The sequence below is a fragment of the Pseudomonas sp. N-137 genome (assembly GCF_034555295.1).
Classification (GTDB): Bacteria; Pseudomonadota; Gammaproteobacteria; order Pseudomonadales; family Pseudomonadaceae; genus Aquipseudomonas; species Aquipseudomonas rhizophila.
The window spans coordinates 228,799-286,469 of record NZ_JAXUDQ010000018.1; the positions used below are offsets into that span (position 1 = coordinate 228,799).

General features: G+C 60.2%; 46 protein-coding genes (1 of these 46 running past the window's edge). 18 read left to right on the top strand and 28 right to left on the bottom strand.

Going from position 1 to position 57,671, the window contains the following annotated elements:
* The 5 genes from T3A99_RS15955 to T3A99_RS15975 all read right to left on the bottom strand — a co-directional run.
* Positions 1-790, bottom strand: the 5' portion of a protein-coding gene (locus T3A99_RS15955) for a metal ABC transporter substrate-binding protein (protein ID WP_047226682.1). 86 nt of this gene lie to the left of the window's left edge; 790 of the gene's 876 nt are visible here — the first part of the coding sequence; its start codon is at positions 788-790; its stop codon lies off the left edge, out of view.
* A gap of 11 nt (positions 791-801) precedes the next feature.
* Complete coding sequence (locus T3A99_RS15960; protein ID WP_047226683.1) at positions 802-1,668, bottom strand: metal ABC transporter permease; 867 nt, start codon at positions 1,666-1,668, stop codon at positions 802-804.
* Positions 1,668-2,336 carry a metal ABC transporter ATP-binding protein gene (locus T3A99_RS15965; protein ID WP_047226684.1) on the bottom strand — a complete coding sequence of 223 codons (669 nt, stop codon included), beginning with the start codon at positions 2,334-2,336 and terminating at the stop codon, positions 1,668-1,670. The genes T3A99_RS15960 and T3A99_RS15965 overlap by 1 nt, the downstream gene beginning before the upstream one ends.
* Positions 2,333-3,229 (bottom strand): GTP cyclohydrolase FolE2, encoded by an 897-nt coding sequence (gene folE2 / locus T3A99_RS15970; RefSeq protein ID WP_047226685.1) that lies wholly within the window; start codon positions 3,227-3,229, stop codon positions 2,333-2,335. The genes T3A99_RS15965 and folE2 overlap by 4 nt, the downstream gene beginning before the upstream one ends.
* Positions 3,230-3,356: 127 nt before the next feature.
* Positions 3,357-3,749 (bottom strand): glutamine synthetase, encoded by a 393-nt coding sequence (locus T3A99_RS15975; RefSeq protein WP_080962874.1) that lies wholly within the window; start codon positions 3,747-3,749, stop codon positions 3,357-3,359.
* Between the two features lie 163 nt (positions 3,750-3,912).
* Between T3A99_RS15975 and zigA the strand changes: the two genes are divergently transcribed.
* Together zigA and T3A99_RS15985 are read left to right on the top strand one after the other, a co-directional pair.
* The gene (gene zigA / locus T3A99_RS15980; protein ID WP_322834554.1) at positions 3,913-5,121 is read left to right on the top strand and encodes a zinc metallochaperone GTPase ZigA; all 1,209 of its coding nucleotides are present in this window, start codon (positions 3,913-3,915) and stop codon (positions 5,119-5,121) included.
* Entirely contained in the window at positions 5,121-5,771 is a 651-nt protein-coding gene (locus T3A99_RS15985; RefSeq protein WP_322834555.1) for a DUF1826 domain-containing protein, read from the top strand. Before zigA ends, T3A99_RS15985 begins: the two co-directional genes overlap by 1 nt.
* On the opposite strand, the gene T3A99_RS15990 is transcribed toward T3A99_RS15985, so the two are convergent.
* Positions 5,768-6,121: a hypothetical protein gene (locus tag T3A99_RS15990; protein ID WP_047226688.1), complete on the bottom strand. Its 354-nt coding sequence runs from the start codon at positions 6,119-6,121 to the stop codon at positions 5,768-5,770. The two genes, T3A99_RS15985 and T3A99_RS15990, sit on opposite strands and share 4 nt — an antisense overlap.
* A 27-nt stretch (positions 6,122-6,148) precedes the next feature.
* Here T3A99_RS15990 and T3A99_RS15995 point away from each other — a divergent pair, with 27 nt between their 5' ends.
* Complete coding sequence (locus tag T3A99_RS15995; protein ID WP_322834556.1) at positions 6,149-7,114, top strand: CobW-like GTP-binding protein; 966 nt, start codon at positions 6,149-6,151, stop codon at positions 7,112-7,114.
* A 12-nt stretch (positions 7,115-7,126) separates the two neighbouring features.
* On the opposite strand, the gene T3A99_RS16000 is transcribed toward T3A99_RS15995, so the two are convergent.
* Complete coding sequence (locus T3A99_RS16000; RefSeq protein WP_047226690.1) at positions 7,127-7,549, bottom strand: DUF3301 domain-containing protein; 423 nt, start codon at positions 7,547-7,549, stop codon at positions 7,127-7,129.
* Positions 7,550-7,668: 119 nt separating this feature from the next.
* Here T3A99_RS16000 and pdxY point away from each other — a divergent pair, with 119 nt between their 5' ends.
* On the top strand, positions 7,669-8,541 hold the full coding sequence (gene pdxY / locus T3A99_RS16005) for a pyridoxal kinase PdxY (protein ID WP_322834557.1): 873 nt from the start codon (positions 7,669-7,671) through the stop codon (positions 8,539-8,541).
* Between the two features lie 39 nt (positions 8,542-8,580).
* Here pdxY and T3A99_RS16010 read toward each other — a convergent pair whose 3' ends face one another.
* A complete protein-coding gene (locus tag T3A99_RS16010) occupies positions 8,581-9,066 on the bottom strand; it encodes an acyl-CoA thioesterase (RefSeq protein WP_047226692.1) in 486 nt (161 codons plus the stop codon).
* Between the two features lie 255 nt (positions 9,067-9,321).
* Here T3A99_RS16010 and T3A99_RS16015 point away from each other — a divergent pair, with 255 nt between their 5' ends.
* Entirely contained in the window at positions 9,322-11,085 is a 1,764-nt protein-coding gene (locus tag T3A99_RS16015) for a cation:proton antiporter (protein ID WP_173406382.1), read from the top strand.
* A 22-nt stretch (positions 11,086-11,107) separates the two neighbouring features.
* Here T3A99_RS16015 and T3A99_RS16020 read toward each other — a convergent pair whose 3' ends face one another.
* From T3A99_RS16020 to uvrD, 3 genes are all read right to left on the bottom strand, one after another.
* The gene (locus tag T3A99_RS16020) at positions 11,108-11,515 is read right to left on the bottom strand and encodes an SMI1/KNR4 family protein (protein WP_003187120.1); all 408 of its coding nucleotides are present in this window, start codon (positions 11,513-11,515) and stop codon (positions 11,108-11,110) included.
* Positions 11,516-11,653: 138 nt separating this feature from the next.
* Positions 11,654-12,529, bottom strand: coding sequence for a Tim44 domain-containing protein (locus T3A99_RS16025; protein ID WP_047226694.1), 876 nt, complete (start codon positions 12,527-12,529; stop codon positions 11,654-11,656).
* Positions 12,530-12,837: 308 nt separating this feature from the next.
* Positions 12,838-15,021, bottom strand: a complete 2,184-nt coding sequence (uvrD, locus tag T3A99_RS16030; protein WP_047226695.1) for a DNA helicase II — start codon at positions 15,019-15,021, stop codon at positions 12,838-12,840.
* Positions 15,022-15,281: 260 nt separating this feature from the next.
* Between uvrD and T3A99_RS16035 the strand changes: the two genes are divergently transcribed.
* The 3 genes from T3A99_RS16035 to T3A99_RS16045 all read left to right on the top strand — a co-directional run bounded on the left by T3A99_RS16035 (position 15,282) and on the right by T3A99_RS16045 (position 19,504).
* Positions 15,282-18,155 carry a putative bifunctional diguanylate cyclase/phosphodiesterase gene (locus T3A99_RS16035; RefSeq protein ID WP_047226696.1) on the top strand — a complete coding sequence of 958 codons (2,874 nt, stop codon included), beginning with the start codon at positions 15,282-15,284 and terminating at the stop codon, positions 18,153-18,155.
* Positions 18,156-18,295: 140 nt separating this feature from the next.
* Entirely contained in the window at positions 18,296-19,162 is an 867-nt protein-coding gene (hexR, locus tag T3A99_RS16040; protein ID WP_003187110.1) for a transcriptional regulator HexR, read from the top strand.
* Between the two features lie 132 nt (positions 19,163-19,294).
* On the top strand, positions 19,295-19,504 hold the full coding sequence (locus T3A99_RS16045) for a PA3496 family putative envelope integrity protein (protein ID WP_047226697.1): 210 nt from the start codon (positions 19,295-19,297) through the stop codon (positions 19,502-19,504).
* Here T3A99_RS16045 and T3A99_RS16050 read toward each other — a convergent pair.
* Positions 19,446-20,408, bottom strand: coding sequence for a LysR family transcriptional regulator (locus T3A99_RS16050; RefSeq protein ID WP_047226698.1), 963 nt, complete (start codon positions 20,406-20,408; stop codon positions 19,446-19,448). The genes T3A99_RS16045 and T3A99_RS16050 overlap by 59 nt on opposite strands.
* Positions 20,409-20,596: 188 nt before the next feature.
* Here T3A99_RS16050 and T3A99_RS16055 point away from each other — a divergent pair, with 188 nt between their 5' ends.
* Entirely contained in the window at positions 20,597-22,012 is a 1,416-nt protein-coding gene (locus T3A99_RS16055) for an acetyl-CoA carboxylase biotin carboxylase subunit (RefSeq protein ID WP_047226699.1), read from the top strand.
* 11 nt (positions 22,013-22,023) lie between these two features.
* Positions 22,024-23,832, top strand: coding sequence for a sodium-extruding oxaloacetate decarboxylase subunit alpha (gene oadA / locus T3A99_RS16060; RefSeq protein ID WP_107323149.1), 1,809 nt, complete (start codon positions 22,024-22,026; stop codon positions 23,830-23,832).
* Positions 23,833-23,895: 63 nt separating this feature from the next.
* Here the strand turns inward: oadA and T3A99_RS16065 are convergent, their stop codons facing one another.
* The 3 genes from T3A99_RS16065 to T3A99_RS16075 all read right to left on the bottom strand — a co-directional run bounded on the left by T3A99_RS16065 (position 23,896) and on the right by T3A99_RS16075 (position 27,920).
* A complete protein-coding gene (locus tag T3A99_RS16065) occupies positions 23,896-25,995 on the bottom strand; it encodes an autotransporter outer membrane beta-barrel domain-containing protein (protein ID WP_322834558.1) in 2,100 nt (699 codons plus the stop codon).
* A gap of 270 nt (positions 25,996-26,265) precedes the next feature.
* On the bottom strand, positions 26,266-27,102 hold the full coding sequence (locus T3A99_RS16070) for an amino acid ABC transporter permease (protein ID WP_322834559.1): 837 nt from the start codon (positions 27,100-27,102) through the stop codon (positions 26,266-26,268).
* Positions 27,099-27,920, bottom strand: a complete 822-nt coding sequence (locus T3A99_RS16075) for an ABC transporter substrate-binding protein (protein ID WP_322834560.1) — start codon at positions 27,918-27,920, stop codon at positions 27,099-27,101. The genes T3A99_RS16070 and T3A99_RS16075 overlap by 4 nt, the downstream gene beginning before the upstream one ends.
* A 113-nt stretch (positions 27,921-28,033) precedes the next feature.
* Here T3A99_RS16075 and T3A99_RS16080 point away from each other — a divergent pair, with 113 nt between their 5' ends.
* Together T3A99_RS16080 and T3A99_RS16085 are read left to right on the top strand one after the other, a co-directional pair.
* Positions 28,034-28,933, top strand: a complete 900-nt coding sequence (locus tag T3A99_RS16080) for a homocysteine S-methyltransferase family protein (protein WP_047226704.1) — start codon at positions 28,034-28,036, stop codon at positions 28,931-28,933.
* Between the two features lie 235 nt (positions 28,934-29,168).
* On the top strand, positions 29,169-34,514 hold the full coding sequence (locus T3A99_RS16085) for a dermonecrotic toxin domain-containing protein (RefSeq protein ID WP_322834561.1): 5,346 nt from the start codon (positions 29,169-29,171) through the stop codon (positions 34,512-34,514).
* Between the two features lie 159 nt (positions 34,515-34,673).
* On the opposite strand, the gene T3A99_RS16090 is transcribed toward T3A99_RS16085, so the two are convergent.
* The 3 genes from T3A99_RS16090 to T3A99_RS16100 are packed head-to-tail and all read right to left on the bottom strand — an operon-like array spanning position 34,674 to position 36,446.
* Positions 34,674-35,345 carry a GNAT family protein gene (locus T3A99_RS16090; RefSeq protein WP_322834562.1) on the bottom strand — a complete coding sequence of 224 codons (672 nt, stop codon included), beginning with the start codon at positions 35,343-35,345 and terminating at the stop codon, positions 34,674-34,676.
* Between the two features lie 10 nt (positions 35,346-35,355).
* Complete coding sequence (locus T3A99_RS16095) at positions 35,356-35,802, bottom strand: GNAT family N-acetyltransferase (protein WP_160891406.1); 447 nt, start codon at positions 35,800-35,802, stop codon at positions 35,356-35,358.
* 2 nt (positions 35,803-35,804) lie between these two features.
* The gene (locus tag T3A99_RS16100) at positions 35,805-36,446 is read right to left on the bottom strand and encodes an FMN-binding negative transcriptional regulator (RefSeq protein ID WP_322834563.1); all 642 of its coding nucleotides are present in this window, start codon (positions 36,444-36,446) and stop codon (positions 35,805-35,807) included.
* 100 nt (positions 36,447-36,546) lie between these two features.
* Here T3A99_RS16100 and T3A99_RS16105 point away from each other — a divergent pair, with 100 nt between their 5' ends.
* A complete protein-coding gene (locus tag T3A99_RS16105) occupies positions 36,547-38,097 on the top strand; it encodes a PLP-dependent aminotransferase family protein (RefSeq protein WP_322834564.1) in 1,551 nt (516 codons plus the stop codon).
* Positions 38,098-38,221: 124 nt separating this feature from the next.
* Here the strand turns inward: T3A99_RS16105 and T3A99_RS16110 are convergent, their stop codons facing one another.
* From T3A99_RS16110 to aspA, 8 genes are all read right to left on the bottom strand, one after another.
* Positions 38,222-42,145 (bottom strand): dermonecrotic toxin domain-containing protein, encoded by a 3,924-nt coding sequence (locus tag T3A99_RS16110; protein WP_322834570.1) that lies wholly within the window; start codon positions 42,143-42,145, stop codon positions 38,222-38,224.
* Positions 42,146-42,974: 829 nt separating this feature from the next.
* Positions 42,975-44,075 carry a polyamine ABC transporter substrate-binding protein gene (locus tag T3A99_RS16115; RefSeq protein ID WP_274090655.1) on the bottom strand — a complete coding sequence of 367 codons (1,101 nt, stop codon included), beginning with the start codon at positions 44,073-44,075 and terminating at the stop codon, positions 42,975-42,977.
* 11 nt (positions 44,076-44,086) lie between these two features.
* Complete coding sequence (locus tag T3A99_RS16120; RefSeq protein WP_322834565.1) at positions 44,087-45,118, bottom strand: histone deacetylase family protein; 1,032 nt, start codon at positions 45,116-45,118, stop codon at positions 44,087-44,089.
* A 378-nt stretch (positions 45,119-45,496) separates the two neighbouring features.
* A complete protein-coding gene (locus tag T3A99_RS16125) occupies positions 45,497-45,856 on the bottom strand; it encodes a DUF6124 family protein (protein ID WP_274090657.1) in 360 nt (119 codons plus the stop codon).
* A 545-nt stretch (positions 45,857-46,401) separates the two neighbouring features.
* Positions 46,402-47,394 carry an AraC family transcriptional regulator gene (locus T3A99_RS16130; RefSeq protein ID WP_274090658.1) on the bottom strand — a complete coding sequence of 331 codons (993 nt, stop codon included), beginning with the start codon at positions 47,392-47,394 and terminating at the stop codon, positions 46,402-46,404.
* A 182-nt stretch (positions 47,395-47,576) separates the two neighbouring features.
* Positions 47,577-48,581, bottom strand: coding sequence for an asparaginase (locus T3A99_RS16135; protein WP_322834566.1), 1,005 nt, complete (start codon positions 48,579-48,581; stop codon positions 47,577-47,579).
* A gap of 131 nt (positions 48,582-48,712) precedes the next feature.
* Entirely contained in the window at positions 48,713-50,164 is a 1,452-nt protein-coding gene (locus T3A99_RS16140) for an alanine/glycine:cation symporter family protein (RefSeq protein WP_047226715.1), read from the bottom strand.
* 492 nt (positions 50,165-50,656) lie between these two features.
* Complete coding sequence (gene aspA / locus T3A99_RS16145) at positions 50,657-52,081, bottom strand: aspartate ammonia-lyase (RefSeq protein ID WP_025216214.1); 1,425 nt, start codon at positions 52,079-52,081, stop codon at positions 50,657-50,659.
* Between the two features lie 181 nt (positions 52,082-52,262).
* Between aspA and T3A99_RS16150 the strand changes: the two genes are divergently transcribed.
* The 5 genes from T3A99_RS16150 to T3A99_RS16170 all read left to right on the top strand — a co-directional run bounded on the left by T3A99_RS16150 (position 52,263) and on the right by T3A99_RS16170 (position 56,078).
* Positions 52,263-53,180, top strand: coding sequence for a LysR substrate-binding domain-containing protein (locus T3A99_RS16150; RefSeq protein ID WP_322834567.1), 918 nt, complete (start codon positions 52,263-52,265; stop codon positions 53,178-53,180).
* A gap of 335 nt (positions 53,181-53,515) precedes the next feature.
* On the top strand, positions 53,516-54,007 hold the full coding sequence (purE, locus tag T3A99_RS16155) for a 5-(carboxyamino)imidazole ribonucleotide mutase (RefSeq protein WP_003196369.1): 492 nt from the start codon (positions 53,516-53,518) through the stop codon (positions 54,005-54,007).
* Between the two features lie 12 nt (positions 54,008-54,019).
* The gene (locus T3A99_RS16160) at positions 54,020-55,105 is read left to right on the top strand and encodes a 5-(carboxyamino)imidazole ribonucleotide synthase (protein WP_274090660.1); all 1,086 of its coding nucleotides are present in this window, start codon (positions 54,020-54,022) and stop codon (positions 55,103-55,105) included.
* Between the two features lie 103 nt (positions 55,106-55,208).
* Positions 55,209-55,454: a GlsB/YeaQ/YmgE family stress response membrane protein gene (locus T3A99_RS16165; RefSeq protein WP_039593587.1), complete on the top strand. Its 246-nt coding sequence runs from the start codon at positions 55,209-55,211 to the stop codon at positions 55,452-55,454.
* A gap of 87 nt (positions 55,455-55,541) precedes the next feature.
* Entirely contained in the window at positions 55,542-56,078 is a 537-nt protein-coding gene (locus T3A99_RS16170; protein ID WP_076383207.1) for a DUF3299 domain-containing protein, read from the top strand.
* A gap of 135 nt (positions 56,079-56,213) precedes the next feature.
* Here the strand turns inward: T3A99_RS16170 and T3A99_RS16175 are convergent, their stop codons facing one another.
* Positions 56,214-57,113: a D-hexose-6-phosphate mutarotase gene (locus tag T3A99_RS16175; protein ID WP_076383208.1), complete on the bottom strand. Its 900-nt coding sequence runs from the start codon at positions 57,111-57,113 to the stop codon at positions 56,214-56,216.
* A gap of 57 nt (positions 57,114-57,170) precedes the next feature.
* Complete coding sequence (locus T3A99_RS16180) at positions 57,171-57,575, bottom strand: acyl-CoA thioesterase (protein ID WP_003177184.1); 405 nt, start codon at positions 57,573-57,575, stop codon at positions 57,171-57,173.
* Positions 57,576-57,671: the final 96 nt, after the last annotated feature.

Here is a 57,671-nt window from a genome sequence, read left to right on the forward strand (position 1 = left end):
GCGCATCGGAGTACAGCGTGCCGCCGATGTGCGCACCGCTTTCAGCCGCTATCTGCTTGAGCAGGCGCGCGTCCTTGATGTTCTCCATGAACACGGCTTTTACTTTTGCTTGGCGTATCTGGGTAATCAGCGCCGCGACATCGGCGGCCGAGGGCTCCCGTTCAGTGGACAGCCCCTGGGGCGCGATAAACTCAATGCCATAGGCCTGTCCCAGGTAGCCGAAGGCATCGTGGGACGTCACGATCCTGCGATTGCCCGGTGGCAAGGCACCAAGCTTGGCCTTGGCATCGGCGAGCAGCGCATAGATCTTTTTCAGATACGCCTGGCTGTTACGTTCGTAGTCGGCCTGGTGGGCCGGGTCGGCGGCTTCCAGCGCCTTGGTGATGTTCCTGACGTACAGCTCGGCGTTTGCCAGGTTATGCCAGGCATGCGGGTCGGGGACGGTCTCGCCCTCTTCATCCAGCGAACGAGGAATAACGCCGCGACTGGCGCTGATCACCGGTGCGCTGGTTTCGGTGCTGGTGACCAGGCGATCCAGCCACGGTTCAAAACCCAGACCATTCTTGATGATCAGTTTGGCGCTGAGCAACGCCTTGGCGTCGTCTGGCGTGGGTTCGTAAGTGTGAGCATCCGCGTCCGGCCCCACCAGGTTGGTGATCTGGATATGCTCGCCGCCGACCTCTTGGGTCATGTCGGCAAGGATGCTGAAGCTGGTCACCACTTGGAGCTTTTCGGCTGCAGACGTGGATAAGGACAGCATCAGACTGAACAGCACGAGCAGAACGCGCATCGGGAAACACCTCATTGGGATGTGAGTAAAGGCGGGCGACGCAGCAAACCGTGCACCGGACCGAACACTACGGACAGCAGATACAACGCGCCCGCCACCAGTACGATGGCCGGCCCGCTGGGTAGCGAGAAGTGGAATGACAACAGCAGTCCGAGCCACACCGACACACATCCAAGCAGCGCCGCGACTCCCATCAGAACCGGCAAACGGCGGCTCCAGAATCGTGAAGCGGCAGCCGGCAACATCATCAAACCGACCACCATCAGTGCACCGATGGCCTGGAAGCCGATGACCAGATTCAGCACGACCAAGGTCAGAAATACGCCATGGGCCAGTGGGCCCAGCCGACTGACGGTTTGCAGGAAAAGAGGGTCCAGGGTGTCGAGCAACAGCGGTCGGTAAATCAGCGCCATCGCGAGCAGGCTGACCCCCGAAACCCAGAGCATGCCGGTAAGTGTCGGGCCATCTACCGCCAGCGCGGAGCCGAACAACAGGTGCAGCAAGTCCAGGCGTTTGCCGGCCATACCAAGAATCAACACACCGGCGGCCAGGGAAATGGGATAGATCGCCGCAAGGCTGGCGTCTTCCCGCAGACCGGTGCGACGGGTAATCCAGGCTGCCACCCCGGCCATGCTCAAGCCTGCACCGAGTCCGCCCAGCGTCAGGGCTGGCAGGCTCAGCCCGGCAAACCAGAAACCCAGTGCGGCTCCGGGCAAGATGCCATGAGCGACGGCGTCGCCTATCAGGCTCATGCGTCGCAGAATCAAAAACACCCCAAGCGGTGCCGTGCTGCACGCCAATACCAGGCCGCCCAGCAGCGCCCGGCGCATGAAGACAAATTCCTGAAAGGGTTGCCAGAGATGGGTGGCCGCGAGCATCAGGCCACCTGCGTGAGGGGTTGTTGGGTAATCAAATCGACACTGCGGCCCAGCGTGCAACCGGCCTGGCTGACCAATAGTGTATGAGGAATATGTTGGCGCACCGCAGCGAGATCATGACAAACCACCACCAGGGTGCGGCCTTCGGCATGCCAGCCGTGAAGGTGTTTCCACAGTAGCGCCTGGCCTTGTTCGTCGAGGGCGGCGTGGGGTTCGTCGAGCAACAGCAGGGGCGCTTCAGCCAAACTCAAACGGGCGAGAAGGGCGCGTTGCAACTCGCCTCCCGACAACGCCATTAAGGAGCGATGCTCCAGGCCATCCAACGCCCAGTCTTGCAGTACGGCTTTCAAGCGATGGCGGCGCATCGCTGGCGTGTGCCTGCTCCCCCAGGATCCCGCCGCCACCAGCTCTTGCAAGCTGATCGGAAATTGCCGATCCAGATGTTGCTGTTGCGCCAGAAACGAGACGCTGCCGCGACGTGGAACATCCAGCACGACTTTGCCGGATAGGGGTTTTTGCAGGCCCGCCAGCACTTTCAGCAGGCTGCTTTTGCCCGCACCGTTGGCTCCGACGATGGCCGTCAGGCTTCCCGCCGGCCGCTCTATGTTCAACGGGGGTGTGAGGGGGTGGCCCGGGGCGCCCCAGCGCAATGACTGGCAACGAATCACAGTGCCTCCCTGACCCAACGGCTTTGTGCCACAGCGTCATGGGCATGCAAACTTTCGGCGTGCACCACTCGCACATCGAGGCTGGCGATATCGGGGGATCGCCTCAAAGCCATGCTCAGCCGCCGCGCGGCGTCTTCACAGAACATTAGGTTTTGACCATTGGCGAGGGCGAAGGCTTGTTCGTCTGCCCGTTTCACGGCGGTTTGTACGGCCGTGCCCAGGGCTGCTTCGGCTTCGTTGATGAGCGACAGCAGCGGCAATTCGTCGACGTCGCTGTTCAGTCTCAGCTTCACCGTGGCCGTGCTGCGTTGACTGTGAGGCGTGGCGAGGATGCCTTTTGATGAGCCTAGCCAAGCCAGGACTCCGGCGTGCTCGAGCGCTTTATTGGCAAAGTCGTCTACAAATTGCTGCTGGATTAACTGACGAGCGAGCGCGGCCGAGCAAGGGCAGGTGGACGAGTAGGCAATCTGAATGGTCAGTTCCACGTGGAACACATCATTTTTCAGGTGGGCCTCGATGCTGACCGGATAGCGCTTCCAGCCAGCCAGTGGGCTGACTAGCGCAGGGCGCTTGAACAGTAGATCGGTACAAATGCTCAGCGAGGCGGCGTCGGACAGACCGGCGTGACTGTCGAGGAATTGCTGGAGGATTCGGCGTAACAGCATGGGAGACAGCGCTGCGCTTTCGAGCAGCTCCAGCGCCAGATACAAGCGTGACATATGGATGCCTCGGGCTTCACCGTCGTCAAGGCTGACACCGGCATCAGCGATCGCGTTAAGACGCTGACCGTCGATCAATACGGGTACCGCGATGCCGCACATGCCTACCCAGTCAAGGGGCAAGGCCTGGCGCGAAGCCTGCGCGGCAACGTCCGGCAGAGTGAACGCATTCATATTCAAGGTCCGTCATAGGTACACCACAAACGTTATACTATAACAGTGTGTTCGACGAGCACTAGTTCATGAACGCAGTTTCATTTTGCTGGGTGTGAGGGCTTTTCGTACCGTTCCACGTGAAACATCAGCGTGGTGCGTCCTGGCAACCGCTTATGCGTCCGCATAAAAATTTCCCAGTGCTTCCACCCGAGCTCGAGAAACGGTTGAGTGTCGTCCAACCTACGCGCCGGCTGTATCCCACCCAGGTCTCTCCGTCAGAAGCTATTCCGGTAAAGAACGTCAGCTGGCCATAGCGGCTAGTGGTTTGTGCCCAATAGCGGCGGCCATTTACTTCAAATCCACGGAGATGCAGGGTGTTTCCGGCCGTCATGACGCTGTAGGCATTACCTTGCCCATCGACACAGGCCAGTAAATTCGCGCTGCGAGTGCAGTTTGCCAACATAGGGCTCTGGGCTGAAGCATCTAGCGCCAATAGCAGCATCGGGCTTGCGAATACGAATTTCAGAAAACTGCGCATGTTTTTTACTTCAGACCGGTTGAGCCGAGAGGCTGGTTAAATGTTGTTGTTATACTATAACATTAAAAAGGCTTAGACCTTGAACCGAACCCAAGCCTGAAGAAAAGAGCCGCGACATGCATTCAACCGCATCAGCGCGGCCCGCCCGATGAGGATATACCTGGTGCCCAATCGTCTCCCTGTAACCGTGCTGTCCGGATTTCTCGGCGCCGGTAAAAGCACACTGCTCAATTACGTCCTGCGCAATCGCGACAACCTGCGCGTCGCGGTGATCGTCAACGATATGAGCGAGATCAACATCGATGGCAGCGAAGTCCAGCGAGATGTCACCCTAAGCCGGTCTGAAGAGAAACTAGTGGAGATGAGTAACGGCTGCATTTGCTGCACGTTGCGTGAAGACCTGCTGGAAGAAGTCGGCCAGCTCGCCAGGGAAGGCCGTTTCGACTATCTGCTGATCGAGTCCACGGGGATTTCCGAACCCTTGCCGGTGGCGGAAACCTTTACTTTTCGTGATGAACAAGGCCGCAGCCTGGCCGATGTGGCACGGCTGGACACGATGGTGACAGTGGTCGATGGGGTCAATTTCCTGCTGGATTTCCAGGCGGCCGAAAGCCTCGCTTCACGCGGCGAAACCCTGGGGGAGGAGGATGAGCGTTCCATTACTGATCTGTTGATTGAGCAGATCGAGTTCGCCGATGTGATTCTGATCAGCAAAATCGACCTGATTGGCCGTCACGAACGGGAGGAGTTGATCGCGATTCTGGAACGGCTCAACGCCCAGGCGCAGATCATTCCCATGGTCATGGGCCAAGTACCGCTGGAAAAGATCCTCGACACAGGCCTCTTCGACTTCGAGCGCGCGGCTCAAGCACCGGGCTGGCTGCAGGAACTGCGCGGTGAGCACGTGCCCGAAACCGAAGAATACGGCATCGCTTCGACAGCTTACCGGGCGCGCCGGCCGTTTCATCCCCAGCGTTTTTTCAGTTTTATCGACCGTCCGTGGACCAATGGCAAGCTCCTGCGCTCCAAGGGCTTCTTCTGGCTGGCCAGCAAACATGAGGAAGCGGGCAGTTGGTCCCAGGCCGGCGGCTTGATGCGACATGGATTCGCCGGGCGCTGGTGGCGGTTCGTGCCGAAAAGCCAATGGCCGCAAGATGAGGAAAGCAGCGCAGCCATCCTGAAAAACTGGCTTCCCACCACCGGTGATTGCCGGCAGGAGCTGGTATTCATCGGCCAGAATATCGACTTCACGCAACTGACCGCCGAGCTGGATGCTTGTCTGCTCAGTGACGCGGAAATGGCCCTGGGTGTCGACAGTTGGCGTTTGCTGCCGGATCCGTTCGGCCCTTGGCATGACGAGGCGGCAGCGTGATGCTGGCGCCCAATCCGAAGCGGGAAGTGCCGGTACGCCAGGTTCAGGGCGATACCCCGCGGATCCTGACGCACATTCTGGACGACGATACCAACCTGGCTGTCTGGCAACGTCAACTGCCGGCGCACATCAGCGATTTTGCGGCAATGGTGCTTTCCATGGATCAGCCTCTGGCCGAATCGCGGGTGCTCGACCTGCCGCACGAGGACGCGCAACCGGCACTGGACGGTCTCGCCGCAGGCTTTGGCGATCTGCATGGCTATGAAGGCTTCATCACCGATGTCTCCTGGCTGGTCAGTGCGTTTGCCTGCCTGCTGGGCGCCAAACGTGTCGGTCTGCGCCTGCGAACGCTGGACAAGGCCATGTGCCCGCGTTTTCACGTCGACCATGTGCCGGTACGGCTGATCACCACGTACGCTGGCGCGGGCAGCCAGTGGCTAAAGGAAGGTGTGATGGATCGTCGATGTCTGGGGCAACCTGACGCTGAACCGGGTGACCCGCATGCGGTTCAGCAGTTTGCCTGTGGCGATGTGGCGCTGCTCAAAGGCGAGAAGTGGCATGGTAATGAGGGCATGGGCATGATCCATCGCTCGCCGCAGCTGGCGCCGGGGGAGCGGCGATTGATCCTGACTCTGGACTGGCTCGCTTAAGGTTTGAGCCAGTTGCCCTGACTTTGTCCTTCACAGAACGGCTGCAAATAGGCCGCATCGCTGGCTACGCCGTAATAGTGAATATCCTGGCGGTAGGGCATATTGGCGACCTGGGCATTGCTGCAGATGCCAAACGCGCCGCCAGGGCATTGATCGACGTACTGTACCTCGACTTTTTGTCCGGCAAGGTTTGGCTGGCAGAAGCCGTCGGCGAACAGTTTCTGCGGAATATTGCGGTTCTGCTGGCAGACTTTTACATCGAGCCGTTCTGCCTGGCTATGCACGACACAAGCCTGGGCCAGCGCCTGGTTCGACGTCAGCGCCAATAAAAAACAGCCAATCAACCGCATGTTCACCTCCCTCGAAAGCCGCCGATTATGTTGCAGAACATTCCCACCCACGTCATCGCAGGCCCTTTGGGGGCTGGCAAGACCAGCCTGATCAAGCAATTGCTGGCGCAGCGCCCGGCGAATGAGCGCTGGGCGGTGCTGATCAACGAGTTTGGTCAAATCGGCCTGGACGCGGCGTTGCTGACCCAGACTGCCGATGGTATCGCACTGGGCGAAGTGGCCGGGGGCTGTTTGTGTTGCGTCAACGGCGCGCCATTTCAGATCGGCCTCGCTCGTTTACTGCGCAAGGCGCGCCCGGATCGACTGTTTATCGAGCCCTCCGGCCTGGGCCATCCGGCGCAGTTGATGCGGCAACTGAACGAAACGCCATGGCTCGGCGTGCTGGCGGTTCAGCCTTGCGTGTTGGTGCTCGATGCCCGAGCGATGGCGGATGGCACGCCGTTGCCCGACGCGCAACGGCAAACTCTGGCCGATGCAGGGTTGGTGGTGCTGAACAAATCCGAGCACTTGAGCGAAACCGAACGCCTGGGCATCACCGCGCAACTGCCGGAGATTGCCCTGTACTGGACCCGACAGGCAGCCTTGCCGATCGATCGGCTGCCAGGTCTTGCGGCTCGCGGAAGCGGGATTGTGGCTAACGTGAGTCTGCCCAGGGAGGTGGGACAGATGCCGGCCGTCTGGACCGACCCGACATCGCCCATCTGCCTGTATCAGCAACAGGAAGGCGGCTGGAGTATTGGCTGGCGCTGGCATCCGAGTCAGCGACTGGACACGGCGACGTTGACGCGCTGCCTGCAAGGCTGGGGCTGGAAGCGGGCGAAGATGGTTATCCACAGCGCCGATGGCTGGGTTTCAGCCAATGCGCTGGAGGGCGCGACGCTGCGGTGGCAGGCCAGCGAGTGGCGCCAGGACTCACGAATCGAATTGATTTTTGATGAGCCTCAAGACGTGGCAGCGCTGCAAGCCGGCCTGGCTAACTGTCGGTGCCCGTGAGTCAGCCTTGCTTCAAGGCTTCCATTTGTTGTGTTCCTGGCGCCACTGACTCAACTCGATGACTTCGGCCCTGGGCCTGGTCTGGACCGGTTCGATCGGTGTCGGCGCTGACTCTTCGAACGGCATTGGGTAAGGCGCCAGCTCGATTTGCGCGCTGTGGGCCCCGAACTGGGTAATGGTGCCCGAATGGCGCGATTCACCCGTGACGGTGAATTCGAAGTTATAGATACGGGCCAGGCGCCGGCGTCCGCTGGCGTCTTTGACGAACCCAATCTTTTTCAGCGCCACGTTGCCGTCCAGCAGCTCGATCTTGAGGTTGGCGCAATGTTGCATGACCCTCGCCAACGCTCGTTCGCGCAAACCATGGTTGTGCCACAGCCAGGCGCCGGCGGTAGCCAACAGCATCAGCACGAAAATATTTCCAAGGGTCAGCATGAACGAAGTGCTCCTACAAGTTGCTGTCAGCTTAACTGTGTCCCCGGTCTGTCGTACAGGTTGCGTTTAGTCGCATACTGCGCGGCTTGAATTTCATTCGTTTTACGGAAACATCCCGCATGAAACGTACCCCTCATCTGCTTGCCATCCAGTCCCACGTGGTCTTCGGTCACGCCGGTAACAGCGCTTCAGTCTTTCCGATGCAACGGGTGGGGGTGAACGTGTGGCCGCTCAACACCGTACAATTTTCCAATCACACTCAGTACGGACAGTGGACCGGCGACGTGCTTGCCTCTGAGCAGATACCGGCATTGGTAGAGGGGATCGCCGCAATCGGCGAGCTGGGCAATTGTGACGCGGTGTTGTCCGGTTACCTGGGCAGCGCCGCCCAAGGGCAGGCGATTCTGGCGGGCGTGGCGCGAATCAAGGCGTGCAATCCCAAGGCAATTTATTTGTGTGATCCGGTCATGGGGCATCCGGAGAAGGGTTGCATCGTGGCGCCCGAGGTGAGCGATTTTCTCCTGGAGGAAGCGGCTGGTGTGGCGGACATCATGTGCCCGAACCAGCTGGAGCTGGACAGTTTTTCGGGACGCAAGGCGCAGTCGCTGCTGGACTGCCTGGCCATGGCTCGCGCGCTCCTGACCCGCGGACCCAAAGCGATACTCGTCAAACACCTGGCCTATCCGGGCAAGCCCGAGGACAGCTTCGAAATGTTGTTGGTAACCGCCGACGGTAGCTGGCACCTGCGTCGTCCATTACTCGCATTCCCTCGTCAGCCGGTGGGGGTGGGAGACTTGACCTCGGGGCTGTTCCTGGCGCGAGTGGTGCTGGGAGACAGCCTGGTGGCGGCGCTCGAATTCACTGCCGCAGCCGTACATGAAGTACTGCTGGAAACCCAGGCGTGTGCCAGTTACGAGCTGGAACTGGTACGCGCCCAGGACCGGATCACCCATCCGAGGGTAGGGTTCGAAGCTGTACCGATCAGCCTCTGATCAACGCGAATCCCTGTGGGTGCGAGCCGGGCGGATCTGTTAAGGGCCGTCGGCTTTGATTTCCTGATAGCGCCTCTCCAGCTCCTGGCGAATTTGCCGACGCTGCTGGGCTTGTTCGTAACGGCGTTTTTCTTCGCTGTTCTGCGGTTGCAATGGCGGGACGGCGGCGGGTTTGCGCTGATCGTCCACCGCAACCATGGTGAAGAAGCAGCTGTTGGTGTGGCGCACCGAGCGTTCACGAATGTTTTCGGTCACGACTTTGATGCCCACTTCCATTGACGTGTTACCGGTGTAGTTCACCGACGCCAGAAACGTCACCAGCTCGCCGACATGAATCGGCTCGCGGAAAATCACCTGGTCAACCGACAGCGTCACTACATAGCGCCCGGCGTAGCGGCTGGCGCAGGCGTAGGCGACTTCGTCGAGGTACTTGAGCAGGGTGCCGCCATGCACATTGCCAGAGAAGTTGGCCATATCGGGGGTCATCAGCACCGTCATCGACAGCTGGGCGTTTCCGGGTTCCATAACGTACTCACGGTTCAAGGCAGCAATTTCGGGAGTGCACCTCTGCGGGTGCTGGAAGGTTTTCAAACTACCAGTATCGGGACGCTGCGCCTGTGGCTGCCGTCACGCCCCGGTGGATCTGTTTCCATATATTGCACTGTCTTTTTGTCGGAAGTCGCGGTGGTACCCTTCAAAAGCCCCTTGCGAGGGTATTTCCTACAAAGGAAACGGACTCGTCCAGCTCTGTGATGAGTCATATGAACAGGGAGCCCCACCATGCATGCCATCAGTTTTATTCAAGACCTGGCGATCATCATGATGGCAGCGGGGCTGGTCACGGTACTCTTTCATCGTTTCAAACAACCCGTGGTGCTGGGTTACATCGTTGCAGGCTTCATCATCGGCCCGCATACGCCGCCTTTCGGTTTTATCCACGACGAAGAGACGATCAGGACCCTGGCCGAGTTGGGGGTCATCTTCCTCATGTTTTATCTGGGCCTGGAGTTCAGCCTGCGCAAGTTGTTCAAGGTGGGCGCCACGGCGTTCATCGCGGCGTTTCTCGAAATTGTGTTGATGATCTGGATCGGCTACGAAATCGGGCGCTGGTTCGACTGGAACACCATGGACTCGTTGTTCCTCGGGGCGATCCTGGCTATCTCCTCGACCACCATCATCGTCAAGGCTCTCAATGACCTGAAGATGAAGAACGAGCGCTTTGCGCAACTGATCTTCGGGGTCCTGATCGTCGAAGACATCCTGGGCATCGGCATTATCGCCTTGCTGTCGAGCATCGCTGTCAGCGGGACGGTCAGCTCCGGCGAAGTGTTCTCCACGGTCGGCAAATTGTCGTTATTCATGATTGTCGCCCTGGTGATCGGCATATTGCTGGTGCCCAGGCTGCTGGCTTACGTGGCGAAGTTCGACAGCGACGAGATGTTGCTGATCACCGTGCTGGGCCTGTGTTTCGGCTTTTGCCTGCTGGTGGTCAAGCTGGAATACAGCATGGTGCTGGGAGCGTTTCTGATCGGCGCGATCATGGCCGAGTCGCGGCAGTTGCTGAAAATCGAACGGCTGGTGGAGCCGGTACGCGACTTGTTCAGCGCAATCTTCTTCGTCGCCATCGGCCTGATGCTCGATCCGGTCATATTGCTCCAATACGCTTGGCCGATTGCCGTGATTACCGCCGCAGTGGTGCTGGGCAAGATGCTCTCTTGCGGCCTCGGTGCTTTTATTGCCGGCAACGACGGGAGGACCTCGCTGCGAGTCGGGATGGGCCTTTCGCAGATCGGCGAATTTTCCTTCATCATCGCATCGCTGGGGATGACCTTGCAGGTCACCAGCGATTTCCTTTATCCGGTAGCGGTCGCGGTTTCGGTACTGACCACTCTGCTGACCCCGTACCTGATCCGGGCCGCCGACCCTTTATCGGTCAGGCTGGCTGCCGTTATGCCACAACGGCTGTCGAGGGTACTGGGAATGTATGGCGAGTGGCTTCGCAGCATTCAACCCCAAGGGGAGGGGGCGCTGGTGGCCGCCATGATCCGGCGGATTTTGCTGCAGGTGGGCATCAATCTGGCGCTGGTCATCGCGATTTTTATCGCCGGTGGCTACTTTGCCGAACAGATGTCGGCCTACCTGCAAGCCTGGATCAGCGACCCGAGTTGGCACAAAGCACTGATCTGGGGCGGGGCGTTGTTGTTGTCGCTGCCGTTTTTGATTGCCGCGTATCGCAAGCTCAAGGCGTTGTCGATGCTGCTGGCGGAAATGGGCGTGAAGCCGGAGATGGCCGGCCGTCACACCCAGCGCGTGCGTCGAGTGATCGCAGAAGTGATCCCGATCCTCTCGCTGCTGATGATTTTCCTGCTCTTGGCAGCCTTGTCGGCCAGTATTCTGCCGACCAACAAGTTGCTGGTACTGATCGCGGTGGTGGCCACGGTCGTGGCGGCATTGCTCTGGCGCTGGTTCGTCCGCCTGCATACGCGGATGCAGGTGGCCTTGCTGGAGACCCTGGACAATCACAAGGAATCGTCCGGGCATTGACCGGCGGCGGGCGTGCGGCGGATCAGCTTTCCAGCCAGACGTCCCGGGCCCAGTGCCAGACCGATTCCCAGGTTTCTTCGGCAATCAGCTCTTCTTCGGCCTGCCACAACACCACGGTCCCGTCTTCTTCGACGCAGTAATAGTCGTCGCCGTCCTGGCAGATCGGGATCAGGCTACGGTCGACACCGGCATCCCAGGCGTTGGCGGCCACATCTGGCAGATAGGTGTGGGACTGCGGATCGGTGACGGTCACGGGTTCCAGGCTGCCGTAGACAACATCGCTGACTGTCAGCAAAAACTCTCTGAATACGAACGGAATATCGATGAACAGCTGCTCTTCGATCTCCACCAGCAAGTCTTCGTCAGGTAACTCCAGTGGAACCGGCACGGGTTCGTTGGCTTCACGCAATTGTTCGATGATTTCTTCCACGTCCGGGATCCTCTTTCTCGATGGCGCGGTTTATATGGAGCGGTTTATACAGTAGCTCGCTATAGATGCAACCGCGAAATAGAAAACCCCGGCCTGAGCCGGGGTTCTTTTATTTCAACATGCAAAACGCGCAGAGGTTCAACCGTTCTGGCGGATACCGGCCACCAGCCAAGGCTGGTCATCGCCCTGGGGACGTTCCATGTTCCAGCTTTCGCTGAACGCTTCGCCTTTGTCGAAGCGCGAGTCCTTCGACACACCGCTGAAGGTCAGGGTGGCGATGGTCTTGTCGGCGCGATCATCGACACCGTCCAGCTGTACTTGCAGATTGTCGATGTAGGTCGACTGGAAGCCATCGCCCAGTTCGGCCCGCTCGCGCTTGAGGAATTCCAGCAGTTGCGGGGTCACGAACTCAGAGATCTTGTCCATTTCGTTCGCATCCCAGTGTTGCTGCAGGGACATGAAATGGTTGCGCGCCGCTTCGATGAAGCGCTCTTCGTTGAACCAGGCTGGCGCATTGATCACCGGTCGAGCAGCCACCGGTGCTGCCGAACCGCCGAAGATCGAACCACTGGCCGGTTGCTGGTTGAACACCTCACGTTGCATCGGCGCATGACCGGCCGGAGCCAGTTGCTCCTGCTGCTTGCGACGACGGGCGGCAATGAAGCGGAAGACCAGGAAGGCGATGACCGCCATGATCAGGATGTCGAAGATTTGCATGCCCTGGAAGCCGTCGCCCATGAACATGGAGGCGAGCAGGCCACCGGCGGCGATGCCGGCCAGGGGGCCGAGCCAGCGCGAAGCACCGCTGGCTTTGGTGGCGGCGCCAGCCGCACCGGCCGCGCCCGCAGTAGCCGCGGTAGAGCCGGCCGCAGAGGACGGCGCCATCTGGCTGGTCTGGTGGGTCGGGGCAGCGCCCGAACTTTTACCACCGCCAAAGCGCTTGGCGGCATTGGCGTCGATGGCCATCGTCAGGCCGATGCACAACGCCATGGCGATGCTAAGAAAACGTTTCATATAAGGGCATTCCCATTTGTGGATAGCACGCGCGCCATGTTGCACAGGTGAACTGTTGCTGGCTAGCGGCAGAGTGTTTCGGGCTTTTGCGTGACAGGTTAGGTTCAGCTTCAGCCGCGCAAGAGGGCTTGTTGGCTTTTGGCTGTAGGAAAGGGGGACAAGTTCTATCGGAAAGGCAGCAGGCGTGAGCAATCCGACCTGTGGGAGCGAGCCTGCTCGCGATCGCGGTGGGTCAGTCACTGTCAATGTTGCCTGATCCACTGCTATCGCGAGCAGGCTCGCTCCCACATAAAAAGCTTTCAGAACGCCTAGATCGCTTCCAACTTGGCATACCCCAGCATCAGCCACTTGCTGCCTTCGCTGAAGTTCACCTGAACCCGGGCCTGGGCGCCGGCGCCTTCGAAGTTGAGGATCACGCCATCGCCGAACACCGAATGTCGCACGGTCTGGCCGAGACTGAAGCCGGTTTCCGGGATGTCGCTGCCGCCAAACAGACTGCTGGTGCTTTGCTGCTGGCCGCCGCCGAACGGACGGCTGACGCTGTTGGACAGCCGCACCTCCTGAATCAGGCCTTTGGGCACTTCACGGACGAAGCGCGACACCTTGTTGTAGGTTTCGCTGCCGTACAGGCGTCGGGTCTCGGCGTACGTCAACACCAGGTTCTGCATGGCGCGGGTGATGCCAACGTAGGCCAGGCGTCGTTCCTCTTCCAAGCGTCCCGGCTCTTCCAGGCTCATCTTGTGCGGGAACAGGCCTTCTTCCATTCCCACCAGGAACACGTAGGGGAATTCCAGACCCTTGGCACTGTGCAGGGTCATCAACTGGATGCTGTCTTCATGCTCGTCGGCCTGGGTGTCGCCGGCCTCCAGAGAGGCGTGGCCCAGAAAGGCCGACAGTGGCGAAAGCTCTTCGTCTTCCTCGGTGTTCTCGAAGTTGCGTGCGGCGCTGACCAGTTCCTCGAGGTTTTCCACCCGGGCCTGGCCTTTCTCGCCCTTTTCCGCCTCGTGGTAGGCGATAAGGCCGGACTGCTCGATAACGGTCTGAGTCATCAAATGCAGCGGCATGTCCGTGCACTTGGTGGCCAGGTCGTCGATCAGGTCCATGAACGCCTTCAGCGCACCGGCGGCGCGGCCGGTCATGCCCTTGTTGGTGACCAACTGGCGCATGGCTTCCCACATCGACACATGGCTGTGGCGCGCGTGGTCGCGAATCGCTTCGACGGTTTTCTCGCCAATGCCCCGGGTCGGGACGTTGATCACCCGCTCCAGGGCCGCGTCGTTGCCGCGTCCTTCGAGCAGGCGCAGGTAGGCCATGGCGTTCTTGATTTCGGCGCGCTCGAAGAAGCGCTGGCCGCCATAGATGCGGTACGGGATACGTTCGCGCAACAGGGCTTCTTCCAACACCCGGGACTGGGCGTTGGAGCGATACAGGATGGCGATGTCGCTGCGGGCCAGGCCGGTTTTCAGCGCGCTTTCGATGGTTTCCACCACGTAGCGGGCTTCATCGTGTTCGTTGAAGGCGGCATAGAGGTTGATCGCTTCGCCTTCGCCGCCATCGGTCCACAGTTCTTTGCCCAGGCGCCCGGTATTGTTGGCGATCAGGGCGTTGGCGGCCTTGAGAATGCCGGCGGTGGAGCGGTAGTTCTGTTCCAGGCGGATCACTTGGGCGTCAGGGAAGTCCGCCGAATACTGATGAATATTCTCGATTTTGGCGCCGCGCCAGCCGTAGATCGACTGGTCGTCATCGCCCACCACCATCAGGCTGTCGCCGCCCTTGGCCAGCAGGCGCAACCAGGCGTATTGCACGGCGTTGGTGTCCTGGAACTCGTCCACCAGCACATGCCGGAAGCGCTTCTGATAGTGCGCCAGCAGGCCTGGGTGATCGCGCCACAGGTCCAGTGCGCGCAGCAGCAGCTCGGAGAAGTCGATCACGCCAGCCCGCTGACACGCCGCCTCGTAGGCTTCATAGATGCTGCGCATGGTCGCCAGGAACAGATCGCCGCTGGCCTGGATGTGTTGCGGGCGCAGGCCTTCGTCTTTCTGGCCGTTGATGAACCACTGGGCCTGACGGGCCGGCCAGCGCTGTTCATCCAGGCCCAGCTCACGGATCACCCGCTTGACCAGCCGCTGCTGGTCGTCGCTGTCGAGAATCTGGAAAGTCTGGCTCAGGCCGGCTTCCTGCCAATGCGCCCGCAACAAGCGGTGCGCCAGGCCGTGGAAGGTGCCGACCCACATGCCGGCCGGGTTGATGCCCATCAGTTGCTCGATGCGATGGCGCATCTCGGCAGCGGCCTTGTTGGTGAACGTCACCGACAGGATCGAATGGGGCGAGGCGTTCTCGACCTGGATCAACCAGGCGATACGGTGCACCAGCACCCGGGTTTTACCGGAGCCGGCACCGGCCAGGACTAACTGACGACCCACGGAGGCCGCTACGGCCTGGCGTTGGGCATCGTTGAGGGAGTTCAGCAGAAGGGAGAGATCATCGCGCATCGGGGCATTCTAGGGTGCGGCGGCAGCCCGGGCAAACCGAGCTTTGCCCCAGCCGATAAAAGACCGGTCGGTGATGACCGGTCGGTCATGGGCCACAGGCATTGGCCGGGCTCGCTTGAAGGGCTCGCGACCCAATGAAATAGCGACTTTTTCAGCATTTTTATGAGCTTGGGCAGTGTGGGATGGCCGTTGCCTTGTGTATGCTCGCTGCATGTTTCGGGTTCTCCATGCTCCGCTGAATAAGAACAAGAACAGTGCCTATGACCCTAAATTCCGATCTGGCGGGCCCCTGTGTGGAGCCACGGATCATCTGCAAGCAGTACGCCACGGAAATGGCGGTCGAACGCACAAGGCTGTTGTATCAGGGTTCGCTGCTGCCCACGCTGTTCATGCTGGTCAACGGCCTGGTTTGCGCCGCGTTGTTGTGGGGGCCTTCGCGTCATTTTCAGGTCAGCGTCTGGCTGGTCTGGTTGCTCTCGCTGGTTGCGCTACGGGTCATTCAGGTGGCGGCCTTCGATTCGGCGATACCCAGCCGCCAGGCGCACCCGATATGGTTGCGAATGTTTTTGCTCGGCTCGGCGATGACCGGGCTGACATTGGCCGGAGCAGGTATTGCACTGGTACCGGCCGACAGCTTTCAGCAACAGGCCTGGGTATTCGGCCTGATTGGCGCGGCCACCTTGTCAGCCAGCGTTGCCTATGCCGTGAGCCTTCCGGCGTTTTTGTCCTTTACCTTACCGTGCCTGTTGCCGGCCATCGGTTATCTCTTCTGGGGCGGCGATGAGCAGCAGCGCGGATGGGGCTGGCTCGGACTGGTCGTACTCGTCTCGCTCAGCGTGGTGGCCTGGCAGGTCAACCGGTTGATACAAAGTGGCATGCTGCGAAGGTTCCAGAATCAGGCGCTGATCGAGCATTTGCAGCAGGCGCAAGCGCGTAGCGCACAGCTCAACGAGGCACTCGGCCGGGAAGTCGAACAACGTCGCAGCGCCGAGGAAAAACTGCGGTCGGCCCAGGTAGGGCTGGAGGCGCGCGTGGTACAGCGCAGCCTCGAGTTGGAGGCGACCAGCCAGGCCCTGAGCAAGAGCGAAGCCCGTCTTGACCTGGCGCTCAAGGCCAGTGAGTTGGGGCTATGGGACTGGAACCTGCAAACCGACGAAGTCCATCACACCCAGCTCAAGGAACTGTTCGGCCTGGAGCCTGAGTACATCACAGCGATGCTCAGTCACCTGACCCCGCGTCTGCATCCTCAAGACGTGCCGGCCCTCAAACGCGCCCTCGTTGAGCACCTCAAAGGCCGCAGCGAGGACTACCAGATCGAATACCGCGTACGTCACGGCGATGGCCATTGGGTCTGGATCGAAGACCGCGGTCGGGCTGTGGAGCGCAGCCCGAGTGGCCGAGTGTTGCGCATGGTCGGCACCCGGCGAGACATCAGCACCAGCAAGGAGCTCGAGCAACAGCGCCAATTGGCGGCCACGGTTTTCGAGGCCGCCAGCGAAGGCATTGTGATTTTTGACCCGCATTACGCACTGCTGGCCGCCAATCAGGCGTTCACGCGGGTCACCGGTTTTAATATCGATGACATGCTGGGACGCAATGTCGTCGACCTGCCGTGCAGTCGTGATGCCCGCCGGCACTACCCGATCATCCGCCAGGCGCTCAAGCAACACGGCACCTGGCAAGGTGAACTGGTGGAGGCCCGGGCCAATGGCGAGTTGTATCCCCAGTGGCTGCAACTGAACGTGGTGCGCGATGTTCGGGGACATGTGAGCCATATCGTGGGCTTCTTCGCCGATCTTTCGGCCCGGCGCGAGTCCGAAGAGCGAATGCGCTACCTGACCCATTACGACGAGCTCACCGGGCTGGCGAACCGCTCATTATTCCGCGAGCGCCTGCACGAAGCCCATCAACGGGTGCGTCAGGGCGGCCGACGCAGCCTGGCATTGCTGCATATCGACCTGGACCGTTTCAAGCTCCTTAACGATAGCCTCGGCCATGATGTTGCTGACCAACTGTTGCAGAAGATGGCCCGCCGCCTGATCAATGCGTTGCCTGAAGCGGACACCATCGCCCGCTTGTCCGGCGATGAGTTCGCCGTGTTGTTCGATGCCTACGGCAACCTTTCCAGCCTGGCGCGGGTGGCGACCCGCCTGTCCGCCAAGCTGCGCCTGCCGCTCACCATCGAGGGCCACGAACTGGTGGTCAGCGCCTCGATCGGCATCAGCATGTTGCCCGACAATGCGAGGGAGATTTCCACGCTGGTCAGTCAGGCGAACATGGCCATGCAACATGCCAAGCATTTGGGCGGCAACAATTTCCAGTTCTATACCGACAGCCTCCAGGCCAGCACGTTGGAGCGCCTGCAACTGGAGAATCAGCTGCGCAAGGCCCTTGAAGAGCAGCAGTTGAAGGTTTTCTATCAACCCAAATTGTGCCTGGCGACCGGCCGCCTTAACGCCGCCGAGGCGTTGGTGCGTTGGGATCATCCGGTCATGGGCCGAGTTCCGCCGGGAGACTTCATCAGCCTGGCCGAAGAGACCGGGCTGATCGGGCCGATCGGCGAGTTCGTGTTGCGCCAGGCCTGTTGGCAGGCGTGCCAATGGCAGCGTGAGGGGCTGGCGCCGATCAGGGTGTCGGTCAACCTGTCGGTGCATCAGTTGCGCCAAGGCAAGCTGGTCAGCCTGGTTCGGCAAGTGCTGGAGGAAACCGGTCTGGCGCCGCAATACCTGGAACTGGAACTGACTGAAAGCCAGTTGCTCGACAGCGTTGAGCACATCATCGCGACGTTCCAGCAATTGCGCGACCTCGGGGTCAAGCTGGCGATCGATGACTTTGGTACCGGCTATTCGTCTCTGAGTTATCTCAAACGCATCCCTGTGGATTACGTGAAAATCGATCAGGCGTTCATTCGTGGGCTGACGGAGGGTAGCGAAGACGCGGCCATTACCCGGGCAATCATTGCAATGGCCCATGGGTTGTCGCTCAAAGTGGTGGCCGAAGGCGTCGAGCGGCCAGAGCAGCTCGAGTTTCTGAAAGCTGAACAATGTGATGAGGTTCAGGGCTATCTCATCAGCCGACCGGTTGAAGCACAAGGGTTGGCCGCGCTGTTATGGGCTAATCGGGATGATTGCTAGCCCGCCGTTGCTACATGGCGTGCATGCGGCATGAAACCGGGAGATTGAGTTACGGATTGGGCGGGCAAAAAGCCGATTCTTGTAGTATAACTACAAGCTTGCTACATCCCGGCTTCTGCCAATAACAAGAGTCCAATCCCTTGAACCTGTTGCAACACATCGCCCAGTCACGCCATCTGCTGCGCAAGTCGGAGCTGAAAGTCGCCGATCACGTATTGCTTGATCCTGCGGCCGTGATGCACAGCTCCATGGCCGATCTTGCCCACAGCGTCGGCATCAGCGAACCGACCATTGTGCGTTTCTGCCGAGCCATCGGTTGTTCGGGTTTCCAGGACCTGAAACTCAAGCTGGCGCAAAGCCTCGCCGCGGGTGCGAGCTTCGGCCAGTTTGCGATCCATGAAGACGATTCGGTCGCCGACTACAGCCTGAAAATCTTCGACACGACCCTGCATACGCTGATGGAGGTTCGCGAGAAGCTTGATCCGGTGGCGTTGCAAAAAGCCGTCACGGCCATGTCCCAGGCCCAGCGTGTCGAGTTTTATGGTTTCGGTGCTTCGGGCGCGGTGGCGGCCGATGCCCAGCACAAGTTCTTCCGGTTGCTGCTGACGGCCGCGGCTTATTCCGACCCGCACATGCAGGCGATGTCGGCGGTCACGTTGAAACCCACCGATGTGGCGATCTGCATTTCCCAGTCGGGCCGTTCCAAGGATCTGCTGATCACCGCCAACCTGGTGCGCGAAAGCGGCGCCTCGTTGATCACCTTGTGCCCGAGCCAGACGCCATTGGCCGAACTGTCCACGGTGAACCTGGCCATCGACGTGCATGAAGACACGGAGATCTACACGCCGTTGACCTCGCGCATCGCCCATCTTGTGGTGATCGATGTGCTGGCGATGGGCGTCGCCATGGCGCGCGGCCCAAGTTTGGTCAATCACCTCAAGAGCGTGAAACGCAGCCTGCGCAGCTTGCGGTTGTCACCCAAGTCGGTGAAAGCGCTGGACGATTGACCGCTGGTCTTGAAGTTGGGGCATCTGTGGCGAGGGGATCTGCGAATTCATCGTTCTGTAACGCTCGCGCCGCCAAACCGTCATCGCGCGCCTTCATCGTAAAGCTCCCGTATACGTCTTGGGAGTCTCGACATGACCCAGTCCTACGAAGAACGCAGCGCCGTCAAAACCCGTCGTCAGCAGGAAGACCAGCGCCGCATGGCGTTTCGTCGTGCCATCGAAGACCGCTGTGAGCAGCGCCAGCTGCTGGCCGAAATCAGCGAGTTTCCGGACGCAGCAGAATTCAACTATTGGCAGGCAACATCGGCGGCTTCCCGTCGAAACGCTCAACCAGGCCAATGATCTGAGCACGCTCGCCGCGAACGAACGCCAGGAAGGCGTGAGCCACCGGTGACAGGCGCTTAGCCCTGGCCTGCACCAGGCACCAACTGCGGTACAGCGGCAGCTCCTCCACCGGCAACTCGATGAGAGCGCCGGACACCATCTCCCGGCTTACGGCGTGGCGCGTCAACAGCGCCACGCCCAGCCCTGCGAGAACGCATTCGCGTTGGGCCTCCGCCGACGCCACTTCCAGCGTCTGGGTGAAGTGCACCCGTTTCTCCTTGAAATATTCCTCGCAGGCCAGCCGCGTGCCTGACCCTGGCTCGCGCAGCAGCAGCGTATACGGCTCAAGGTCTTGCAAGCGCAACGGGCCCATGTGGCACAGCGGATGGTCGGGCGGCGCCACAGCGACGATCGGGTTATTGAGAAATGGCAGGAATTCCAGGCCCATGTCCTGAGGCACCATGGACATGATCACCAGATCGTCCCGGTTGTCCGAGAGCCTTCGGATCACTTGGCCGCGGTTGACCACCGTGAGGTTCAGGTTGACCTCCGGGTGCTGGCGCTTGAAGGCGGCGAACAGGTGCGGCACGAAGTACTTGGCGCTGGATTCCACCGCCAGCTTCAGTTGGCCTTGCAGCGAGCCCTGCATGTCCGACAACTGCATGTCGAGGTTTTCCAGGCGCCCGAAGATGTCCCGGCTGGCGCGTTGAAGGGCTTCGGCGGCTTCGGTCATGTAGAGTTTTTTGCCAACGTACTCAAACAGCGGCTGGCCAATCAGCTCCTCAAGTGATCGAATCTGTAGGCTAACGGCCGGTTGTGTGAGAGACATTTCGTCGGCTGCGCGGCTGTAGGACCTCAGGTCGCACACCTCATTGAAAATCTGCAGTTGACGCAATGTCATACGCATCAATGACTTACGCATTTTCTATAGGCTCTCGGGCGGGGCGGATGAGTCAACTATAAGTCTTTGCTTATGCACGACCCAATAAATATTCATTTTTGTTAATCAACAGCCAGGACTAGTGTGGTGCTGCGACCGATTGTTACATCTGGTCACGCGTCGACCTGAAGCTCCAGGTCGTGGTACCACCGGCTCAAGGGAACCTCCAATTGATAACAAAGATCCTGATCGCCAACCGTGGTGAGATTGCCGTCCGCATCGTGCGCGCTTGCGCCGAGATGGGCATTCGCTCGGTCGCGGTCTATTCCGACGCTGACCGCCATGCGTTGCATGTCAAGCGTGCGGACGAGGCCCACAGCATCGGCGCCGATCCGCTGGCCGGCTATCTCAACCCGCGCAAACTGGTGAACCTGGCTGTGGAAACCGGTTGCGATGCGTTGCATCCCGGTTATGGCTTTCTCTCGGAAAACGCCGAGCTGGCGGACATCTGCGCCGAGCGCGGGATCAAATTCATCGGTCCTTCGGCTGAAGTCATTCGCCGCATGGGCGACAAGACCGAAGCGCGTCGCAGCATGATCAAGGCCGGCGTACCGGTCACGCCGGGCACCGAAGGCAACGTATCGGGCATCGAAGAGGCCCTGACCGAAGGCGACCGCATTGGTTACCCGGTGATGCTCAAGGCTACGTCCGGTGGTGGCGGTCGGGGTATCCGTCGTTGCAACAGCCGCGAAGAACTCGAACAGGCTTTCCCGCGGGTCATTTCCGAAGCCACCAAGGCCTTTGGTTCGGCGGAAGTGTTCCTGGAAAAATGCATCGTCAATCCCAAGCACATCGAAGCGCAGATCCTGGGTGACAGTTTTGGCAACGTGGTGCATCTGTTCGAGCGTGATTGCTCGATCCAGCGTCGCAACCAGAAGCTGATCGAGATCGCCCCCAGCCCGCAACTGACGCCTGAGCAGCGCGCCTACATTGGTGACCTGTCGGTGCGCGCCGCCAAGGCTGTGGGCTACGAGAACGCCGGCACCGTGGAGTTCCTGCTCGCCGAGGGCGAGGTGTACTTCATGGAGATGAACACCCGGGTGCAGGTGGAACACACCATCACCGAAGAAATCACCGGCATCGACATTGTTCGTGAACAGATTCGCATCGCCTCCGGCCTTCCGTTGTCGGTCAAGCAGGAAGACATTCATCACCGTGGCTTCGCGCTGCAGTTTCGGATCAACGCCGAAGACCCGAAAAACAACTTCCTGCCCAGTTTCGGCAAGATCACCCGCTACTACGCCCCCGGCGGCCCGGGCGTGCGCACCGACACAGCGATCTATACCGGCTACACCATTCCGCCCTTCTACGATTCGATGTGCCTGAAGCTGGTGGTCTGGGCGCTGACCTGGGAAGAAGCAATGGACCGTGGCCTGCGGGCCCTGGACGACATGCGTCTGCAAGGGGTCAAGACCACCGCGGCGTATTACCAGGAAATCCTGCGCAACCCGGAATTCCGTAGTGGCCAGTTCAATACCAGCTTCGTTGAAAGCCATCCTGAGCTGACCAACTACTCGATCAAGCGCAAACCCGAAGAGCTGGCCCTGGCCATCGCCGCCGCCATTGCCGCCCACGCAGGCCTGTAAGGAAAATAACAATGTCCAAGAAGATTCACGTAACCGATACGATCCTGCGCGACGCTCACCAATCGCTGCTCGCCACCCGCATGCGCACCGAAGACATGCTGCCGATCTGCGACAAGCTCGACAAAGTCGGCTATTGGTCGTTGGAAGTCTGGGGCGGCGCAACATTCGACGCCTGCGTGCGCTTCCTGAAGGAAGACCCGTGGGAGCGCTTGCGCCAACTGCGTGCGGCGCTGCCCAACACTCGCCTGCAAATGCTGCTGCGTGGTCAGAACCTGCTGGGCTATCGCCATTACAGCGATGACGTGGTCAAGGCGTTCGTGGCCAAGGCTGCGGTCAACGGCATCGATGTGTTCCGTATTTTCGATGCGATGAACGACGTGCGTAACCTGCGGGTCGCCATCGAGGCGGTGAAAGCCGCCGGCAAGCACGCCCAGGGCACCATCGCCTACACCACCAGCCCGGTGCACACCATTGAGGCTTTCGTAGCCCAGGCCAAGCAAATGGAAGCCATGGGTTGCGACTCGGTGGCGATCAAGGACATGGCCGGTTTGCTGACCCCGTACGCCACTGGCGAGCTGGTGAAGGCATTGAAGACCGAGCAGTCGTTGCCGGTATTCATCCATTCCCATGACACCGCTGGCCTGGCGGCGATGTGTCAGCTCAAGGCCGTAGAAAACGGCGCCGATCACATCGACACCGCGATCTCCAGCTTCGCCTGGGGCACCAGCCATCCGGGCACCGAATCGATGGTTGCAGCCCTTAAGGGCAGCGAGTTCGACACTGGTCTGAACCTGGAATTGCTGCAGGAAATCGGCCTGTATTTCTATGCGGTGCGCAAAAAATACCACCAGTTCGAAAGCGAGTTCACGGCGGTGGACACCCGCGTCCAGGTCAATCAGGTGCCGGGCGGGATGATTTCCAACCTGGCCAACCAGCTCAAAGAGCAGGGCGCGTTGAATCGCATGAACGAGGTGCTGGCAGAGATTCCACGGGTGCGCGAAGACCTTGGCTTCCCGCCGCTGGTGACCCCGACCTCGCAGATCGTCGGCACCCAGGCGTTCTTCAACGTGCTGGCCGGTGAGCGCTACAAGACCATCACCAACGAAGTGAAGCTCTATTTGCAGGGCGGCTACGGCAAGGCTCCGGGTTCGGTGAATGAGAAGCTGCGCCGTCAGGCCATCGGCAGCGAAGACGTGATCGATGTGCGTCCGGCCGACCTGCTCAAGCCGGAAATGACCAAGCTGCGTGGCGAAATCGGCGCACTGGCCAAATCCGAAGAAGACGTACTGACTTACGCCATGTTCCCGGATATCGGGCGCAAGTTCCTCGAAGAACGCGAAGCCGGCACCCTGACTCCGGAAGTGCTGTTGCCAATCCCTGAGGCGGGCAGTGTGAGCTCGGCGGGCGGTGAAGGCGTGCCGACCGAGTTCGTCATCGATGTTCACGGCGAAACCTACCGCGTCGACATCACCGGCGTGGGCGTCAAGGCTGAAGGCAAGCGTCACTTCTACCTGTCCATCGATGGCATGCCCGAAGAGGTCGTGTTCGAACCGCTCAATGAGTTTGTCGGCGGCGGCAGCAGCAAGCGCAAACAAGCCACTGCGCCGGGCCATGTCAGCACCACCATGCCGGGCAACATCGTCGATGTGCTGGTCAAGGAGGGCGATGTGGTGAAGGCCGGCCAAGCGGTGCTTATTACCGAAGCCATGAAGATGGAAACCGAAGTGCAGGCGGCTATCGCCGGCAAGGTCACCGCCATTCATGTCGCCAAGGGCGACCGGGTCAATCCGGGCGAGATCCTGATCGAGATCGAAGGCTGAGCTAACAGCCTCGATACAACCGTTTAACCTCGGGGGGGCATGTGCTCCCCTTTTTTTTGCCTGTCAGAACATCATTCGCCATTGGCCCATCAACGCCCCGTTACGGTTGTCCTGACCGGTTTCACCCTTATAACTCACCCCCAGGGTATGCCTGGGCGAAACGGCCAGGTCCAGCCCTGTTTCGAAGAGCAGGCTGTCACGGTCCAGTTCGACGCCTTCGACGGTATACGACTTGCCTGCGCCGACCAGGCCCTGGCGGGAAGCGCCTCGGGTCTCGCCGTAGAGATGTTTCCAACCGAGACTCAAGCGCGGCGTCAGTCGCATGCCCTGGTCAAGAGAGAATGACCGGGCGAGGTGCAGGCCCAGGTTGCTGTGGAAATAGTCCTGGGTCTGACCGTTGAACTGCAACGCCGCGTCGCCACCGTTCTCCGAATAGCGATCGCGTTGGTAGCGTTGGTAACCAAGGTCGATATAAGGCTCGATATCGAAGTGACCGATGTTCAGGTTGTAACCGAGCTGGCCAAAGACCTGCTGCGTATTGGCATCGTAGCGACCTTTGAGGCGATCCCTGAAACCGTTGAAGAGCACATGACGCTTGGTACTGCCGTCATGATTGCCGTAAACGGCGCCCAGGCGCAGCGCCCATGGCCCGTCCTGGCGCAAGGCGTAGGCGCCCAGGTGCCAACTGTCGAGCCGACCATCGAACTGCTGGCCGTCCAGCCGGGTTTGCGTCTTGCCGCCGATTATCCCCAGGCGCCAATCAGGGCTGATGGCCCAGTCGGTTCCCAGCATCACACCTCTGGTCGAGTGTTTCAGGGCATAGCTGCCCAATTGTTTGCCGATACTGCCGCTGTTACCAATGGCCTGGACCCAGACTTGACCGTCAGCATGCACGTTCCCCGGGTTTTTCTGGCCCATGGCCGAAAGCATTCCGCTGCTGATCGGCGCGATGCTGCTGAAGGTGGCGTTGCCCAGATCCGCAGTGTTGTAGCCACTCAGTTGGTCGATGGCGCTGGCGGCGGTCATCATATCGCTGCCGAGCAAGGCGTTGATGGCGGCGTTGGGTTTTGCGACTGGCTGGGTGGTTTGCAATTGGCCGGTGGGTTTGGGAGCGGTGCTGGTGATTTTGGGTGGCTCGACGGGTTTGATTGCTGGGGCTTCGATCCCTGGTCGGGCACCAGCTGCCTGTGCAACGGCGGGCCCGTCGTTGGGGACGGGCGCTGTTGGTTTGACCGGTTGCAGCGCTTCGATATGGGCCGCAAATTCTTGCCCGTTTTCGGTAGTTGCTGCTTGCGTGATGGGAACATCGTTGCGCGCGTAAGTCAGGTTGACTTGCGTATCGGTGGGGCTCAGCGTCGCCGTCATGAATGCCAGATTGCTGGAGACCGTGCCGAACGTTCCTTCGATCTTCCCCGCGCGGATGACCGTGTGCTCGCGCGCCTCAATGTATTCGCCCGGCACGCCGGCGACGGTCAGCGTCGCGTTGTTGAGGAGCGCGGTGCCTTCAACGTTGATCGTGGAGCTACCACCATCTGCATTGACCCCGTAGATCAGTTCGGCACTCTCCGCCAACGAGAAGTCCTGAGTAATGGAGGGTGCGCCTATTTCGGGGCCGACTTCCAACTGGCCCGCGACACTCAAGAACTCCACAGTGCCATTGCCGCTGAAGCTGGCCCTTTCGCGTACATGAACCTGTCCATTGACCACACCGGAGTTCGTCATGCTGGCACCTGGCTCGACAGTCACGCGATTGGCGACCACGCCCTGGTTGTCTAGCTTGCCGAGAACCCCTACCTGGCCGTCGATTCGGCCAGTATTGAGCAACGTGGCCTCTGGCTCGATCACCCCCCAGCCTGCGAAATGCCCGGTGTGTTGCCATTTACCTTGCGCAACCTGCAAAGCCATGAAGTTTCGGGTTTCAGCCAATATCGGATGCTTGGCGGCGTCCAGGCGCAGAACGTTTTCTCCACCGCCACCATCAATGATCCCGGGGAATTTTGCGTTTGCGCTGATGATGACCCAGTCATTTTTGCCCGTCCATTTCGCGTCGCCTTTACGGGAGGTGTTGGCATTTTGCCGCTTGGTATCCTTAGCTTCGGCGAAGGCCTTGAGGTGCTCTTGTTGCTCGGCGGTTGTGAGGATATCGGCTGATGGCTGAGCCATCGAAACATCGGCGCAGCCGAGCGCCAAGGCGATTGCCAGGGCAAGGTGTTGGGGTGGGTGTAAATGTTGGATAGACATCGAGTGCGGCCTCTCTTGAAAGAAGTCCGCACTTTAAAAATTCCACCCCCGGTCACGCTGCCAGCTAACGCCGCGCCTTGGGCAAGCCACAGCAGATGGCATCTGTAGGCCGGTCGTGTTGCGATCCAGAGATCGTCGCGTTGGCTTCCATGACCTGAAGCGTCGCCCTACAAGATCCTCGGAACTGTCCTGTCAGCTGCGCTTGAGATAAGCCTTCCCATAATGCCGCTCCATCCGCGCCTGGATCAGCTCCAACGCGATGGACATCAACCAGTAAATGATCGCCGCCGTGGTGAGCATTTCGATGTAGCGGTAGCTGGAACGACCATAGGATTGCGCCAGGAACATCACTTCCCAGACGCCCATCACCGAGATCAGGGACGAGTCCTTGAGCATGGAGATGAATTGGTTGGTGGTCGGTGGAATGATGGTGCGCATGGCCTGGGGCAGGGTGACACGCCAGAAGATCACGGTTTCACCCATGCCCAGCGCAAGGGAGGCTTCGCGCTGGCCATGGGGGACGCCAAGGATGCCGGCGCGGAAGATTTCGCTCAGGTAGGCGCCGTAGTTCAGCGACAGGGCGATGATCCCGGCGGCAATCGCGCCCGGCACCAGCCCCAGTTGTGGCAGGCCCAGGTAGATCAGCAGAATCTGGATCAGCAGCGGCGTGCCGCGAAAGAACGACGCGTAGAAACTGGCAATGCCGAAGGCAACCGCGCTGCTGGACAGCCGCGCCAGAGCGGTGATGAAACCCAGCAAGGACGAAGCGCCGATCGAACACAGGCACAGGAACAGCGTCAGCGCCGCGCCCTGCAGAAAGCCGTTGGGTGCCAGGTGCACGCCCAGCAGATTCGGCAGCTTGTCGAGGATGATGGAGAATTTCAGGTCGAAGCTCAGGAAAAAACTCGCGAACAACACCAGCATGGCTGCCCAGGTCAGGTACAACCGTGTGCGAAAACCGAAGATCTTTTTCAGGCGCGACTCGGCCACCGGTTGCGGTGGCCGAGAAGGGGATGGAAAGGAAGTCATTGGCTGATGTCGGCGCCGATCCATTTCTGGGAAAGCTTGCTCAAGGTGCCGTCCTGTTTCAACTGGGCGAACACTTCACGCACCTTGCTGTTCCACTCTGCGTCGCCCTTTTCGATAGCCACTGAGTTCGGCTCGGAATAGAGCGGCTCGCCCGCCAGTTTGAAGCGTTTGTCTTCGCTCAGGCGCGGCTGCGCAGTCACCAAGTTGGTCAGCACCGCGTCCAGCCGCACCCCGGCACCCAGGCCGAGATCCTGGAAGGCCACGTTGTCGGTGTCGTACGGGGCGATCTGCACGTCCTGGAAGGGGTAGCTCAAACGGGTGTCTTCGGCGCCTTCGATCACCAGGTTCTTGTTCAGGTAACTCTCGTAGCTGGAGGCGCTGGTGAGGCCGACTTTCTTGCCGCTCAGGTCACTGGCGCCATGGATGCTGTCGTCCTTGGCGTTGACCACGATCACCGCTGGCGAGGCGTAATACTGGACCGGGAAATCGAACACCTCGGCGCGGGCCTTGCTTGGCGTCATGGAGCAGATACAGATGTCATAGCGCCCGCTCCAGCGCCCGGCGGCAATCACGTCCCAGGAGGGGGTTTCCAGGCGCAGCTTCACGCCCAGTTTTTCAGCGACCGCTTTGGCAACATCCACGTCAAAACCGTCGAGCTGGTTCTGATCGTTGAGGAATGAGAAGGGCGGATAGCTTTCCATCAGCACGCCGACCAGTTCTTTTTTTTGCTCGATGCGATCCAGCGTGGCGCCAGCGAGCGCTTGTGACGAAACGGCCAGTAAAGTCAGGCCGAGGGCCAGCAGCGGTTGAAATTTCACGAGAGATCCCTGGCTGAAAAATAAGTTGTGGTTAACCGATGGGTGCGTATTAAATAGTTATAAGAAGGACTCCGGTAGTGAGTATTTTTCATAAGCTTATGAGTGAATCGCATATGGGCGCAGCAACGATAGTCATCCTTGATGGCGGCATGGGCCGCGAACTGCAACGTCGGGGCGCCCCGTTCCGACAACCCGAGTGGTCGGCGCTGGCCTTGAGCGAAGCACCCCAGGCGGTCGAAGCGGTACACGCGGCCTACATCGCCAGCGGCGCCAACGTGATTACCAGCAACAGCTACGCCGTAGTGCCGTTTCACATCGGAGAGGAGCGCTTTGCAGCCGAGGGCCAGGCATTGGCGGCGCTGGCTGGGGAGCTGGCGCAGCGGGCGGTACAGGCCTCAGGCAAATCAGTACGGATTGCCGGGTCGCTGCCACCGTTGTTCGGTTCCTATCGACCCGATTTGTTCGATGCTTGCCGTGCCAATGAACTGTTGGCGCCGCTGGTGACAGGCCTGGCGCCTCATGTTGACCTGTGGTTGGCCGAAACCCAAAGCTCGACGGTTGAAGCGCGAGCGATCCACGCCGGGCTGCCGAAGGACGGCAAGCCGTTCTGGCTGTCATTCACCCTGAAAGATGAAGACACCGATGAAGTGCCGCGCCTGCGTTCCGGTGAGCCGGTGGCGGACGCGGCGGCAGTGGCCGCCGAGCTCGGCGTCGAAACGCTGCTGTTCAATTGCAGCCAACCAGAAGTGATCGGCGCAGCAATCGATGCCGCGCGGGACACCTTCGAGCGTCTGGGGGTGAAGATCCACATTGGAGCCTACGCCAACGCGTTCCCACCGCAGCCGAAGGAGGCGACGGCCAACGACGGGTTGGACCCGCTGCGCGAAGACCTTGATCCACCAGGGTACCTTCAGTGGGCGGCTGACTGGCGCAAGCGCGGGGCAAGCCATCTGGGCGGCTGCTGCGGGATTGGGCCGGAGCATATTGCGGTGCTGGCGCAAAAGCTGGTCTGAGCCTGGTTCATCGTACTGTGGAATAACCCTGTGGCGCGGGGCTGCGCAGCGGCCCTAAGAACTTGCGGTTGCTGCGCAACCGAGCGCAAGCTCCTTCGCCACGGAGTCGTGAGATTCTGCTGACATTTGGACTTACGCTTTTCCCCGAACCCTCTAACCCCTCCATACATATGTATGTCATTTCCGCTCGAACGGCGCGATAGGGTCCCAGCCCTGATCACAACCGGACACTGAAATGACTGTTTTCTCTGAAAATGAACGTGGCGTGCCTTCTTTCGCGCGCTTGAAACCCATCAGCCTGTTACCCAACGGGAGCCGATTTCAACCTCATACATTTGCCGATCAATGGTTAGCCCAATGGGGCCTCACCGGCGAGGTGCAGGTTCAGGTCACTTATCTGGAGGTCGAGACTGTCGATTCGGCCGCTGAACGCAAAACCGCCGCGGTGGCGTTGCGGGACGCCGTGACACAAGGCTTTCTGAGAGCCCATCAAAGCCGGGCTTCCTCCTCCGCCTTGTCCCCGCGAGAGGGCTGGGTTTATCCCCACCGAAGTCAGATGTCCCTGGACTTTTCGTCACTGCGGGCCAACGGTAAAGCACTCTCGCAAGACGTCCTGCAGCAATTGCGAGCCGGCATCGAGCCCGGTTATCAGGGCACTGGACAGCCCCTCATCACCGAGGTGGATGCTCACGGCAATCTGCTCGGCGCCCGTGAAAAAGAGCAGCTCCGGCAATTGGGGCTTCTGGATGCCAATCAGGTGAAGCTGGCCCGGTTGCTCGCCGCGCTTCCAACGTTCGACACGGTACTCAAGAGTCTGCTGGTCGGCAGAATCAAGGCAAAGCTTGCGCAAGGGAAATTCCGTGCCTCGGCGTTTGAGCACCTGGACCCGGATCACTGCTACGTGAACCACTTTAGCGTCGACTCGATGGGTAAGCGTGCGTTGATCTCCTCGCAGCGTTTTACCGACGTCATGTTGAGCTGCCTGACAACGGACACACGGCCCACCTACACGGTCGATGGCGTGGGATTCTTCAGTCGTGCGGATACGGTGGAAGAGGCTGACAGCCTATTTGTCAGCCCATTGGATCGGAAAACTGCAGCGATCATGGAGTCGGCATTCTATGTCGCTCAACCGGCCACCAACGAAAGTCTCAAGCGGCAGTTTCAGGATGACCTCCTTGCGTTTCGCACGGGTAAGTACGTAGCGGACTGGCTCGATACACCAAGCCCATCCACAGCTGAAGCGGCGCTTGCTTTTTTGCTGTCCCGGCGCTTCTTGTATTTGTTCGATCTGTACAAGGCTGATCGGGATCCGGCCCTCCAATTGACTCTGAGTGAGCGCAACCTGCAGAACGATGAGGATCGCCTGCTGGACCTCATCACGACCCATCCTCGCATGACGGACAGAAACCGCCTGTTGCGGGCGCCCATTCCCCATGTTTATGCCGTCATGCTCGACATGGGTGCCGCAGCGCCCCGCAAATGGCCCGCTGCAATGACCATCAAGCGGGCCGATCAGGCCGCATTGTTCTTGTACTCGCTGGAAGGAGGGATCCAGAAATTCCGTTCCTTCAAAGATCTGGTCAATAAGGTCAGCCCTGTCTATGAGGGACAAAAACGCAGGATTCGGGATATCGCCTCTGAATTGTCTGGACACGCCTTTGAAATCGCCGCAGATGACCTGCTGCGGTTTCAAAGTGCCGCGCTGGAAACGTTTCTGAATGCGCCTGTAAACGAAACACTCGCCTTGCCTGCCTTTGCCCTGAATGTCGAAAATGCGCTGGACCTGCCCATGCTGTCCCTTGCCGGGCCACTGGCTGTGCGCCAGGAAACCCTGGTTGAAGACAATCGCCCCGATTTCTTTAAAACGGCGACCTCTGCGGAAAAATCTCATTACCGCGGTCTGGAGCTGCTGGTATTGGAAGCCGCCTATAAATCGGCAGCCAGTGATATCCAGACGTTGTTGCAGTTCACCCGCCAGAAGATCAGGCAATATCTGCAAAAGGTCGTGCACGCGGACATAGACCCCGATCCGGACCTGTCCATGGTTACGTTTTTCTATGGGAAGAGGGCCAACCCGGGGCAGTCCCGTGTCAGCAGCCTGACCCAGTTGCTATTGGATAACCTGCGACCGTCTCAGCACCCGAATGCAATGAGGGAGGTACTGAGCGCCTACCTGATCGATCCAGACGGCGAACGTATCCGCAACCCGGCCAACGGCTATTTCATCACGTTGAGCGGGCGCGAACTGGCCAAGATGGTGACGAGCATCGATGCCGGTGGCAGTTATGAAGCCATGCTCAGGGAGCAAATGAATAAACCGGCCTACAAGAAGGCCTGGCAGACAGCGTACCTGGCCAATCTGAAATTCAAAGGCTATGAGGCCTCGCTCAAGGGCGACGCAGTGTTCAAGGCCATGGTGGTCGATAAGGCCTTCAACCCACCCAAATCAACGAAGAAACTCGCCCTCTGGCTGGACGCTGTCCTGCGCTCGCCGTCGGCAGAGGCCCGCCCCCCCGTCATGGGACGCAGCGTGCACGTGTACGGTCTGGTGTTGGGTGGAAGCATGGCTGTCGGCGGCCGGCACGCCCATATGGGCAATGCGGTCAGCATCAATGGTGCGCTGGTGTTTTCCGATCAGGAAGGGCCGGATATCAAGGGCACCGTGGGGGTTTATTTTCCCGACAGTCCCGAGGGCGAGGACTTCCACGAGTTTGCCGATCTGAGCGAGGGCGTTGCCGAGCTGTTGTCACGGGAGGATTGGCAGGCGTATTTCCGTTCGCGCATCTCCACGCGTAACCCTTCCGAGATAAAACGCACGCTGGGGCAACAGGGGGGGCGTCCGCTGATTCGCGGTTCGTTGATCACCGGCGATCTTCTTGAAGCCCTCCACCGGGCGCACATCAACTTTCACAGTGCCCATGCCGATCAGCGTTCCAACAGTAACCGCGATGTCCGTCATCAAACCTATGGCAGGTTCGGGCAGATGGCGATCGAGGTTGTCATGGAGTTGGCCGGTATGTTCCTGGCGCCGGGTTTCCAGATGCTCAAGAGCGCCGTCAAGACCGGCTTGCTGGTGTACAGGACCGGGGCTATTCCGCTGAACCTGAAGACTCTGGCGCTTGTGCATGCGGTAGCGAACCATGGCGGATCGCGTCTTGCCCGAGGCACCGTGCCCTCCCGGGGCCAATCTTTTTTCCGCGCGGTGACCGCGCGCCAGAGTCAGGATGAAGCGCTGTCCGGGTTGCCATTGGACATGGCGATCTATGCTCCTTATGCGGTGAAGGATGTCTCGGTGATCCGTGGGCTGACCGCGGACGCGCGAGGCTTTTATCGTGCCACGATCAACAATGTGGCCACCGGCAGTGTGACGGCTCGCCCCGTGTATGTGCGACAACCCGACGGGACGGTGTTCCGTGTGCATGACCACACGAAGCTGGATGCAACCGAAGCCACCCTGGTCAACCCGATGACGGGGCTGGACATCCGCTCCAGTGGGGTGATGCGCAGCACCGTGGCGCGCATGTCCGATGGGCAGTGGCGTGCCGTGGGCTTTGGCCGGGGCGGCGGCAAACGGCCGGCGCAGACGCCTGCCCAACCGGGCCCGTCAAAGAAGCCTGCCCTATCGGTTTCCGCTGTTTCCAATTCGATACGCACGCCCGGCAGTTGGAACAATCGGATCATAGACCTGGTGCCGTCAATCATGACGCGCCTGGCGATCTGGCCACAAAACCGCAGCTTGCTGATCATTGATGAAATATCCGCACAACGTGCCTGGTCGGTGCGTTTTACCCCGGGGCAACATGAAACGATTTATCCGGTGGCCGAGCATCCGGATAGAGCAGATACAGATGTCGTTTTGAGACGAACCGGTCATGACCATTACAGTTTGCTCTTGGGTGAGCGCGTGGTGGATATCGATGCCGATGGTGATTGCCTATTCAAGGCCTTGGCGGCTGGGTTGAATGAAGGGCAGGCCCAGGAGACGTTCACGATGCAGGGTCTGCGTGATGCGGCAGCCGATCATGTCGATCTACATCCGGAGTTGAGTCAATACGTGGCGCCGCCAGTCTCCAGAGTGCAGCAAGCGCTCTTTGAAAATGCGCCATCGCTGGTCAATCTTCTGGACAATGCGGCGATGCTCGATCTCACCCGGATCGTCTACGGAACGCCCAACCCGCAGCGCTTGTTCCAACCGACCTTGGATTACTTGGACCTGCATGCAAACAGAACTGTTCGTATGGCAATTACTGGGGCGCCAGGGACTAAGTTACCCCCTGAGATCCTGCAGGAAGTCGGCCGCATGTTATCGCCCCGGTCTCCGGCGAACCTGACGGCAGGCACCAGCGGCCCTTTTTCCGCGCAGGAAAAAGTCACCATGAAGCAACTGTTCGAGGACATTCTGCTGCCGCCTGTCGATGATCAGAACATTCTTCGGTTGCTCGATGACAAGTACCTGCTGGTTTCCAAAGACGTGGCCCATATCATGTTGGAGTATGGGGTCACCGCCCGGCAGTTGGTCGGTCATCATCCCCGCAATAGCCTGGCCTATGTCAGGCATGAGGAGGCACTGCATAATCATCTGGACCCGGATGAGCTTGAAAGGCTGCTGGACGGTGCCCGTCTCGTGGATCGCAATGATTTGGATGACGTAAAAGACCAGCTGATGCGCGTTCGGGACAAGTTCGTCGATGACGATGCTGAGCTGTTTGATCAGTTCATGTATGCCGACATGGTCGAGCGGACCGTTGATTTATTCAGAACGGCCCTTGGGCGCTTCCCTGATCTGCTGCGGCGGGCCAACATTATCCTGAGATCCCGCGTTATCGCTCACAACCTCGGTGGCATGTTGTCCGTGAGTGACGTCGCGAGGTGGATCCGTAACCCGGCGCTGTCCGACAGGCGCTTTGAACTCATTGCCGCGTATGCAGACGCCCGTTATGCCGAACTGGAGCGTACGGGACGCATCGACCTTGACTGGATGCAGGTGTTCAATGATCAGAACCTGCAAAACATTCTCGTTTATCGACTTAATTTGATGGCGTTCATGAAGTTCCTGGGCGGGGCGCGGAAGAACGTTGAGAGCATAGACGTACCTGCCGTCGCGAAGTTGTTTAGCCCTCCAGGGGAGTCGCCGTCCAATAATTGGGTGGCCATCTTGTTAAATACCCCGGGGTTAGTGGGGAACCTTATGCGTCTGCAAGCCGATTACGCCATGCAGATCTGGCTTGACCTGATTGGGCCGCATTTTAGCGATGCGACTATTCGGCAGGCGCTTGGACGACCGGGGTCGCTGCGTACTGGACTGGAATTTGGATTGGCATTAAGAGAAAGCCTGGGGGCAGAAGAAGCCCGTGCGAATCGAATCATCCAGACCCTGTTCGCCATCGGCCAACGACGGGCCCAGCTCTATCTCTACAACTTTAACTTCCCAACTAACCGCTTGGGGCATAGCCGTCTGGATTTTGCCGTGTACCTGGAAAGTCATCTGAGCATCCCGGAGTGGGCCTGGCAGTATGCACGACGGGGCGTGACCCCTGACTCGCTCAAGCAGTTTGGTGAGGTGAAGAGGTTGGAGTGATTTGACGGTGGGCAGGCGACGAATGTGTCGACTGCCCACTAGCCATCGCGAGCAGGCTCGCTCCCACAAGGGATTGGCGGCGAATACAGATTCTGCATTCGCCCTGGGCTCCTGTGGGAGCGAGCCTGCTCGCGATAGCTGACTGTCAGGCGAAACAATTCAAGAGCGACACTCCACCAACCCAAGCACCTGCCCACCCGCGCTCTGATTCTCCTCACTCAGCCAGCGCTCGAATCCTGCCCGGATCGCCGGCCATTCCGAATCCAGCATCGAGTACCACGCGGTGTCGCGGTTCTGGCCCTTGACCACCATGTGCTGGCGGAACACCCCCTCAAAGGTAAAGCCCAGCCGCTCGGCAGCGTATTTGGAACGGGCATTGGCGTTGTTGCACTTCCACTCCAGACGCCGATAACCCAGAGCGAAAGATTCCTTGGCCAACAGATAAACCGCCTCGGTGCTTTTTGGCGAGCGCTGCATCGGCGCGCCGAAGGTCACATGGCCGATCTCGATGCGGCCTTGTGCTGGCACGATCGACATCAGGCTGAGGATGCCCTGCACCTCGCCACTGGCGCGGTCGATCACGCTGAAGAAATACGGGTCGACGTTGGCGGCGTGATTGGCCAGCCACGCATCGAACGCACTGCGATCCTTGAACGGGCCGTAGGGCAAGTAATCCCAGAGTTTCGGGTCGGCACCGGGCCCTTCGAGGGCTTGCCACAGGCCGTCGGCGTGACGCGCCGGATCGAGTTTTTCCAGGCGGATGAAGCGCCCTTCGAGCAACTGCGTAGACGGCGCCGGAGCGCCTTTCCAATCGGCGAGGGAAATCGACATGCTGCGCTCCTTACAGGGCTTTGCGAAATTGAATGAAACCCGGGCGTTCGGCGATGCGCTCATAGAGCTGGATCGCCGTCGCGTTGGTTTCGTGGGTCAGCCAATGCACCTTGCAGCAACCATCGGCCTTGGCGGTGGTGTAGACAAATTCGATGAGCTGGCGACCGACCCCGGTGCCGCGGCTGTGCTCTGTCACCAGCAGGTCTTGCAGGTAGCAGGAGTTTTCGATGCTCCAGTTCGACCGGTGATAAATGAAGTGCACCAGGCCTACCGCCGTGTCGCCGTTCCAGGCGAGGGCGCCGTGGGTCGGCTCGCGATCATCGAGCAGGCGTTGCCAGGTGCTTTGGCTCACGGCCTGCGGCAGTTCGGTGTTGTAGAAACGCAGGTAGGCCTGCCACAACGGCAACCAGGCGGCGTGATCGTCAGCGCTGACGAGGCGGATCTGGGGTTGGCTCATGTTCACTCCTTGGGCGATAGGTCATGCATCAGGTGTGCGAGGGCCTGGTCCTGCGGGTCCAGGCTGGCGGCAAGACCCTGGCGCACCCCGCTGATGTCCGCGGGGCTGCGGTTCTGGCTGAGTTTGCGTTTGCCTTCCAGGCGCTGGATGGGCAGGGTGAAACCGACGATGGCCTTGAGCATGCTGTCGATGTACTGCGCCGGTGCATCATCGATTTTCCAGGGCTGGGCGCGGCCGGCTTCGTGACGATCGGTCAGGGCGCCCACCAGGTTACGCAGGCGATGGGGATCGCTGAACACCTCTGCGCGGCCATAGGCGTGTACGGCCAGATAGTTCCAGGTCGGCACGACTTTGCCGTGTTCGGCCTTGCTGGGATAGAAACCGGGACTGACGTAGGCGTCGGCCCCGGCGAAAACCACCAATGCTTCGGCACCGGCTTCCAGGTCATGCCATTGTGGATTGGCCCGGGCCATGTGGCCGTAGAGGCTGCCATTGGGGCCTTGTTGCGGGTCCAGCAACAGTGGCAAATGACTGGCCTGCAAGCCGTGTTCACCGTGAGTGATCAATACAGCCAGGCGGCAATCACCCATCATGGCATGCAGTTGGGGCAGGTCTTCGACGACAAAGGCTTGTGGGTTGTACATGACGATTTTCCTTGGCGAATGCGAGCATCCTAGGCAGGCTATTGGTCTGTTGTAAGAGCCACTTATGACCAATTCGATAGGTCCATTTGCGAGGACTCTCATGAACAATGCCGTGCCGCCACTGTCGTTCAACCCCGCCGGCATTGAGCTGGACCGCCGTCAGGGGCTCAGTCGCCAGCTTTACCAGGCTTTGCGTATGCGGGTGCTGGACGGGCGGTTGGCCAGCGGTACGCGTCTGCCGGCCAGTCGCGATCTGGCGGCGGCCTTGGCGATTTCCCGCAATAGCGTGGTGCGGGCCTATGACCAGCTCTACGCCGAGGGTTTCATCGAAGGACGGGTCGGTGACGGCACTTATGTGGCAAAACTGTCGTCGACGGCCCTGCCGCTGAAAAACATATCCACAAAAGTATCCACAGGGTTTTCAACAGACTTATCCACTGGTTTATCCACAGATTGGCTGGATTTACCTGTGGGTCCATCCAGTAAAGTTATCCACAGCGGTGCATTGGAACGGGTCGGAAAGCACCATTTGCCCCAACCACCCCTGGGTCCGCCAAGGGCATTTCGGGTCGGTGTTCCGGCGTTCGATCTGTTTCCTTTCGAGGTTTGGGCCAAGCTGAACGCGGCTTTCTGGCGCAAGCCGGATCTGCAGCAACTGTGCTATGGCGATTCCCAAGGTGATGCGCGCTTGCGCGGTCTTATCGCAGCGTATCTGCGCAGCTCCCGAGGCCTGCACTGCACAGCTGAACAAATTGTGATCACCAGCGGAGCTCAGCAGGGCATTAGCCTTTGTGCACAGCTACTGGTGGACCCGGGTGACGTCGTGGCTGTGGAAAACCCCGGCTATCGCGCTGCCGGGCATGCGTTCTCGGTCGCCGGTGCCGAGGTCAGAGGGGTGCCCGTGGATGGCGATGGTCTGGATTGCGCGGCGCTGGGTACGTTGAACCACTGTCGGCTGGCTTATGTCACGCCGTCCCATCAGTACCCGACCGGGGTCGTCATGAGCCTTGCGCGGCGCTTGGAGCTGCTGACCTGGGCCGAGCGCAATAATGGCTGGATCGTCGAGGATGACTATGACGGCGAGTATCGCTACAGCGGTGCGCCGCTGGCGCCTCTGGCTGCACTGGATCGCCAGGGGCGGGTTCTTTATGTCGGGACGTTCGGCAAAGTCGCGTTCCCGGCCTTGCGCCTGGGTTATCTCGTGTTGCCACCCGGCCTGGTAGACGCCTTCGCCCGACGTCGTGCGGTGGATGTACGCCACTCTGAAGTCAGTACCCAGGCGGTGATGGCCGAATTCATGGCCGCGGGGCATTTCCAACGGCACATCAGGCGTATGCGCCGGGCCGCCCTGGCCCGGCGTGACGCGCTGCTGGCCGGCTGGCCGAAGGCGGTTCCAGGCGTTGGCGCCATGCCCACGGTGGTGGCGGGCCTGCACGTCACTGTGCCGGTGGACAGCGTCGAGCGTGAGCAAGAGCTAATAGCCCGAGCGACCCATGCCGGTGTCGAAATCAATGGCTTGAGTGGTTATTGGTTGCCCACCACAACGACGCCAGTGCGAGCCGGGCTGGTGCTGGGGTTCGCGGCCGTCCCGCCAGCAGCGATTGGCACCGCGCTGGCGAGCCTGGCCAAGGCCTGGAGAACAGGAGGCTGAGCGCCTGGCACAATCCCTGTGGGAGCGAGCCTGCTCGCGAAGACGTGGGCGCATCCAACATGGCGGCTGGCTGATCCACCGCTTTCGCGAGCAAGCCCGCTCCCACAGATTCAGATCCTGACCGTTATGAGGGCCGCTTTGGAAAGAACACTTCCCTGGCCTGATCCACCGCAATTTCGCTGCGGTAAAGATCGATCAATTGACGCTGGGTGAGATCCTGGGTGGCGTCGGCGCGTGCTCCCTTGTTGACTTGTTCCGGTGTTTTCAAGCGACCGGAAAGGTAGGCGTGGGCGGGGACCCAGTCGGTGGAGTAACGGAAATCGGCAAACCAAAGCGTTTTGTTTTCCTTCACGTCCCTGATCTCATACCGGTCGAGATAGCCGCGAAGAGGGCCTTTGTTTTTTTGTCGGTTCTTTAGTTTGGTGATGGAAATACGGTTGCGGCTTTTAAGCCAAATGACGCCATCCATGGTCGGAGGGCGATGTTTGATGACATTCAGTACGGCATCGAAGGCTTCCTCGTACAGGGCCTTCGCTTGCGTCTTGAGTGCCATGCGCAGGGCTTCGGCGGTACGCTTTTGTTTTACTGACACTTCAACGGTTTCGTTCGAGGCACTGTCCACTGCCTTTTTGATTGCAATGCCGACTTTCTCCATCCTGTTTGCATGGGCGTTCAGGATCATTCCGAGACCGGTGGGCGATCGGCCTGGCGCATTCATGTGCTCCTCGACCTGCGCCTGGAACGCCTCCAGCCCATCGATCAGGGCTTGGCCCTTTGCGAGGCTGGTTGCCAGTGGCGGGACGATCTGCGGCGTGTCGGCGAGTGCATGGGGCACCCACTCACCGGTTCCCTTGCGGTGGAAGGTGGCGATGATCTTGTCCGTGACCGGGTTCTTCACATCGACCCAATCGGTTTCTTCCTGCATTTTCGTTAAACGAGGCTCACCACTGACAAGGCCCCAAAAGCGTGCCCTGATGAACTTCTTCCTGAACCTGGGGCGTGGCTCGTAAGGGTTGCCCATGCTGCGCCGGTTGCTTCTCTCATCCAGGGCCTGGGCCAAATGTTGCAGTGCCCGTTTTTTCAGGCCGCCGATCTGCTTGTTCAGCCGATTGAGTTCGGCCGGCCGGGCGCTGTCCTTGTATTCAGTGCCCACGTATTCGAGTTGTTCTTCAAGGGCGGTGAACTGTTCCGTGAGACTGCCAAATGCATCGATTTGCTCATCCAGCCGGATCACGCTGCGTTCCTCGATGGCGTCGTGCAGGCTTTGGAAGGCGATCGTGGCGCTATCAACCAGTTGGTTAATGACGGCCCAACCTTCGGGCACTGTATTGATGCTGTCGAGCGACAGGCAGAGGTGGCGATACATGTCCAACTGGATAAGACGAATACCGTCGCTCTTGTAGGTCGGCATTCTTCCACGGTGCTGCCGGATAAACTCAAAACCTTCACGCCCCAGTATCTTGAGCCTGGAAAAACGGGTCTCCATGTAATCCAGGCGCTCGTTCATATCCTCGCCGACCCGGATCATGCTTTCGGCTGCATCGACGTGCTGCTGCTCCACGACCGCGACGCCGGTGGTGGCCATGTCCATGGCTGTTCTCAGGGCAGGGGTAAACCGCTCTTTCAGCGCGTCTATCTCTTCGAACGTGAAGTTGATCTGTGCGTTCAGGTAGCCAAGCCTGGCTTTAGGCGCGTCGGGTCTTGATTGGAAGACGGGCCATTGCGTCAGTATGTTCAGCGCTTCTTCATAGCTTTCGCGCTGGGTTTTCAAGGTGCTCAAGTAAACGTTGCGCTTGGTCTCCTTGGCGGAGCCCGAGGCGCTGTTCAATTCTTGCGCATTCATTGTCAGCAGTGCCTGGTGCTCCGGTTTTTTTTCTTCGAAGCGGTTCAGTTCGGCCAGCAGTTGAACGCTGCGGCGGTGAGTGTCGGCGATGACTTTTTCCATCGCACCTTTTGAGCCCGTTCCGCGCAGGCGCAGACGGATGTCGATATGCCAATTGCCGTGTACATCCAGCCTCAGGGGAGGGCCCAGGCGCGAGGGATTCTTCCCGTCGACGACGCAGACCTTATCGCCCACCGTCAGCACGTTGAACCATTTTTCTCCCACTTTGGCGTACCACCGCCCCTGGCGTTGATAGAGCCCTTTGGACATGCCATCGGTATGGGCCTGCCCTGGTGTTTCGGGCGCGTCGACACTGAAACTCTCAAGGAGCTTGGCACCCTCTCCCGATTTGCCTGTCAAGGCACCGCTGGAATGGATGGACTCATAGTGTTCGGGGTGCGGTTGCTTAGCGGTGGAAGGCGCGAGTTTTTCGATAATGAGCTTGGGTTTAACCAGCTTGACCGGCTCCTCTAACACCTCCGGCGCCGCTGCCCTGCGACTGCGTGTGCCTTCTCTGGCATGGTCGATAGCGTGGGTGGTGATCGCCATGGCCAGGTTCAGCAGCAGGTCGACGAATGCCTCCCATGTGGCCTGGTCGTTGGCGTGTTCGCTGTCCTGCATCAGCGTTTCAATGTCATCCAGAATTTGCCAGAGCCAGACGGCGGTGCCCACGGCAGCGCCCAGATAAGGCAGGGCCAGGTTGAAAATCAGCCAGCCTGCCTGCTTGAACGTACTCCAGCGGGTTTCGCTGTTGGAGACCGATTGCCGGTCTGCAAGCTCGACCAGGGCATTGGCATTGGCCTTGAACAACAGTGGCAGGAAATCGGGGCCCAGGGTTTTTTCGCTCAAACCGACGGGGGCGCTATCGAGCCATGATGTAAAAGGGTCCGTCGCAAACTCAACGATGACCCAGGGTGAGGGCAGCGGGCCCGAGAAAATGTATCGGCTGTAATTGCTGCGCACCTCATCGGGCAGCCAGGCCAGGACCGATTGGCGCAATTCAGGGATTTGCCTGATCGCATACAACAGGTTGCTGGAGGAGGGGTACTGGCACAACTGCGGCTCAAGCAGCGGTCGATAAAGCAGGCAGGGACCGGCGTCTGGATTCTTCGGACCGATCACGAACATATTGGTCACGATGTCTTCCGAGGGGATCAGTTTCTGTTGGGATATGAAGGCCAGCCTGCGCAAGACGATGGGTTGTCCGTCGACCTTGCGATCGGCTTCCTCCGGCTCCATCAGTGCGGCGACATAACGGTAACCCCGTTCGTCGATGTTCCCACGCCCTCGGATCTTTCCCTCCAGCGCCAGCATGGGCAGTTGAATGCGCAACTGGGAGGTGTACAACTCTTCGCGGCGGGCTGATTCGGTCGGATCGTCGAGCAGTTTGCTCTTCACCAGATCGGGATAGACGCGACCGATATCTATCTTGGTGATGAGGCTTTCGATGTAGTCGGTCGTCATCCAGGTGGGCAACACCTTGCCGGTGAGGGACCTGACGGTTTTGTTGCCCAGGGGCAGTGCAATCAGGTTTTGCAAGGCCAGCTCAACGAGATTGAACCGGGTGGTCTCGAATTTGCCCGGCACGATAAAAGACCCCCAGGCCACGAGGCTGCGAATCTGGATCTCGATTTTTTCCGGATCGAGTGTCGCAGCGTCGGCATGGTCCGCTTGCATCTGCTTCTTGAGGGCGTTCAAGGCAAACTCCTTGATAGGAGCAATATCGTCCAGGTAGGTCTTGCCGGCATGGGAACTGCTCAACGCCGAAAGGTTTTTCATGTGCTGGGCGAACAGAATCTGATCGGATATCGACGCTGCCAGCAGCCAGTCGGGGATCTTTTTATCGAACCACGTCGCGCCAAGACCTTTTTCTGCGTCCAGCCCGCTGGTCACTGGCTGTTCGTCTTCGATGGATGCAATTTTTTTCAGAAAGCTGGGGGAACCGAGGATCTTGACCTGCATGGCGATCAGGCCGCAGGCCTTTTGATCGAAGATGTTGCCGGTGGGCTCATACAGCCGCCACTGGATTTTCTTGCGGAACGTGGTGTCCAGTTGCGTCGGGAGAAATTGCCCCAGCGCTTGCTGTGAATCGAATTTTTTATAGCTGTCGCGCAGCGAGTACGTAAGGATGACCTCTTTGCTGGCGATGGTTCCGATCAGTACCACCAACGAGTTTTCATTCAGGCGGCTCACTTTGGTCCCGTCAACTTCATCGATGTCGATCAGGTACGCGTGAGTGTCGTAGCGATCATGTTGCTTGCGGTCCTCCGGGTTGGGGTAAAGGAACAATTGCCTGGCCATGTCGCACTCAGTCGCGGTCCAGCCATTGACCTCTTTGACGTCCCAGATCTTGCGCAGCGTTCTGGAGAGCTCATGCCAGCGTGGTCCGGATGTGCCCACTGGCGCGTTCCAGTACGCCAGTTGTTGTTCCTGGCAGGCGGACAACATGACGGGCTCCAGTTCGTTGATCAGGGCTCCGATCTGTTCGATACGTACCGGCAGATGCACCTCCGGGGTGCTGATCGGTAGCTGAGTCAAAAAGTGCACGCCTTCGATCAGCATGGTCGAATCGCTCGCGCCTACTCGTTCGGCCACCATATCGCTGAGGGTTTCGTAACGGGTGGGCAGTTCCAGGATTTCGCCGTCGACAATGTCCCAGCGAGGCTCGCCAACGACTGTGTTGAGCGGATCGAGGTCCAGTGTCGGATACATTTTCTTGAGGGCCCTGCGCAGAAGCACGGCGGCAACTTCCGGGGAGGTAGGCCCTGCGAGTAGCTGGTTGAGCACAGCATTCTTGAGGCTGGCTTCAGGTGTAGTGTTCGTGGTTGTAGAGGTTCTGGTCATCTGACGCTCCCTGTCTTGCGATAGGTGGAATCCCCGCCGCTGAATGCTTCGGGGATTCCATGCTAGGGAGGTACAAGACAGGGAAGGTGGTAACTATGTATAGGCCGCCTGACAATGCCCGGTTGGGAATAAACCCCTTGCCGCAGAGCCTTTACTGGCCGGATTTAATCCGGGTCCAGGCCCGCGTCCGCGCGCGCTCGGCGTCCCTGGGCAACGGTTGCAAGGTGTAGAGCGTAGCCATCGCCGCCTCGGTCGGATACAGGTTGGGGTTGCTGCGGATCGCCGGGTCGACCATTTCGGTGGCGTCCTTGTTGGGGTTCGGATAGCCAACGAAATCGCTGACCGGTGCGATTACCTCCGGTTGCAGCAAATAATTGATGAAGGTGTAGGCGTCGTCCGGATTTTTCGCCCCTTTAGGGATGGCGAGCATGTCGAACCAGATCGGCGCGCCTTCCTTGGGCAGGCGCATGTCCACGGTCACGCCGTTCTTGGCATCCTTGGCGCGGTTGGCCGCCTGGGAGAAGCTACCGGAGTAACCGACCGCCACGCAGATATCGCCGTTGGCGATGTCGGCCATGTACTTGGACGAGTGGAAATAGGTGATGTGCGGGCGGATCTTCATCAGCAGCGCTTCGGCCTTGGCATAGTCCGCCGGTTGCTTGCTGTTGGGGTCCAGGCCCAGGTGCTGCAAGGCCAGGGGCAGGATCTCCGACGGTGAGTCGAGCAGCGCCACGCCGCACTGCTTGAGCTTGCTGATGTTCTCTTCCTTGAAGATCAGGTCCCAGCTGTCCACCGGCGCGTTGTCACCCAGGGCAGCTTTGATTTTGTCCGGATTGAAACCGATCAGGATGGTGCCGTACATGTAGGGCACGGCGAATTTGTTGCCGGGGTCGTTGGCTTCGATCAGCTTCATCAGCTTGGGATCGAGGTGGTTCCAGTTTGGCAGTTTGCTGCGGTCCAGGGGCTGGAACACCCCGGCCTCGATCTGCTTGGCCAGGAACACGTTGGACGGCACCACCACGTCGTAGCCGGAATTGCCGGTCAGCAGCTTGGCCTCCAGCGCTTCGTTGGTGTCGAAGATGTCGTAGACCAGTTTGACCTGGCTGTTCTGCGCCTTGAAATCGTCCAGGGCCTTGGGCGTGATGTAGTCGAACCAGTTGTAGACACGCAGGGTGCGCTCTTCGGCCTGGACAGCGCCGCAAAGCAGCGCGGCGCACACGGTCGGAGCCATTAAACGCTTGAGTCTGTTCATGCTTGTATTCCTCATTCGGCGCTTTGGAAACCTTCGAGAACGTTGACGGCATTGATGCCGATTTCTGCCACCGCGTAACCGCCTTCCATCACGAACAGGGTCGGTTTGCCCAATGCAGCGATGCGCTTGCCCATCGCCAGGTAATCCGGGCTGTCGAGCTTGAACTGCGAGATCGGGTCGTCCTTGAAGGTGTCCACGCCCAGGGACACCACGATCACATCGGCGTCGTAGCCTTGGATCTGCCCGCATGCCTGTTCCAGCGCCGCGCTCCATGTATCCCAGCCTGAACCGGCCGGCAGAGGATAGTTGAAGTTGAAGCCCTCACCGGCGCCTTCACCGTACTCGTCGGCGTAACCGAGGAAGAACGGAAACTCGGCTTCCGGGTGGCCGTGGATCGAAGCGAACAGCACGTCGCTGCGCTCGTAGAAAATCGACTGGGTGCCGTTGCCGTGGTGGTAATCGACATCGAGGATCGCGACCTTCTTATGGCCCTGGTCGAGAAACGCCTGGGCGGCGATGGCGGCGTTGTTGAGGTAGCAATAGCCGCCCATCAAGTCGCCGGCGGCGTGGTGCCCCGGCGGGCGACACAGCGCAAAGGCACTGCGGGCGCCGCGCTGGATCTCGGCCTGGGCGGTGAGGGCGACTTGCGCGGCGCTGTAGGCTGCCTGCCAAGTGCCGGCGGTGATCGGCGCGCCGGCGTCGAAACTGTAATAACCCAACTGGCCGTGCAGGCTCGTGGGTATGACCGTGCGAAAGGTCCGCGCCGGCCAGGTGAAGGGCAACAAATCGCCCTCGCGGTTGTACTTGGCCCAGCGGTCCCAAGCACCTTTGAAAAATTCCAGATACGCCGCGCTGTGGATGCGCTGGATCGGCTCCAAGCCAAAATCTTCGGGCGCCTCGACCGGGCCCAATGCGCGAGCCTTGACCCGCTCCAGCACATGATCGGCCCGGGACGGCATCTCGAAGCAGGGCATCAATTGCCCGTCCATCAACTCGCAACGCCCGTGGTGCAGGTGGTGATCGTCTGAATAGATCGTCAGCATTTTTTTGTTCTCCGCAAGGCTGGTCGGTTTGAACAGTCTTGCGGCGTGCGGCGTTTCAGAGAACGGCAGGAGAGGCCAAAAGGGGATCGAAATGGCCAAAAGGTTTGACCGTAAATCGCCCCTTGTTGGCGCGGGGGTGCGCGTGGGTGGGGCATGGAAGCCCCTGTGGGAGCGAGCCTGCTCGCGAAGGCGGCAGCACGTTACACCTGATCTGAAGGCATACACGGCATGTGGCGAGGGAGCTTGCTCCCGCTCGGCGGCGCAGCCGTCGTAAACCGGCTGATGCGATTTGTCTGGAGAATGCGTCAGCCTGTTTTGGGGCGGCTTCGCCACCCAGCGGGAGCAAGCTCCCTCGCCACGGGGTTGATGGTGTAACGGCTAGCGTGGCTCGACGTTATCCAGCGCTCGGTTCGCCAGCAATGAACTCAGCTCAATCAGTTGCTGGATGCCGAGGGCGATATGGCGGCGGGGGCCTTCGAGGTCGAAAGCCAGGTTGCTGATCATCGCGTCGGCGGATGCCAGGTTTTCGCTGAGGTTGGCGAGCAGGCATTCGTTGTCGGCGTTTTTTGCCACGGTGAAGAGCTGGCCCGGTTTGGATGCATCTTCGGACTTTTCCGGTTTAGGTAGCAGGTAGTAATCCAAGGCGCGCTTTTCTGCTTCGTCTTGTTTCTTCGTTTTGGATTGAGTGGACGCAGCGGTGCGCTCTGCTTCGGGGGGATTCGGTGTGATTTTGAACATGGTGGAGCTCCTTTCGTAAGAGGAACCGTCACCGTCTGCCGCCAAGCAGATGGGGTGACGGATTACACAAGGTTGGCGGACCGGAACGAAAGGAACCCGGCATCCCCGAAGGGATCCTTGCGCAACCCGCCATAACATGAGAGTGCCAGTGCCAGAGGCATCGCAATCATATTGAGGGGCTGTTGCGCCTTTCGTGTACGGGCCGCCAAGCCCGACCACTGATGGGCAGTGGCAGGGAAACGATAGAAGCCATGGGCAAGGCGCACAAGCGGACGGATTCTGGCGTAGTTGTAGGCAATGGCGCAAGGTTGCGTGGGTTGGTGGAAGGGTGGCGGTGGGAGGATAAACAGAGCTTCGTGTCGCTCTGCGATTCGTGGCGAGGGAGCTTGCTCGCGCTCGGCGGCGCAGCCGTCGTAGACCGGTTGTTGCGGTCTACCTGGCGTGAGTTTTCAGGGCGCTGGATGTGTCTGAGCGGACGCCATCGCGGGCAAGCCTTGCTCCCACAGGGTTAGATGTTGTGCGTGAAAGCGGCGATTCCCGAAGGTTCAGGACCTGAACTGACTCGGCGCCACCCCACTCCAGCGCACAAAGGCATGTCGAAAACTGGCGGTTTCGCTGAAACCGAGCATTTCGGCAATCTGATAGATCGGAAATTTATCCTCGCACAGCATCTGCTTGGCCCGTTCGAAGCGCAGTTCGTCGAGCAGTTCTTGATAGCTGCAGCCCATATTTTTGAGGTGACGACGCAAGGTGCGCGACGAGCAGTTCATTTGTTCTGCCAAGCCTTCCAGGCCGGGAGCGGCGTTCAATTGTGCACTGAGCAGTTGGCGAATCCGCCCCAGCCAGGCCTGGCGACCGGTGAACTCGGTGTTCTGCCGACGGCAGCGTTCGGCCATGGCGTGGTGGGTGATGGGGTCGGCCAGGGGCAGTGGTTGTTCCAGCCAGTGACGGTCGAAGGCAAACGCGTTGTCGACGCTGTCGAAACGCACTGGGCAGTCGAAAAGCGCTGCGTAGCGCGCCTGGTAATCGGGCGCCGAATGTTCGAAGCGCGCCGCGCGCAGGGGCAGCGTCTGGCCGAGCAGGTCGTTGCAGATGACTTTGAGCGAAACCATGCAGAACTCGGCGTTGAACACCGCTAGGGCCGGGTTCTCCCGATAATCGCTGGCGCTGAGCCAGACCGTTTCATGGCCTTCTTCCAGGTGCAGGTCGAAGAGTGTTCCCAATAGCGCCGGATAGCGCAGCGCCAAACGCAAAGCGTCACCCAAAGTGGCACTGCTGAGCAGGGCATACCCCAGCATCCCGTAGGACGACACGTGCATGCGCAAGCCCAGTTCCAGGCCGATGTCGCGCTTGAGGGCCACGGCATTGGCGCAGACCTGCATCTCCTGATTGGTGGTGATGCGCGTGTCGGCCCGGCTCAGATCCGCCGCGCTGATGCCGCTGCCGGTCAGCAATGCATCACTGGGCAGGCCTTCGTGCTTGAAGGTATTGAGTACCAGGGAGACGGCGTTGAGTGTGGTGAGGTGGGAGTGCAGCATGTTCGTTTCCGGCCGGAGGAGGCTGGAAATGGAGCAAGTTGTGTGCCGGGCGAAGATGGCAAGGCTTGAGCGAACCCCTGTGGGAGCGAGCTTGCTCGCGATAGCGGTGGAACATTCAATATTGATGCTGAATGAAAGTCAGCCATCGCGAGCAAGCTCGCTCCCACAGGTTTTGCCGGGTGTCAGCTCAACTCGCCACACAGGTCCAGCTCAACCAGCCGCCGAACCTCATCCACCGGCAGCCCAGCGCCAATCAACGCCTGCAACTTGCCGAATGCCGCCTCACGGGTCATGCCGCCACCGGACAGCACGCCGACGCCACGCAAGCGACTGCCGGCCTCGTATATATCTAGCTCGACGCCACCTTCATGGCATTGAGTCACGGCCACGACCACCACGCCGCTGTCCCGCGCCCGCTCGAGGCTGGCGAGGAAGGCCGGGTTGTCGCTCGGGCCGGTGCCGCTGCCGTAGCATTCCAGCACCAGGCCCTGGATACCGCTGCCCAGCAGGCCATCGAGAATTTCGGCGCTGATGCCGGGAAACAGCGGCAGCGCCGCGACGTTCGCCAGTTGCTTGGGCTGGTCGTAATTGAGCTGTGCCGGCAGCGAGGTTGCCTTGATGCCACCGCCCTGACGCTCCAGGCGTTTGAACGGATGGCGACCGAAGCTGCGCACCTTGGCGCAACGGGTCGGGGCCAACAGCTCGCCGTGGAAATACAGATGCACACCCGGCGCCAGCCCCTGGCCGAGGGCGACCAGCGCGCCACTGAGGTTTTCCCAGGCATCGCTGTCGGTCACGCCGGCGGGCAACATGGAGCCGGTGAAACACACCCGCGCATGCAGGCCGAGTAACTGGAAGCTCATGGCGGCCGCGCTGTAGGCCAGCGTATCGGTGCCGTGCAGGATCAATACGCTGTCGCAGCCCTGCACATCCACGGCGTCGACCACTGCTTCGCGCAGTTGCTGCCAGTAGGCCGGGGTCATGTTGGCGCTGTCGATCAGCGGCGACATTTCCCGGAAACGCCATTGCGGGATGACGAGTTCGGGTTGGCTGTGCAGGTAATCGCGCATCCGTGCTTCGAAACCGGATGCCGGGGCCAGGCCATGGGCGCTGGCCTGCATGCCGATGGTGCCACCGGTGTAGAGCACCATGACGTGCTGGGCGGCAGGGTAGGTCGAGAAATTCATGGGTGTTCTCCGAGGACGAAAGCGACAGCTCATCGGGCTGTCACAACATAAGGTCGAGCATGACGCCGACCTTACGCTGTGTCACGCCGGGCGCAGAGGGTGCGCCCGGCTTTTTCCAATCAGCCTACCGATCAGCGTTGCGCGGCGGCCACGCCTGCCGAAGCCTTTCCAGGCGCGGCTACCGGTGCCGAAGGGTTGGCTGGCCAGGCCTTGCGGTCCAGATCCAGGTCCGGGAATTTGCTGGAATCGAAAACCGGAACCTTGATGCCGGCCGAACGCTGGTCATCGTAGTCACGCAGGATGCGCATGCCGACCTTGAACAGCAGGAACAGCGCGATCAGGTTCACGAACGCCAGCAGGGTCATGGTGATGTCGGCGAAGGCGAACACGGTGCCGAGGTTCTCGATGGCACCCCAGAAGATCAACACCAGTACCAGGGTGCGGTAGCCGATCAGCACCTTGCGGTTTTCGCCGACCATGAAGCGCAGGTTGTTCTCGCCCAGGTAGTAGTTGTAGAGGATCGAGGTAAACACGAACAGCGACAGGGCCACGGAGATGAATACCCGCCCCCAGTCACCCACCACGGCGGCGAGGGAGTTCTGGGTCAGGGCAATGCCGTCACCTTCGAAGCCCGGGGTGTAGAAGCCCGACAGCAGGATCAGCAGCGCGGTGCAGGTGCAGATCAGAAAGGTGTCGAGGAACACGCTGAACGCCTGAATCACACCCTGAGCCACCGGGTGCTCGACCGAGGCCACGGCGGCGACGTTTGGCGCACTGCCCAGGCCCGCTTCGTTGGCGAACACGCCACGCTTGACGCCCATGACAATGGCGCTGCCGATCAGGCCGCCAAAGGCCTGGTCAAGGCCGAAGGCGCTTTTGACGATGGTGGTCAGCATGGCCGGCACCTGATCGAACTGCAGCACGATCACGTAGAGGGTGACGCCGATGTACGCCAGGGTTTTGACCGGCACCAGCAGGTCAGCGACCTTGGCGATGCGCTTGATTCCACCGATGAACACCAGGCCCAACAGCACCGCCAGGCCAATGCCTGTGTAGGTGGTGTCGAAACCGAAAGCGTTGTTCAGCGAGTGAGTCACGGCATGGGCCTGCAGGCCGTTGAAGGCGAAGCCGAAGGTGATCAGCAGCAGGAACGCCATGATCATGCCCAGCCAGCGCTTCTGCAGGCCGTGCTGGATGTAATAGGACGGGCCACCACGGAATTGGCCTTCGGCGTCGCAGCGCTTGTAGAGCTGGCCGAGGGAACATTCGAAGAAGCTGCTGGACATGCCGACCAGCGCGGTCACCCACATCCAGAACACCGCGCCGGGCCCGCCGAGGGTGACGGCGATGCCGACACCGGCGATGTTGCCCGCGCCGACACGACCGGCCAGGCTGAGCATCAGGGCCTGGAAGGAACTGAGCTGACCGGCGCTGCTTTTGAGGCTGTCACGGAATACCGCGAACATGTGAAAGAAGTGGCGGAACTGGACGAAACGCGAGCGGATCGTGAAGTAGCTACCGAGCCCGACAATGAGCACGATCAGCACTTTCCCTGAGAGGAAGTCGTTGATGACTTCGAGCATGAGTATTCCTCGCTGTTTTTTGTTTAAGCAAATGCTGGCCATTTGGAAACATCGTGTTACATCGGTCGGCGCGCGGCACGACAGGTGAGGCGATGTTTCGTCCCGGTCCATATTGCGGGTTTGTTATTAGTTCGGTTTTCGCATGTGTTGGGGGTCTCGTTTCTGACGACCGCTCACGCGAAGAGGGGCGGCACTATACCTACCAGTGCGGCGCCCGTCTGCACGATTGTGGTGCGTGCGACGAAACGGACCTTTGAATCACCTGGCCTCGCGGTCAGGTTCTTGCGGGGGCGAGCCTGCTCGCGATGGCTGGCGACGCGGTTTTTTCAAACGGCAGCGCGTCATCGTTTATCGCGAGCAGGCTCGCTCCTACAGGTCCTCTAATCGTTTGTAGCTATCAGTTAAAAAAAAGGGCTTGGGGAATAAATCCCCAAGCCCTCAAAAGGTGAGAGGTGTCTAGTCCCTCGACCTGGTGAGCAGTCATTGCGTCGATCACGCCTTCAGCGGGACGAGACGCGGAGCAATCATGTTTTCGGGGCGCAGGATGTCGTCGAGCATGGCATCGTCGAGCAAGCCTTCTTCGCGCACCAGTTCCAGTACGCCGCGGCCGCTTTCCAGCGCAACACGGGCGATACGGGTGGCATTTTCATAGCCGATGTACGGGTTCAGGGCGGTGACCAGGCCGATCGAGTGCTCGACCAGTTCGCGGCATCGCGCTTCGTTGGCGGTGATGCCGACGATGCAGTGTTCGCGCAGCATGTCCATGGCCCGTTGCAGCAGGCGGATCGAGTCGAAGATCTTGAAGGCGATCAACGGCTCCATCACGTTCAATTGCAGTTGCCCGCCTTCGGCCGCGATGGTCAGGGCCAGGTCGTTGCCGATGATCTGGAACGCTACCTGGTTGACCGCTTCGGGGATCACCGGGTTGACCTTGCCCGGCATGATCGAGCTGCCTGGCTGGCGAGCCGGCAGGTTGATCTCGTTGATGCCGGTGCGAGGACCGCTGGACAGCAGGCGCAGGTCGTTGCAAATCTTCGACAGCTTGACCGCGGTGCGCTTGAGCATGCCGGAGAACAGTACGAAGGCACCCATGTCGGACGTGGCTTCGATCAGGTCGGCGGCCGGTACCAGCGGCTGGCCGCTGATGGTTGCCAGGCGCTGTACGGCCAGGGCCTGATAGCGCGGATCGGCGTTGATGCCGGTGCCGATGGCGGTGCCGCCCAGGTTTACTTCGGTGAGCAGTTCAGGCGCCAGGGTTTTGAGGCGTGCCAGGTCTTCGCTCAGGGTGGTGGCGAAGGCGCGGAATTCCTGGCCGAGGGTCATCGGCACAGCGTCCTGCAGTTGGGTGCGGCCCATTTTCAGGACGTGGCTGAACTCTTCACCCTTGGCGGCAAAGGCTTGGATCAGGCTGTCGAGGCTGGCCAGCAACGCGTCGTGACCCAACAGCAGACCCAGGCGAATCGCGGTCGGATAGGCGTCGTTGGTGGACTGCGCCATGTTCACGTCGTTGTTGGGGTGCAGGTACTGGTATTCGCCTTTGTTGTGGCCCATGGCCTCCAACGCAATGTTGGCGATGACTTCGTTGGCATTCATGTTGGTTGAAGTGCCAGCGCCGCCCTGGATCATGTCCACCACGAACTCTTCGTGGAAATCGCCGCGGATCAGTCGTGCACAGGCTTCGCTGATAGCGGCGTGCTTGGCTTCGCTGAGTTGGCCCAGCTCGCGGTTGGCATCAGCGGCGGCCTGTTTGACCATTGCCAGACCGACCACCAGCTTGGGGTAATGCGAGATCGGGACGCCGGAGAGACGGAAGTTGTTCACCGCTCGCAGGGTCTGGATGCCGTAATACGCTTGTGCCGGTACTTCAAGTACGCCAAGCAGGTCTTTTTCTGTGCGGAATGATGCAGCGGAAGACATGATAGAAATCATCTCGATAAGGACCCGGTCTGAGCCGGAACGCTGTGAATCCTAGGCTTTCAGAAAAATTAGGGCCAATGCTGTTAAACACTGCCCTATGCACATTCGGCATAATGCGGGTGTGACGCCGACGGTACGGCGAGCGTGTGACCTGTTTTGGTGCGTGCCTTGGGAGGACGTGATGAATCTAGAAAGCAAATGGCTCGAGGACTTCAGTGCCCTGGCCGCGACTCGCAGTTTTTCCCAGGCGGCCGAACGGCGCTTCGTGACGCAACCGGCCTTCAGCCGACGCATCCGCAGCCTCGAAGCGGCGCTGGGGCTGACCCTGGTCAACCGCTCTCGCACACCGATCGAACTGACAGCAGCGGGGCAGTTGTTCCTGGTGACGGCGCGCACCGTGGTCGAGCAACTGGGTGAAGTGCTGCGTCATCTGCACCATCTGGAAGGCGGGCAGGGCGAAGTGATGCAAGTGGCGGCCGCGCACTCCCTGGCGCTGGGCTTCTTCCCGCGCTGGATTGCACAACTGCGCAACGAAGGCTTGAACATCGCCACGCGGCTGGTGGCGACCAACGTCGGCGACGCCGTGCATGCGTTGCGTGAAGGGGGTTGCGATCTGATGCTGGCCTTCTATGACCCGGATTCGGCCATGCAAATGGACCCGGAGATTTTCCCCTCGCTGCACTTGGGCCAGACCGAAATGCTGCCGGTGTGTGCCGCCGATGCTGAGGGCAAACCGCTGTTCGACCTTGAAGGCGAGGCCAGCGTGCCCTTGCTGGCCTACAGCGCCGGTGCATTTCTCGGACGCTCGGTGAACCAGTTGCTGCGCCAGCGGGTCCTGCGTTTCACCACGGTTTACGAAACGGCCATGGCCGACAGCCTCAAAAGCATGGCGCTGGAGGGCCTGGGTATCGCCTGGGTGCCACAACTGAGCGTGCGCGCCGAACTGGCCCGGGGCGAACTGGTGGTCTGCGGCGGCGCGCAATGGCACGTGCCCCTGGAAATCCGCCTGTACCGCTGCGCGCTGGTGCGCAAGGCCAACGTGCGCTTGTTGTGGCGCAAGCTCGAGGGCGGCGCGGCGCAAGGCGTGACTGGCACCTGATACCACGAAGATCTTCTGTCGGAGCGAGCTTGCTCGCGATAGCGGTGTGTCAGGCAACGATGATGTTAAATGTCAGTCCGCTATCGCGAGCAGGCTCGTTCCCACAGGGGCATTGTGGTGCTTTTTCGCTGACCTGAGAGTCAATAAAACCGCCGTTTAACCACAAATGACAGATGGTCGCGACAGGGGCTGTTTATCTATTTCATTGAGGTATACTGCGCGGCCTTCGGCCGGTCCAGATCGGCCATAATTCGTACAACAAGCCACGCCGGTTTCCTGCGTGGCTTGTTGTTTTTTGACGCGCCTGCGGGCGCCCAGAGAGAAGAGGCACGACGATGAGTGCACTGGTTGGCGTGATCATGGGCTCCAAGTCCGATTGGTCCACCCTTAGCCACACCGCCGATATGCTGGAAAAGCTCGGCATCCCTTACGAGGTGAAAGTGGTCTCCGCCCACCGCACCCCGGACCTGCTGTTCCAGTACGCCGAAGAGGCTGAGGCGCGTGGCATCGAGGTGATCATCGCCGGTGCCGGTGGCGCGGCCCACCTGCCAGGCATGTGTGCGGCCAAGACTCACCTGCCGGTGCTGGGCGTGCCGGTGCAGTCGTCGATGCTCTCGGGCGTCGATTCGCTGCTGTCGATCGTGCAGATGCCGGCCGGCATTCCGGTCGCGACCCTGGCCATCGGCAAGGCCGGTGCGATCAACGCGGCCCTGCTGTCGGCGAGCATCCTGGGCGCCAAGCACCCACAATTTCATACCGTGCTGAAAAAATTCCGTGCTGAGCAGACAGACAGCGTCCTGGACAATCCAGACCCACGCATTGCCTGAGGTGGTTGACGAATGAAGATCGGTGTAATCGGTGGCGGCCAGTTGGGTCGCATGTTGGCCCTGGCGGGAACGCCGCTGGGAATGAACTTCGCTTTCCTCGATCCGGCGCCAGACGCCTGCGCCAGCGCGCTGGGTGAACACCTGCGGGCCGACTACGGTGATCAGGACCATCTGCGCCAGCTGGCCGATGAAGTCGATCTGGTGACCTTCGAGTTCGAGAGCGTCCCGGCCGAAACCGTTGCCTTCCTGTCCCAGTTCGTCCCGGTCTACCCGAGTGCCGAAGCCTTGCGCATCGCCCGCGACCGCTGGTTCGAAAAGAACATGTTCAAGGACCTGGGCATCCCTACACCTGCGTTCGCCGACATCCAGTCCCAGGCCGACCTGGAAGCCGCCGTTGCTTCCATCGGCCTGCCGGCCGTCCTCAAGACTCGCACCCTGGGCTACGACGGCAAGGGCCAGAAAGTCCTGCGCAATCCTGAGGATGTGGCCGGCACGTTCGCCGAGCTGGGCAGCGTGGCCTGCCTGCTGGAAGGTTTTGTACCGTTCACCGGGGAAGTCTCGTTGATCGCCGTGCGGGCTCGCGACGGGGAAATCCGTTTCTATCCGCTGGTGCACAACACCCACAAGGACGGCATTCTCAAGCTGTCCGTTGCCAGCACCGATCATCCGCTGCAGGCCCTGGCCGAGGACTACTCCAGCCGTGTGCTCAAGCAACTGGACTATGTCGGCGTGATGGCGTTCGAGTTCTTTGAAGTGTACGGCGGCCTCAAGGCCAATGAAATCGCCCCGCGCGTGCACAACTCCGGGCACTGGACCACCGAAGGCGCCGAATGCAGCCAGTTTGAAAACCACCTGCGGGCGGTGGCCGGGCTGCCGCTGGGCTCGACCGCCAAAGTCGGCGAAAGCGCGATGCTCAACTTCATCGGCAAGGTGCCGGACAGCGAGAAAGTCCTGGCGATTGCCGATTGCCACCTGCATCACTATGGCAAGGCGTTCAAGGCCGGGCGCAAGGTCGGTCACGCCAACCTGCGCTGCGCTGACCGGGCCACGCTGGCCCAGCAGATCATCAAGGTCGAGACACTGATCGCCGAACAATAGTCTTCAGTGTCGGTGGAACCATTGGTCGGCTAACTTCTCTGATGGCTAGGTGCCAAAGCCCGAACGGGCTTTGGTCTAGCGACTTACCTCAGAGGGAAATGCCATGGGAATCATTGGAACCATCTTTATCGGCTTGATCGTGGGCCTGCTGGCGCGCTTCCTGAAACCGGGCGATGACAGCATGGGCTGGATCATGACCATCCTGCTCGGTATCGGCGGTTCGTTGGCAGCCACTTACGGCGGCCAGGCCCTGGGCATCTACCAGGCTGGCGAAGGCGCCGGTTTCATCGGTGCCCTGGTGGGCGCGGTGGTGTTGCTGGTGATCTACGGTCTGATCAAAAGAAACTGATTCTGTGACAAAGCCCCCTCTGCGTTGGCGCGCAGGGAGGGCTAGAATGCCCGGCGTCGTACTTCCTACTTATTGCCGAGCCCATTCATGCGCCGTTTAGTCTTGACCCTCCTTCTGCTGGGCAGCGGCCTGGCCCACGCCGCCGAACTGCCGGAAACCGACTGGCTCGAACTGATGCCCAAGTCGGACCAGAAAGCCCTCGAGGCCATGCCCGAGATTGACCACAACACCCCCGAAGCCAGCGGCACCTTCACCGAAAAAGGTGGCTTGAAACAAAGCAAGGGCTTACCGGCGGTGATGTATTCGAGCAAGACCGTGGCGTCGATGAACGACCGGCATATCCGCCTGGGCGGCTACCCGGTGCCGCTGGAGTCCGACGCCAAGGGCCGCAGCACGCTGTTCTTCCTGGTGCCTTACCCCGGCGCCTGCATTCACGTCCCGCCACCACCGCCCAATCAACTGGTGCTGGTGCGCTATCCCAAGGGTTTGAAGCTGGACGACATCTACACACCGCTCTGGGTGACCGGCACGCTGAAGATCGAAAAGGTCGACAACGACCTGGCCAGTGCGGCGTACGCGCTGGAAGCGGAAAAGGTGAGGGTGGTGCAGGAGGCGGATCTGTAACGGCCGGCTGGCCTGATACAAATCCCAATGTGGGAGCGAGCCTGCTCGCGAAGCGGTGGGTCAGTCTCAACGATATTGACGGTCAGTCCGCTATCGAGAGCAGGCTCGCTCCCACAATGGTTTTTGTGGTGTGGCTTAGAGCGGCTTGCTACCGATGCTCACCCCGAGGGTATGACTGGCCTGCGGCAACAGCGTTACCACATCGTCCATCACATTCGCCGTCTCGATACACAGCATGCGCTGCCAGCCATCGTCGGCCATGTCGCTGAAGGCCTTGGCGCGTTCGGTCCAGGGGTTCCAGATCACCGCCGAGCGTGAACCGCTGCTGGTCAGTTCGATGCGTCGTTCCCAGTGCGGGTCAACGATGCTCAGCTTCGCAGGGGTATCGAGATAGATGCGATCAGTCTCGCCGGCAAAGTGCAGGTCGCCGGCCTGGGTCACGGTATTCCAGTCGTCCAGTGTTTCGATATAACGCAAGCCATCCACGCCTTTGACATGCACGTTGCGCACGTCACTGACAGCGAAGTAACTGTGCAGCGCCTGGCTCAGGCTGACGGTTTCGCTGCCGCGGTTATGGCTGGTGAGGTGGATGTGCAACTGCTCGTCCATCACGATAGTCAGCGTCAGGTCCACCTGATGGGGCCAGCCCGAGAGGCCGTTTTCGGGGTAGGGCAGCACGAATTCCACTTTCAGGCTCTCGCCCTGGGCTTCGATGCCCTTGAGCTCCCAATCCATGGCCCGCACCAGGCCGTGAGCGGTGGCCGGATCGTTGCTCACGCGCATGGCCTGCACGCTGTCGGGGTTGCGCGTCAGGTTACCGAACCACGGCCAGCACACCGGCACCCCGGCACGGATGCTCTTGCCCGCCTTGAACGTTGCCTGGTCGTTGAGCCAGATCAGCGGCGGCTGGCCGTCGACCTGATAGCTGAGGATGTGCGCGCCTTGCTGGGCCACCAGCAACTCGGCCTGACCGTGGCGGATGCGCCAGCCGTTCAGTTCATCCAGTTTGACGGCTTCGACATGGGGCGTAGGCATACTGCAAGTCTCGCTCAGGAACATGAACTGCAATGGACCGCAAAACGGCCCCCGTGTTTAACGGGCGCGCGGCGGAACCGAGCGGGTACGGCCACTGCCATCGATGGCGACGAACACAAACACCGCCTCGGTGACCTTGCGCCATTCGCTGGACAGCGGATCGTCACTCCAGACCTCGACCATCATCTGGATCGAACTGCGGCCGATCTCCAGCGCCTGGGTATAAAAAGACAGCTGGGCACCCACGGCCACCGGCACCAGAAACGCCATGCGATCGATCGCCACGGTGGCCACGCGTCCACCGGCCACTTTGCTGGCCATGGCCGTGCCGGCCAGGTCCATCTGGGAAACCAGCCAGCCGCCGAAAATATCGCCAAAGCCGTTGGTTTCGCGGGGAAGCGCGGTGATTTGCAGGGCCAGGTCGCCTTGCGGGATTGGATCTTCCTGTTCGAGCTCTATCATGCCGGGGGTGCCTCTGACCCGTAACTCTGTCTTATGTATCAGGTGAATAGCCGTCTTTGAAAAAAACGATTCAGCCCGAACATGCGTTCGTCACGT

Coding starts and splice junctions, on each gene's coding strand:
- T3A99_RS15960 (WP_047226683.1), bottom strand. CDS start 1,668: ATGCTCGCGGCCACCCATCTCTGGCAACCCTTTCAGGAATTTGTCTTC.
- folE2 (WP_047226685.1), bottom strand. CDS start 3,229: ATGAATGCGTTCACTCTGCCGGACGTTGCCGCGCAGGCTTCGCGCCAG.
- T3A99_RS15975 (WP_080962874.1), bottom strand. CDS start 3,749: ATGCGCAGTTTTCTGAAATTCGTATTCGCAAGCCCGATGCTGCTATTG.
- T3A99_RS15985 (WP_322834555.1), top strand. CDS start 5,121: ATGCTGGCGCCCAATCCGAAGCGGGAAGTGCCGGTACGCCAGGTTCAG.
- T3A99_RS15990 (WP_047226688.1), bottom strand. CDS start 6,121: ATGCGGTTGATTGGCTGTTTTTTATTGGCGCTGACGTCGAACCAGGCG.
- T3A99_RS15995 (WP_322834556.1), top strand. CDS start 6,149: ATGTTGCAGAACATTCCCACCCACGTCATCGCAGGCCCTTTGGGGGCT.
- T3A99_RS16000 (WP_047226690.1), bottom strand. CDS start 7,549: ATGCTGACCCTTGGAAATATTTTCGTGCTGATGCTGTTGGCTACCGCC.
- pdxY (WP_322834557.1), top strand. CDS start 7,669: ATGAAACGTACCCCTCATCTGCTTGCCATCCAGTCCCACGTGGTCTTC.
- T3A99_RS16010 (WP_047226692.1), bottom strand. CDS start 9,066: ATGGAACCCGGAAACGCCCAGCTGTCGATGACGGTGCTGATGACCCCC.
- T3A99_RS16015 (WP_173406382.1), top strand. CDS start 9,322: ATGCATGCCATCAGTTTTATTCAAGACCTGGCGATCATCATGATGGCA.
- T3A99_RS16025 (WP_047226694.1), bottom strand. CDS start 12,529: ATGAAACGTTTTCTTAGCATCGCCATGGCGTTGTGCATCGGCCTGACG.
- uvrD (WP_047226695.1), bottom strand. CDS start 15,021: ATGCGCGATGATCTCTCCCTTCTGCTGAACTCCCTCAACGATGCCCAA.
- T3A99_RS16035 (WP_047226696.1), top strand. CDS start 15,282: ATGACCCTAAATTCCGATCTGGCGGGCCCCTGTGTGGAGCCACGGATC.
- T3A99_RS16045 (WP_047226697.1), top strand. CDS start 19,295: ATGACCCAGTCCTACGAAGAACGCAGCGCCGTCAAAACCCGTCGTCAG.
- T3A99_RS16050 (WP_047226698.1), bottom strand. CDS start 20,408: ATGCGTAAGTCATTGATGCGTATGACATTGCGTCAACTGCAGATTTTC.
- oadA (WP_107323149.1), top strand. CDS start 22,024: ATGTCCAAGAAGATTCACGTAACCGATACGATCCTGCGCGACGCTCAC.
- T3A99_RS16065 (WP_322834558.1), bottom strand. CDS start 25,995: ATGGCTCAGCCATCAGCCGATATCCTCACAACCGCCGAGCAACAAGAG.
- T3A99_RS16070 (WP_322834559.1), bottom strand. CDS start 27,102: ATGACTTCCTTTCCATCCCCTTCTCGGCCACCGCAACCGGTGGCCGAG.
- T3A99_RS16080 (WP_047226704.1), top strand. CDS start 28,034: ATGGGCGCAGCAACGATAGTCATCCTTGATGGCGGCATGGGCCGCGAA.
- T3A99_RS16085 (WP_322834561.1), top strand. CDS start 29,169: ATGACTGTTTTCTCTGAAAATGAACGTGGCGTGCCTTCTTTCGCGCGC.
- T3A99_RS16090 (WP_322834562.1), bottom strand. CDS start 35,345: ATGTCGATTTCCCTCGCCGATTGGAAAGGCGCTCCGGCGCCGTCTACG.
- T3A99_RS16095 (WP_160891406.1), bottom strand. CDS start 35,802: ATGAGCCAACCCCAGATCCGCCTCGTCAGCGCTGACGATCACGCCGCC.
- T3A99_RS16100 (WP_322834563.1), bottom strand. CDS start 36,446: ATGTACAACCCACAAGCCTTTGTCGTCGAAGACCTGCCCCAACTGCAT.
- T3A99_RS16105 (WP_322834564.1), top strand. CDS start 36,547: ATGAACAATGCCGTGCCGCCACTGTCGTTCAACCCCGCCGGCATTGAG.
- T3A99_RS16115 (WP_274090655.1), bottom strand. CDS start 44,075: ATGAACAGACTCAAGCGTTTAATGGCTCCGACCGTGTGCGCCGCGCTG.
- T3A99_RS16120 (WP_322834565.1), bottom strand. CDS start 45,118: ATGCTGACGATCTATTCAGACGATCACCACCTGCACCACGGGCGTTGC.
- T3A99_RS16125 (WP_274090657.1), bottom strand. CDS start 45,856: ATGTTCAAAATCACACCGAATCCCCCCGAAGCAGAGCGCACCGCTGCG.
- T3A99_RS16130 (WP_274090658.1), bottom strand. CDS start 47,394: ATGCTGCACTCCCACCTCACCACACTCAACGCCGTCTCCCTGGTACTC.
- T3A99_RS16135 (WP_322834566.1), bottom strand. CDS start 48,581: ATGAATTTCTCGACCTACCCTGCCGCCCAGCACGTCATGGTGCTCTAC.
- T3A99_RS16140 (WP_047226715.1), bottom strand. CDS start 50,164: ATGCTCGAAGTCATCAACGACTTCCTCTCAGGGAAAGTGCTGATCGTG.
- aspA (WP_025216214.1), bottom strand. CDS start 52,081: ATGTCTTCCGCTGCATCATTCCGCACAGAAAAAGACCTGCTTGGCGTA.
- T3A99_RS16150 (WP_322834567.1), top strand. CDS start 52,263: ATGAATCTAGAAAGCAAATGGCTCGAGGACTTCAGTGCCCTGGCCGCG.
- purE (WP_003196369.1), top strand. CDS start 53,516: ATGAGTGCACTGGTTGGCGTGATCATGGGCTCCAAGTCCGATTGGTCC.
- T3A99_RS16160 (WP_274090660.1), top strand. CDS start 54,020: ATGAAGATCGGTGTAATCGGTGGCGGCCAGTTGGGTCGCATGTTGGCC.
- T3A99_RS16165 (WP_039593587.1), top strand. CDS start 55,209: ATGGGAATCATTGGAACCATCTTTATCGGCTTGATCGTGGGCCTGCTG.
- T3A99_RS16170 (WP_076383207.1), top strand. CDS start 55,542: ATGCGCCGTTTAGTCTTGACCCTCCTTCTGCTGGGCAGCGGCCTGGCC.
- T3A99_RS16175 (WP_076383208.1), bottom strand. CDS start 57,113: ATGCCTACGCCCCATGTCGAAGCCGTCAAACTGGATGAACTGAACGGC.
- T3A99_RS16180 (WP_003177184.1), bottom strand. CDS start 57,575: ATGATAGAGCTCGAACAGGAAGATCCAATCCCGCAAGGCGACCTGGCC.